This is a genomic window from Aliidongia sp. (assembly GCF_035943795.1).
Lineage (GTDB): Bacteria > Pseudomonadota > Alphaproteobacteria > ATCC43930 > CGMCC-115725 > Aliidongia.
The window spans coordinates 1-57,232 of sequence record NZ_DASZBY010000073.1; the positions used below are offsets into that span (position 1 = coordinate 1).

Genomic DNA, 57,232 nt, shown 5'->3' on the forward strand with positions numbered 1-57,232 from the left:
AAAAATGGAAGCGCCGTCAATATCTATCAATAAACTAACGTGCGACTAAAATTTCTGGCATCTTTGGCCGCTCATTTTCAGCCATGATATTCAGCTCGCTCGAAGAGCAAGGTACGCGACATATGCAAAATCAACCGCCGATTCCCCGATTTCTATTTAGACTTTATTGCAATAGTCAACTCTGCTAGCCCGCAGCGAAAACTGATTTCCTTCCTATTGTAGGCGTTCGCACGCTCGAACGCTATCGTCAGGTTTGCAAGTTCTTTATGGTCGAATTGCGCACGTGCCAGCTCGAACACTTGACCTGGCACTTGGGTGGAGCACCACGAGCTTCATGGCCCCCGTCCAAGCGAGAGCTGCCTGCCCAGGAAACGTGAACCAGTCTCCCGTCAACCCGACATCGAGCTATGCGCGGTTCCGTGGACACGGCCTCGAGTCGATCGCGTCTGATCCTTGAACTCCAAGGGCTGAGGTGGCCGGCCGCGAATGTCTGCCTGTCAAACAGGGCCCAGTCTCGACCCCCGACGCCTCTTGGGTCATCGAACGACGCTGCGAGCTGCCCGTCACCCGGATATGCCGCCGTGAACCGGCCGGTAGCCGACACGGCGCTAGTGGGCTGGCACCGAAGCCGTATGAAGAACCCGAGCAATCTCCTGCCGAAGCTCGGCGATACGGAACGGCTTGCTGAGCATGCGGGTGTCGGGCGGCAGATTTAGAGCGGTGTTGTCTGCAAAGCCCGTAATCATAAGGATCGGCAGGCCAGGGCGCTGCTGCCGAGCCCGACGGGCGACTTCCGCACCGTTCATTTCAGGCATGGCGTAATCGACGATGAGAAGATCAAAGTCCAGACCAGCGGCCAGGATGGCGAGCGCCTGATCCCCGGAATGGGCTTCCGTGACCTCGTGTCCGGTTTCGTCCAAGGCAGAAGCGATGAAGGAGCGAACGCTTTCATCATCATCCACCAGCAGGACGTTCAGAGTCCGGCCTGCGATCTCCATGGCGGGCTGCTGAGGCACAGCAGAAGGGAAAGCATCCCCTGCCCGCGGCAGGTAGATTGCGACCGTCGTGCCTTTACCCACTTCGCTCTCGATGGTGCAGGTTCCGCCCGATTGTTGCGAGATGCCAAACACCATCGACAAGCCCAAGCCGGTTCCCTTCCCGATGGCCTTGGTCGTGAAGAACGGCTCCAGCGCTTTCGCCTTCACGTCCTCGGTCATGCCGGTGCCCGTGTCGCTCAGCGAGATCATCAGATAGTCGCCGTCCAGGAGTTCTGGCGGCAAGGTCGGATCGCCCGAACTGACATTTCGAGTTTCGATGGTCAGCACACCTCCGCTCTCCATGGCATCGCGTGCGTTGATCGCTAGATTGAGAATCGACGCTTCGATCTGGTCGCGGGCGGACGAGACGGGCCAAGCGCCCTGCGCAAGGCGAAGTCGTATGGAGATCGTCGGTCCGAGCGTGCGCTGGAGAAGGTCTCCGATATCGCTCAACAGTTCGGTCATGTCGAACGGCCGGATCTCGAGATGGCTTCGTCGAGCGAAAGCCAGCAGCTGCGACGTGAGCTTGGCACCGCGCTCTGCCGCACGGGTCGCCGCAGTCACAAGGCGACCCAGATCCGCGTACCGGCCTGCTGCGAGATGCAGCGGGATGAGATCGAGATACCCCAAGACGGCGGCAAGCATGTTGTTGAAGTCGTGGGCAATGCCCGCTGTCAGAAGACCGATGGATTCGATCTTCTGGGACTGCCTGAGTGCCGCCTCCGCGACCTCGCGCAACCTCGCGGCCTCTTCTGCCTGCGCGACGGCATGCTGCTCGCTCTCAACCCGACGCAACGCAACGAAGCTCAGAAGGAAGAGCGCGATCGAGGCGGGAATGCCCACTGCGGCATAGGGAAACAGGCTCTGCAGCCACTGATGGAAGATCGACGTCTCCTTTCGGGCGACGACGATGTATACGGGGTAATCCGGCAACTTGTGATAGATCGCAAACCGTGATTTGCCGTCGATAGCCGATCGTCCTTGGATCACGCCCCCTTCCGGGTTCCGGGCGATCGCCGGTGCGAGAATGTCGTTGGGGCCCGGTGCCAGATAGCCGGGGTCGATGGCCGGGTAGCGGGCAAGCACTGCGCCGTCGTCGCGGTATATGCCGCCGCTATAGGTGGGCCTATCCCGGAATAGGGTGCCAAAATATTCGATGAAGTCGCTCGATGACGCTTTGGTCGCGATCAGACCACCGAATTGCCCGGAATTGGACTGGCGGGCACGTGCGATCGTGAACTCGAAGTGATGATCGCTAGTAGACTGGACATTCCCGAAGAATATTTGAAGATGCCCGTCGCGAATCAGTTGGAAGTGTTGTTGATCGCCGACGCTATAGCGATGATCGACGGGAAACTTGGTTCCACTCAACACGTCGTGACCGGTTTCGTCCGTCACCCATAAGTTTTTAACCTGGGGTAGATCGACGATAAGATCGGCGAGATCGGCGTGGAGATGCCGTTCGTCAGCAATGATATCGGAGGAGCTAAGGGTGCTCAATCGCCTGCTGACGGTATTGCCCACGTACCGATGCAGGTCCAGCACCTCTTTGACCTGGGCCTCCGCCATCGCCACCAGGTTTGTCAGTTCGACTTTTGATTCCAGCCGCACGTTTCGGTAGGCGGCGTAGCTTCCGATGGCGAACAGCAAAATGGGGACGACCAAGGTTCCGAGCACCAGGAGCTTTAAAGTTTTTACGGTCGCCCTGTTCCTCGGCATTTTCCCCGGGTCCTGAATGGTTCGCTGCGCGTCTGGGCGCGGTGAGGCACCTTGAAAGTCTTAGCGCCTAAAAATTTCACCAAGGTAGGCTGAAGAACACTAATTCAACCCTCCGAAATTCAATGGGGTGAAACTCTCTTGGAATTTCCGGTACGGGGCCACCGATTAAGCAGCTTGCTGGCAGCGTCGCGGGCGGCCCGGTCTCGTCAGGTTGGGTGATCCGAGGCGCATGGGGGCTCCTTCTTTGATTGTTTCGGTCGGGCCGCAGAGGGCGCGATCAGGCGACCGGCCCGGTCTCGAGCATCTTGATGTAGCTTGGCCGCCCGTATCGCTCCCGATGGCGGGAGCGGGCCCAACTCAACAAGCCACGCATGTCGGCGACCGAATGGAACGCGCGGACCTCGAGCCAGATCCGGAGTTCATCCAGCATGCGGGTCATGTAGCTGGGACCGTAGCGCAAGATCGCCGAGGCCGTCATGACCGCATCGGCACCCGCCAGTAGATATTTCACGATGTCGTCGCCGCTGTGCACGCCGGTCGATCCGGCGAGGGACAGCTTCGTCCGCCCGGCCAACAGGGATGTCCAGAGCAGAGGCAGCGGCATTTCGGCCGGTGTGCTCAGATGAACGCCCTGGGTCAGGCGCATGCTCGCGAGGTCGTAGTCCGGCTGGATCAGGCGATTGAACAGCACCAATCCGTTGGCGCCGTTGTCATGGAGGCGCTGCGCCAGGTTGCCGAGCGCACTTACGAACGGCGAGAGTTTTACCGAGAGGGGAACGGCGACACCGCGCCGGGCGCTGGCGACGATGCCGGCATAGCGGTCTTCGACCTGTTGACCGGTCAGGGCCAGATCGGTCGGCACGAAATAGATGTTCAACTCGATGGCATCGGCGCCGGCCTGCTCCATCAGCCGGGCATACTCGGTCCAGCCGGCTTCGGTCGCCCCATTCAGGCTGGCGATGACCGGAATGGAGAGGGCTTGGTGTGCCCGGCGGATCAGGTCGAGGTAAGCTTCCGATCCGACGCCATAGGGTCCGATGGCGACGGGCAGATAGCTGGAGGCTTCGGGCGAGTTATGAGCCATTCGGCCCAGGATCAGTTCCTCCAACTCGGTATCGGCTTCGATCTGTTCCTGGAACAGCGACGGCAATACGACGGCAGCGGCGCCGGCGTCTTCCAGGCGGCGCAGATGATCGAGCTGGGCATTGGCGGGCGCGGCGGACGCGATCAGCGGGTTCTTGAGCGACAGGCCCAGATAGTGTGTGGCAAGCGACATGGGGTGCTCCTTCCAGGCCCTTAGGCCGTGATCTCGTGTGTCAGCCCGCGCCCGGCCTGGCCCTCGCTGACGCTGGTCACGGTCGTGTTGGCAATCTCAGCCAGCGCTTCCCGGGTCAGGACCCCCATGTGCGAGGTCGCCAGCTCCTCGTTTGCCTTCCGCAGCGCCGCCCGGTCGTCGTTGTGGGTCCCGAAGACGACGGCCTTCATGTCCGCTCCACTTGGGCATCCGCATTGAAGCGGCTGCCGTCGCGCTGGGCCAGATCCTCGTATTGCCGGTATTTCTCGTCGACGGCGCGTTGGGCCATGGCAAGCAGCGCATCGGCCTCGGCCGGCCGGGTCTGCGCCAGCGAGCGATAGCGGCTTTCGTTATAGGCATAGTCCTTGAACGGGATACGCGGGCGGGGCGAGTCGAGCCGGAATGGCGCTTCATCGACGGTCCGCATGGTCGGATTGAAGCGGAACAAGGGCCAATAGCCGCTCGCCGTTGCCAGATCCTGCTGCTTCATGCCGAAGCGCATGTCGATGCCATGGGCAATGCAGTGGCTGTAGGCCAGGATCAGCGACGGACCGTCATAGGCCTCGGCCTCGCGGAAGGCTTCCAAGGTCTGTTGCGGATTGGCGCCCATCGCGACCTGGGCGACATAGACGTTGCCGTAGGCGATGGCCTGCAGTGCCAGGTCCTTGCGGTTGGTCCGCTTGCCGGCCGTGGCGAATTTCGCCACGGCACCGAGCGGCGTCGCCTTCGAGGCCTGTCCTCCCGTGTTCGAATAGACCTCGGTATCGAGCACCAGCACCTTCACGTTCTTGCCCGAGGCCAGCACATGGTCGAGACCGCCATAGCCGATGTCGTAGGCCCAGCCGTCGCCGCCGACGATCCAGATGCTGCGCCGAACCAGGTGGTCGACGACGGAAAGCAGGTCGAGCGCTGCCGGCTCCGGCAAGGTCAACAGGCGGACCTTGAGTTCAGCGACGCGGATGCGCTGTGCCCGGATCTCGGACTCCTGGATCTGTGGCGCCAGGGCAATCGCCTTCGCCAGCTCTGGCCCGACCTTGTCCGACAGCTTGGTGAGCAGCCCCAGCGCCAAGTCGAGATGCTTGTCGGCGGCCAGCCGGAAGCCCAGGCCGAATTCGGCATTGTCCTCGAACAGCGAGTTCGACCAGGCCGGCCCGCGGCCCTCCTGATCCACGGTCCAGGGCGTCACCGGCAAGTTGCCGCCATAGATCGAGGAGCAGCCGGTCGCGTTCGCGATCTGCAGCCGATCGCCGAACAGTTGGCTCAGCAGCTTCAGATAAGGCGTCTCGCCGCAGCCGCCGCAGGCGCCGGAGAATTCGAACAGGGGCTGCAGGAACTGCACGCCGCGCACGTTGGCGAAATCGACCTGGGCGCGGTCGTTGACCGGCAGGGTCTCGAAGAAACCGATGCTGGCACGCTCGCGCTCCAGGATCGGCAGCTTCGCCACCATGTTGATCGCCTTCACGTCCGGCTCGCGCGGGCTGGTCGCTGGGCACGCTTCGACGCACAACCCGCAACCGGTACAATCCTCGACATAGAATTGGAGCGTGAAGCGCGCTTCGGGATAGCCCCGCGCGTTGACCGGCGCCGACTTGAAACCGTCGGGCGCGCCGGCCAGCTTCTCCTCGCCATAATACTTCGACCGGATGACGCTGTGCGGGCAGACGAAGCTGCATTGGCCGCACTGGATGCACAGATCGTCGCGCCAATCGGGCACGATATCGGCGATGTTGCGCTTCTCGAACGCGCTGGTGCCGGACGGAAAGGTGCCGTCGGCCGGCATCAGGCTGACCGGGATCTCGTCGCCCTCGCCGGCGAACATGCGAGCGGTGACCGACTTGACGAAAGTGGGGGCGTTGGCCGGCACCAGCGGCGGCAGTTCCAGGCGGCTCGTGACGTGGGCCGGCACCGGGATCTCATGCAGCTGCCTCAGAGTGCCGTCGACCGCGGCGTAGTTCCTCTCGACCAGGGACTGGCCCTTGCGGCCATAGGTCTTGTGGATCGCCTCCTTGATATGCGCGATCGCCTTGTCGCGCGGCAGCACGCCGGAGATGGCGAAGAAACAGGTCTGCAGCACGGTGTTGGTGCGCGCGCCCAAGCCCACCTCGCGCGCCACGGCCGACGCGTCGATGACGAACAAGCGCAGCTTCTTGTCGATGATGGTCTGCTGCACCGGCCGGGGCAGATGGTCCCAGACCTCGCCGGCCGGATAGGGCGCGTTTAGCAGGAATGTGGCACCGGGAGCGGCGATGCGCAGCAGGTCCTGCCGCTCTAGAAACCCGAACTGGTGGCAGGCGACGAAACCGGCCTGGGCGATCAGATAGGGCGCCTTGATCGCCTCCGGTCCGAAGCGCAGATGCGAGATCGTCTGGGCGCCGGATTTGTGGGAATCATAGACGAAATAGCCCTGGGCGAAGAGCCCGGCATCCTCGGCGATGATCTTCACGCTGTTCTTGTTGGCGCCGACCGTGCCGTCGGCCCCCAGGCCATAGAACACCGCGCGGGTGACGGCCGCCGTCTCGATCGTGAAATCGGGATCGACCGTCAGGCTGGTGTGGCCGACGTCGTCGTTGATGCCAACGGTGAAACCGGTGCGGGGGTTATCCGCTTTGAGCGCGTCGAACGTGGCCTTGACCATGGCCGGCGTGAAATCCTTGGACGACAGGCCATAGCGGCCGCCGATCACCAGCGGCAGCGTCGGGCGCTCGCCGCGGCTGAATGCGCCGGCCAGGCTGGTCACGATGTCTTGGAACAAGGGCTCGCCGGTGGCGCCGCTTTCCTTGGTCTTTTCCAGCACGGCAATGCGGTGCACCGACAACGGCAGGGCGGCCAGCAGATGGTCGGCGGAGAACGGGCGATAGAGCCGGACCTGCAGCACGCCGATCTTCTCGCCGGCGGCCCGCAGCACCGCCACGGTCTGGCGCGCGGTCTCGGCGCCGGAGCCCATCAGCACCAGCACACGCCCTGCCTCGGGATCGCCCTCGTATTCGAACGGGCGATAATGCCGGCCGGTCAGCGCGCCGAACCGGTCCATGGCGCGCTCGACGATGCCCGGGACGCGGTCGTAGTAGGGGTTCACCGCTTCCCGCGCCTGGAAGAAGGTATCGGGATTATGGGCCGTGCCGCGGATGAACGGGTGTTCCGGGCTCAAGCCCCGGGAGCGGTGCGCGCGGACCAGGTCGTCGTCGATCATCGCGCGGATATCGGCGTCGGACAGCAGCTCCAGCGTGTTCAACTCGTGCGACGTGCGGAAGCCGTCGAAGAAATGCAGAAACGGGATGCGCGCTTCGAGCGTCGCCGCTTGCGCGATCAGCGCCGAATCATGCGCCTCCTGGACCGAAGCGGAAGACAACAGCGCGAAGCCGGTCGTTCGCACGGTCATGACGTCGGAATGATCGCCGAAGATCGACAGGGCCGAGGTCGCGAGCGACCGGGCCGCGACCTGGAACACGGTCGAGGTCAGCTCGCCCGCGATCTTCATCATGTTCGGGATCATCAGCAGCAGGCCCTGCGACGAGGTGAAGGTCGTCGTCAGCGCGCCCGACTGGAGGGCACCATGGACCGCACCGGCCGCACCGCCCTCGCTCTGCATTTCCTGGATGACCGGGACGTTGCCCCAGATGTTGGTGACGCCTTCGCACATCCATTGGTCGGCCAGTTCGGCCATGGTCGAGGACGGTGTGATCGGATAGATCGCGCAGACCTCGTTCACCCGATAGGCGACATGGGCTACGGCGGTATTGCCGTCCATCGTGGTCCGGGTGCTCATGCGGGGATCCGTTCCGGAATCATGTCGATCGCGTGGCAGGGGCATTGTTCGAAGCAGGCGGCGCAGCCGGTGCACAGCGCCAGATCGACCGCGTAGCCGCGCCCGGGACCCAGCTTGAGGATCGCCGTCTCGGGACAGGCGGCGAAGCAGCCGTCGCACTCGTAGCAATTGCCGCAGGACAGGCAGCGCTTGGCCTCGTGCAGCGCCGCCGTCTCGGACAGCCCGCCGACGACTTCGGCAAAGTCCTGACGCTTGTTCGCGGGCAGTTCGGGCTGCAGCGACGGTTTCGCGTCGCTGTAGATTGGCAGATGCAGATCTTCAAAGCCGATGACGGGATGCTTGGGCGCCGCCGCATAGGGCTGGCCGCGCAGCCACCCGTCGATATGGCGGGCGGCCTTCTTGCCATGGCCGACGGCCGCGGTCACCGTGCGCGTGCCGGGGATCATATCGCCACCGGCGAATAATCCCGCCGCGCCGGTCATCATGTCCGTACCGACGAGGACGGTGCCGTCCGACGTCAATTCGACGCCGGGGATGCCTTTGAGGAAATCGCTCTCGGCGTGCTGGCCGAGTGCGAGGACGACCGAGTCCGCCTGCAGCGTCTCGAATTTTCCGGTCGGCTGCGGCACGCCCTGGGCATCGAGGGCCATCAGCTCGACCTGCAACTTGTCGGCGCCGATGTCGCGGATGCTGCTCAGCCACTTGATCTTGACGCCTTCGCTCAGGGCCTCCTCGGCCTCGAACGCGTGCGCCTCCATGTGCGCACGGTCGGAGAAGAAGACGATCAGCGCCTCCTCGGCCCCCAGGCGCCGCGCGGTGCGGGCGGCATCCATCGCGGTGTTGCCGGCGCCGTAGATGACGACGCGACGGCCGAGCTTGGGCGCCCGACCTGCACCGACATCGTGCAGCAGGCTTACGGCCGAGACGACATGGGCCGCGTCGCGGGCCGGGATATCGACGTGGCGCGCGGCTTGGGCGCCGATCGCGACGAACACGGCATCGAACCCGCCCGCGGCCTTCTCGGTCAGCACGTCTTCGACCTTGTGGTTGAGCGTGAGGCGCACGCCCATGGCCTCGATCCGGGCGATCTCCTTCATCAGCACGTCGCGGGGCAACCGGTAGGCCGGAATGCCGAAATGCAGCATGCCGCCCGGCAGCGGCCCGGCGTCGCGGATCTCGACCGTGTGGCCCAGGCGGGCCAGGTGATAGGCCGCCGACAGGCCGCTGGGACCGGCACCGACGACCAGCACCTTCTTGCCGCTCGGCGCCGCGTCGCGCGGCGGCAGCCAGCCCTCGGCCGTCGCCTTATCGCCCAGGAAACGCTCGATCGAATGGATGCTGACGCTGCTGTCGAGTTCGGCCCGATTACAGGCGCTTTCGCACGGGTGATAGCAGACGCGGCCATGGACGGCGGGCAGCGGGTTGTCGCGGATCAGCGTTTCCCACGCCTGGCGCCATTTCCCGGCCTGGGCCAGGCTGAGCCAGGCCTGGATGTCTTCGCCGGCGGGACAGCCCTGGTTGCACGGCGGCAGCAGATCGACATAGACGGGATGGCTGGTGCGGGTCGGCCCCACGACCCGCCGCCGGGTCATCTCGACGACCGGGCTCATGTCCGGGCGATGGTCGATCATGACGGCACCTTCGACGTTACGGCGGAGCCGGTTTCCCGGATGAAGCAGGCCAGGATGATGGCAAGAACGATCGCCGCCACGCCGGCCGTGCTGGCTTGCTGGAAAATGCCGAGCGTGCGCGGCCCGCCTTCCGACAGATGGTTCAGCAACCAGCCATAGGCCGGCGCCAGCAACGCGCTGAAGGTGAAGACCAGGAAATTGATGGCGCCGGTGGCGCTTCCCTTGACCCGGTCCGGGTTGACCTCCTTGATCACCGAATAGGGGATCATCGCTGCGCCGGAGCCGATGCCGAGCAGCAGGCCCAGCAGGTAGGGCGGGGCGACGCCCGGCAGATAGACCACGGTCGCAGCCGAGGCCAGCATGACCAGCGCACCGCCGATCAGCACCGGCTTGCGCCGACCGATCCGATCGGCCAGGTAGCCCAGCAGCGGGCAGCCGATGACCCAGCCGAGCGGAACCATGGTCGCGCGATTGACCGCGTCGGTATAGCCGGCGCCCAGCCCTTCGCGCAGGAACGGTACGCCCCAGATCATGTCGCCGATCGTGGTCGGCAGGAACAAGAGGCCGGCCGAAAAGCCGCACAGATAGGATTGCGGATTGGTCAGCACGGTCTTGTAGGGCGTGAACATCGATAAGAGCGGGTTCGGCCCGGCCGGCCGCGCATCATGGCCGCCCGGCGTCGCGACCCAGATCAGCACCGCGACCACGGCGAGCGCCAGGCCGGCGAAGATCCAGAAATGCTGCCAGCTGATCGTGCCATGGATCAGCGGACCGACCGCGAACTGCCCGACCGAGCCGCCCAGCATGCCGAAGCATTGGGTAAAGCCGATGGCCGTCGCCAGATACTTCGCCGGAAAGCCGTGCGACGCCAGATAGACCGCGCCGGTAAAGGCGAAGGCGGAGCCGGCGCCTTGGAACAGGCGTCCCGTCTCGGCACCGCCGGCCGAACCCAGCCCGAACAGAACGGCGCCCAGCGCCGTCATCAGGATCCCGGTCGGGATGACGGATTTAGCGCCGAACCGGTCGAGCGAGGCGCCGGCCAGGATCGAGAACGTCGAGTAGGTATAGTAGTAGAGGCCGATCAGCGCGCTGACGCCCAGTGCCGTCAGCCCGAATGTCCCGGTCAGCTCGGGGATCATCACGCCTGGGGCCGAGCGCAGCGCATATTGCCCGAAATAGAAGATCAGGCAGAACGCCCAGGCCACGATGAACGCGCTGCGACTGCTTTGAATCGGTGGCGCGGTGGTCGCTTGTACGGACATTCTTGAGCGCCCCTCTATTCGGATGCCCCGGACGTTAGGGTGGAAACCCGAACCGCAGCTTGATTGAGATCAAACCCGACGGAGACTGCGCAATCGCCGCTCATCAGCAAGGGTAGTCGCCATGAATGGCTTGGACAGGAAGACGTTGTGCAATCCGAAAAACAGTAACTGTCCGGATCATGCCGGCGAGGCGCGATTGACCTCGGGCGGTCGCCGGTCGGTCTTGGCTCGCCTATGCCGAGCTCGCCGGGACAGCAATGCGGCAGCGTCTCGCGACCATCGTCACGGCCCCCGTTCTCGTGACCTGAGATCAGGCGGCCGGCCGGCTCGCTGTCTCGCCGGCGGCCAGTTCGATGATCTCGACGGTGATCTCTTCCTGCCGCACGCGCGACTGCGTCGTCCGCAGATCCGTCAGCCGACGGTCGATCTGCGCGCGCGCGGCCGCCATTGCCTCCATCCGTGCCTCGTTCTCGGCCGCGAAGGCGTGCAATGCCGCCATGCATAGCTGGGCGTGCATATATTCGGCGGTCAGTTCGTTCAACAGCGTCTCGGGCGACACATTGACCAATGGCGAATTGGCCTCGACCGAGGCGGGGAACGTCGTCACATCGAACGGGAACAGCCGCCGGCGTTCCGCCTGGCCGCCGCGGCCGGGCTGCCATTGGCTGAAAACCACGTCGAGCTGGTCGATCTCGCCGCTGGCGATGCGGGCGTAGAGCGCCTCCAGGATCTGGTCGGCGAGCTTGGGAATACCTGAGGAATGCGCCGGTAGCGAACTCGCCCAGCGGGCGGCAACACCGCGTTCCTGCGCGACCGTGCCCCCGCGGGTGCCGATCAGGAACAGGTCGGCGCCGGCGAGATCGTTCGCAACATCATCCAGCAGACGCTCGCTGAAGGTTCCGGCAAAGCCTTGCTCGGCGCAGAACAGCACGATCGCGGGCCGGCTCGCCTTACGTGCACGATCCAGACGAGGTGGAGAGGCCAGGACCAGCGCGCGGCCGATCGCGACCGCGATGGTGGCGGCATAGCTATCTACGGCAAGCAGCTGGCCGCGCGCTTGCTGCGCCCGTGCCGCCGCAATCCCCCGCATCGCATTCACGACGGTTCCCAACTGCTGAATGCCATGAATATGCGCGCTGATATCGGCCAGACGCTCGGTCATTGCCGGGCCGCATTCGCCGGCGTCGTGGCCGCGTGTTTCTTCATCGCTTCCAGCAAGGTCTGCTTCATCGCATCATCGAGCCCGCCGGTTTCCTGGATCTGGCCGACGGCCTTCGGTGCGTCGCGATCCAGCGCTTCGCCCAGGCCGCGGCGGAACTCGATCACGTCGGTCAGTGGCAGCGGATCCAGCAGGCCCGCCTGAACCGCCAGGACCAGCGCCACCTCGTCGGCCAACCGCAGGGGCGCATGCTGCGGCTGTTCCAGGATCGCGCGGATGCGGACGCCACGGGTCAGCTGATCGCGCACCCGGGCATCGGGCATGCCGCCGAATCGGGTGAACATCTCCAGTTCCAGGAACTGGGCATAGTCGAGGCGCAAGGTATCCGCCGCCGCACGCAACGCGTGGGCTTGCGTCTTGCCGCCGACCCGGCTGACGCTGGTCCCGACATCGACCGCCGGCTTCTGTCCCTCATGGAACAGCTTGGCGTCGAGCACGATCTGGCCGTCGGTGATCGAGATGAGGTTGGTCGGGATATAGGCGCTGAGGTTGCCTGCATCCGTCTCCGCGATCGGCAATGCCGTCAGCGAGCCGCCACCCTTGGCCTTCGAGAGTTTGGAGGCGCGCTCCAGCAGCCGGGCATGGACGTAGAACACGTCGCCCGGATAGGCCTCGCGGCCAGGCGATTGGCGGGTCAACAGCGCGATCTCGCGATGGCTGGCCGCATGCTTGGTCAAATCGTCGATCACGACCAGCGCATGCTGACCGCGATCGCGGAAATATTCCGCCATGGTGAATCCCGCGAAGGGCGCGATCCATTGCAAGCCGGGCGAGCCCGCGGCACCGGCCACGACGATGATGCTGCGCTCGGCCGCCCCTTGGCCATGGATCGCGTCGATGGCCCGCCGCACGCTCGAACTCTTCTGGCCGACCGCGATATAGACGCAGACGATGTCGCTGTCCTTCTGGCTGATGATCGTGTCGATCGCGACCGTCGTCTTGCCGATGGCGCGGTCGCCGACAATCAGTTCGCGCTGGCCGCGGCCGAGCGCGAACAGGGTATCGACGACGACCAGGCCGGTCTGCACCGGCTCGGTCACCAACTCGCGGTCGATGATCGCCGGCGCCGGCCGTTCGATCGGCTCCATGGTCTCGGCCACGATCGGGCCCTTGCCATCGAGCGGGCGGCCGAGCGGATCGACGACCCGGCCCAACAACCCCGGCCCGACCGGCACACGCACCACGTCGCCCGTGCCCCGCACCATATCGCCGGCCTGGATCGCATCGACATCATCGAACAGCACGCAGCCGACCCGGTCGCGCTCCAGCACCTGGGCGAAACCGAACTGGCCCCGGTCGAAACGCAGCAACTCGTCAAGCCGGACATCGGGCAGGCCCGACACGAGGGCGATGCCATCGCCGACCTCTTCGACCCGACCGATCTGTATGGCGCGGGCGCCCAGCTTGGCGTCGCTGAGCCTGGAGCGGGAGCGGTCGAGCCAGGCGTCGGCCTGGGTGCTAGCGTCGGTCATGCGCGAGGTCCGCCAGGATATGGGTGAGGTCGGCCTGCCAGCTGTTGCTGACGACCAGCGTGGGTCCGCGCAGTTCCAGCCCGGCGATGAGGGCCGGGTCCGCCGTGAAGATGATCTTCGGCTTTGCCCCGAACGCTGCGCCGATCGCGTCGCTGTACTGGTCCTGATCGGCCGGGTCGAGCGCCGCGGCGCTGATCGCTTCCAGAACCACGCCCTTGACGCCGACTGCCCTGCGCGCCGCGGCGGGCAATTTCTGGATTTCCTTTACCAGCCAATCCAGAAACGTCGCGCGCACGGCCGGACCGTCCAGGCGGGCGGCCAGGCGCTGGGCGATCTCGACTGCGAGCCGGCTTGCGGTCGCGGCCCAGGCCGCGTCGGCCGCCTGCCTGTCCTTTTCGATCCCCGCTGTTGCGGCGGCGTGCAACGCAATGGCTTCCGCTTCGGCCGTCGCCAGCCGCATGGTGCGCGAGGCTTCGGCGCCTTCATGGGCATCGGCCAGGATCCTGTCGCGCTCCTGGGCGAAGCCGGCGCGCGTCTTTTCGATCTGGGCGAACATCGCGGTACTCTCGGCCCGCTTCGCCTCCGCCTCGGCCAGCATCTGGGCGGCTGCCGCACGGCGCTGCTCGATCATCGCCGCCAGCGGCTTCCAGAAGAAGCGCCCCAGCAGCCAGATCAGCACCGCGACATTGATGGTCTGAAGGCCGAGCGTCCACCAGTCGATGGTCATGGCGTCAGTTTCAACAGCGGATTGGCAAACAGCAGCAGCAGCGCGATGACCAGGCAATAGATCGCCATGGTCTCGATCATGGCGAGGCCGACGAACAAGGTGCGCGAAATCGTGTTGGCCGCTTCCGGCTGGCGCGCGATCGCATCCATGGCGGCGGCGACAGCGCGGCCTTCGCCGAGGGCAGGACCGATCGCGCCGAACGAGACCGCCATGGCGGCCGAGACGATACTGGCGAGGGCTAACCAATTCATGGGATCGTCCTTGGGCTGGGGGTTGGGGCCGGCGTCACCGGCGCGGGGCGTCCTTCGCTGACGACGCCGGCGATGAAGACCATCGCCAGAATGGCGAAGATGTAGGCCTGGACGGCGCCGGTCAGCAGATCGAGCGCCATCAGCGGGATCGGCACGAGCAATCCGGCGAGCGACAGGATGATGCCGATCACGAACACGCCGCTCATGACGTTGCCGAACAGGCGGACGAGCAGCGAAAAGGTCCGCGTCAGGCTTTCCAGGAAATTCAGCGGGATCATGATCGGGCTGGGGAAGGCGAAGGTCGCCAGATATCCCCTCACGCCGACCGCGCGGATGCCGAACCAGATGACCGCGACGAAGACGAGCAAAGCCAACGCCGCGTCGGTCTCCAGATGCGCCGTCGGCGGCTCGACCCCCGGCACCAGCGACGACCAGTTGGCGACGAAGATGAAGGCGAACAGCGTACCGATGAAGGCGCGATAGGGTGTCGGTTCGACCCGCATCGTGTCGCGGATCTGGCTGTCGACGGTGTCGACGATCAGCTCGAACGCGGCCTGGGTCCTGGATGGCGCCAGCGACAGCTTCCGGGTGACGAGACGGCCGCCCAGCACGAGCACCGCCATGATCGCCCACGTCACGACGACCGGCAGCGTGATCGGAACGGGCCCGACATGAAACAGCGTGATGCTGGTCAGCGGCGAGTTCATGGCCCCACCGCGCTTGCGGGAATGACGGGTAGAGATAGGCGCCGCATCACGATCGCCCTTGCGATCAGCACGCCCAGCGCCATCACCAGTAAGGGTCCAGCACCCTCCAGGCTCGCGAGCGTCAGGAGACCGCCCAAGAGCGCGATCCGCCCGACCATCAGCAGCATCGCGGTCGTCGTCCGCCCACCGGCGGTGAACAGGCGGGCGTTCCACCACAGGCCCCGAAAATAGACCAGGCCCAGCAGAATCCCGGCGATGAGATGGGCTGACAGGTCGAGGGCAAAAAAGCTCATGCGCTTTTCATCCATTTCCAGGCCGACCAGCCGCCGAGCGCGGTGCCGGCCAGCAGCAGAGGTGCGGTCCAGAACAGGCCGGTGCCGAAGCGCTGGTCGAGCCAGCGGCCGACGAGGATGCCGATCAGCATCGGCACGACGATGATCCAGCCCAGGACGCCGATCTGGGCCAGGCGATGGGCGACGGACGGCTCGCCCTCGCGGAGCCAGCGCCGATGGCGGTCGCCGCGCAGCCTCACGCCGCGCACCAGCGGATCCTTATCCCCGGGATCGATCATGACAGGATGCCCGCGCCGCGTGTGCCGGATTGCAGATGGCGCATGATCTGGCGGATGGCGGTCAGCTGCAGGCGCGTGCTGTCGGCATGTTCCGACCGCTCCGTCTCGATATCGTCGCGGTAGCGGGCGAGCACGGTTTCGTCAAGCGTTGCCAGATCGTCGCCCAGCACCGCTTCGCGCGTCGCGATCGCGATCTCGCGGCCACCGGCTACCGACAGCACCCCGCGCCGGACGGCGGCATAATGTTGCGCGCCCCCGGCGCTTTTCCAGCCGACGACGGAGATGGTGAGGCTGGTCAGGAAGTCGGCATGGCCGGACAGGATGCCGAAGCCGCCGCTGCCGTCCTCGGCGCGCAGGGCCAGGATGCCGTCCTCGTCGACGACGATGGCGAGCGGTGTGGTGATGCGCAGCTTCATGATGCCGGCACCGTCGGTTTGGCCCCCGCGGCTTCCTTCTGACGCGCCTCGTCGAGGTTGCCGATCATGTAGAGCGAGCTTTCGGCCCAGTCGTCGGTCTCGCCGTCTAGGATGGCGCGGCAGCCGGCCAGCGTATCGGCGCGCGTGACGCTACGTCCCGGCGTCCCGGTAAAAGCTTCGGTTACGGCAAAGGGTTGGCTGAGGAAGCGCTGGAGCCGGCGCGCGCGTTTGACGATCAGTCGGTCGCCGACACCCAGTTCCTCGACGCCGAGCAGCGAAATGATGTCCTGCAGATCCTTGAAACGCGCCAGGGTCTCGCGGGCGCGTTCGGCGAGCTGGTAATGTTCCTCGCCGACCACGAGCGGATCGAGCAGCACCGAGGAAGACGCGAGCGGATCGACCGCCGGGTAGAAGCCCCCCGCCGCCGCGGCGCGCGACAGCATGATGATGCTGTCCATATGGCTGGAAATCGTCGTCACCGCCGGATCGGTGAAATCGTCGGCCGGGACATAGACCGCCTGGATCGCGGTGACCGCGGCGCCCGCGACCGAGGCGATCCGCTCCTGCAGGCCCGCCACTTCGCTGGCCAGGGTAGGCTGGTATCCCACGCGGGACGGCAGGCGTCCCAGCAGGCTCGACACCTCGCTGCCGGCCTGGACGAAACGAAAGACATTGTCCATCAGCAGCAGCACGTTCTGGTGCTTCTGGTCGCGGAAATATTCGGCGATGGTCAATGCGGTCAACGGCACGCGCCAGCGCGCTCCAGGCGGCTCGTTCATCTGGCCGTAGACCAGCACGGTGCGGGCGAGCACGCCCGAACCCGTCATGTCCTTCAGCAGTTCGTGGCCTTCGCGCGAGCGTTCGCCGACGCCGGCGAAGACCGAGATGCCCTGGTATTTCTCGACCATGGCGTGGATCAGTTCCATCACCAGCACGGTCTTGCCGACGCCGGCGCCGCCGAACATCGCGGCCTTGCCGCCCTGGGCCAACGGGGCCAGCAGGTCGATCACCTTGATGCCGGTCTCGAACATCGTGGTGGCCGACGCTTCGTCCTCCAGCGCGGGGGGCGGATTATGGATGCCGCGGCGCGGCGTATCGCTGGGCAAGGCCGCCCCGCCGTCGCGGACCTGCCCGACCACGTCGATCAGGCGACCCAGGACCGCGTCGCCGACCGGGACCGAAATGGGTGCTCCGGTGGCAAGCACCGCGGTGCCGCGGGCGAGGCCAGCGGTCGCCTGCAACGCGATGCCCCGGATCGTCGTCGGATCGACATGGCTATGGACCTCGAGGGTCAGCGATTCGGGCCGGTCCCATTCGACGGTCAGCGCGGTGTTGATCGGCGGCATCGGCTGCCCGTCGAACTCGACGTCGACGACGGCGCCGCGAACCGAGACGACTGTGCCGCGTGATGCCGCTGGATCCATGGGATGTCCGATGCCGCTTGTGAGGGACCTTCTCTCTAAGCGGTCGAAGTTGGGCGGTCTTTGACGTGGATCAAACCGCGGGGCGGAAGCAAGGCGCTCACTGCGGATCATCTGACTGGCCGGAGACACGTCGTGCCCTACAAGACCATTCTGGTTCACCTGCAGCTGCGCCAGTCGAACGCCGGGGTGCTGAAGATCGCCGCCGAACTGGCCGAGCGTTTCCAAGCCGGCGTGACCGGCATCGCCGTCTGTCAGCCGATGCAGATCGTACAGGGCGACGTCTATATTTCCGGCGACCTGATCGAGCAGGACCGCGAGGAAATCCAACGAGAGATCAAGGATGCCGAGGCGGCATTCCGTACGGCCTTCGAGTTGTGCACCGGTCCGGTCGAATGGCGCTCGGCAGTCACCATGGCGGCGCTGCCCGGCTATCTCGCCAGCGAGGCGCGCGGCGCCGACCTGATTGTTACCGGCATCGAGCGCGACGCGTCGCTGTTCGACGGCTCGCGGCATGTGAACGTCGGCGATCTGGCGATGCAGGCCGGACGCCCCGTTCTCATCGTTCCAGCCAAGACCGACCGGCTGAACCTGGAGCGGGTCGTCGTCGGCTGGAAAGACACGCGGGAAGCGCGCCGCGCGATCGCCGACGCGGTGCCGTTGCTGATGCGGGCCGGCCATGTCGCCCTGGTTGAAATCGCCGATGAGAGCGAGCTGCCGGCGGCGCGCAGCCATCTTGCCGACCTTGTCGCCTGGCTGGCGCGGCATGGTGTCGTGGCGGAGCCCCTCGCGTCGCAGTCGAACGGCAACGATGCCGGCCTGCTGGCCACCATCGCCCGGGACCAGAAAGCCGATCTCATCGTGGCCGGCGCCTATGGCCACAGCCGTCTGCGCGAATGGGCATTCGGCGGGGTCACTCGCAATTTTCTGCTGCGTGCGGACGAGTGCCTGCTCGTCTCGCACTGACCCTTCCTCGCTTTGAAAGACCTTGCAAATGGAACAAGCCAACGCCGTCATCGCCGTGTTAGCCGACCATCAGGCCGCCGAAGCTGCCGTGAAGAAGCTGACCGCCGCCGGATTCGAGATGAAGAATCTCAGCGTCGTCGGCAAGGGCTATCACACGGAAGAAAAAGTTGTGGGATTCTATACCGCAGGAGATCGCGTCAAATTCTGGGGCGCGCGCGGTGCGTTCTGGGGCGGACTCTGGGGGCTGTTCTTCGGCGGGCTGTTCCTGACCGTTCCTGTCGTCGGCCATGTCGTCGTGCTGGGCTACCTGGCCGCCGTCGCGATCGGCGCGGTCGAGAATGCGGCCCTGGTCGGGGGCTTGAGTGCGATCGGCGCCGCGCTCTACGGCCTGGGGATCCCCAGGGACAGCGTGATCCAATACGAGGCTGCGGTGAAAGCCGACGGCTTTCTGGTGATGGCACATGGCTCGGCCGAGGAAATGGCCCGTGCCAAGGCGATCCTGGGCACGGTCAACCCGACCAGCCTCGACCTGCATGCCGGTGCCCGCGACGAACCATCCGCTCAGGCCGTCGGCTGAAATCCACGACAAGGAGCCGTGTCATGAGCTTCAAGGATCTGCTGGTTACCGTTGACGGCGACAGCGACGATCAGTCACCGCTGGCACTGGCAGCGTGGCTGGCCGGCCGTTTCCAGGCCCATCTCGTCGGGCTGCATCCGTCGTCGACAGCCAAGGCCAGCCTCTATTCGGCGAATTTCGGCACCGAACTGTTCGACGACGCGATGCGGGAGACCTTCGCGGTCCTGGAACGGCGCGCGGTGGACGCGCGGACCGGTTTGGACACCGCCGCCCGACGCAACGGTATCCAAGCCGAATGGCGGGTCGCCCGTGGCTTCCCGGGACCGGAAACGGTGCTGAACGGGCGCACTGCCGATCTCGTCATCCTCGGCCAGCGCTGGTCGGACTATGACGGGTTGCGCTATCCCGATCCGGCTGACGTGGTGCTCGATGTCGGCTGCCCGGTCCTGGTCGTACCCAGGGCGGGGCGGTTCGAGCGGATCGAGCGCCATGCACTGGTCGCCTGGAACGGCAGTCGCGAGGCGGCGCGCGCCGTACGGGATGCACTGCCGCTGCTGAAGCGCGTGGCGAAAGTGACCGTACTGGCGGTCAATGCCGGGGGAGGCGGCGAGGAGCCCGGCGCAGATATTGCGCTGCATTTGGCACGTCACGGCATCAGGGTCGAGATCGACCAGAGCACCGCGCCGGACATGAAGGTGGCCGACGTGTTGCTGTCGCACGCCTCGGACCGGGGCAGCGATCTCATCGTCATGGGCGCCTACGGTCATGCCCGGATGCGCGAGACGATCTTGGGCGGCGTCACCCGCTCGATGCTGGAACAGATGACCGTTCCGGTTCTGATGTCCCACTGAAACGCATCTGATCGCCGTTGCCGTCATCGGCACTCGGCTGCCGTTCGGCCGTGATGCGCAATTCAGACTAAAGCGGTGGAGGCGACGTCGGCATGGCGATGGCGTCGACCGTCACGCCCGGAGCGCCCCATTGCACGACATTGATCTCGAACTTGCCGGTCGCACCGGAATCGAGGTCGCCCTTGTCCTGCCGTTCGTAGCCGGTCATCTCGCCCTTCGCGTCGCGCAGCATGACGAATAGCCGGATGTTGCCGGCCTTGCCCGGACCCTTGTTTTCCAGCGTGCCGGTGACATGGACGTACCTGTAGTGGAAGACCTGGTTGAAGTTCAGCACGTTTTCGCCGCGTTCGAGAGATTTGGTCTCGACCGTCGCGACCAGCTGCCCGTGTCGGGGGGCGCCCAGCGTATAAGACCAGGTCGGGCGCCAGACGAACTTGATGGTATCGAACGCCGTCGGGTCGCCGTCGTAACCGAAGAACAGGGGCACATGCTGGCCAGGGACCAGGTCGGGGAAGTCGTGGGTCGCGCGATCGACCTCCTTGCCGTTCTTGGTCAGGATCACCGTCGCCTGGGGCGCGATCGCGACCTGGTCGGCACTGGTGTTGGTCACCTCGCCCAGGTAGCCGGTATTGTGCTCCTCGTCGGTGATCCGCCGGGGCATCTTGATCGCGAGCAGCTGCTGCGCATCGAATGCCGGCGCCGGGGGATTGTGCGCACTGTCGAGCAGATCCTGTGCGGTGACGTCGACGCCTTTGGGAATGCGGCGGATCTGGGGATTGTCGACACGCTGGATGCGGCTGCCGGTCACCGGCGGGTCGGGCGCCACGGCGATCGGCTTTGCGGCGACGGGGCTCGCGACCGGTACCGCCACCTTTTGGTGCTTGTGGTAGTAGTAACTTCCGCCAGCGGCCACCAATACCACCGCGATCGGCACCAGAAGCCCGGTCCGATAGTGCTTTCGCGCCAGGGGAACGACCGCGGCCTCCCGCGCGGCCTGGGTGGCACCGCATTGCTTGCACACCGGCCGCCCTTCGCCGGCCCAGGTCTGCGTCGTGCCGCAATAGGCACATGTGAAGCGTGTGATCGTCGGAGACATGTCCGTCAACGCGCCCGATCCGAGAAGGCGGCATCGACCAGATATTCATAGGCCACGACCGGACTGGTATCCCCATGGGTGAAGATGGAGACGTCGGCCATGGCCTTTTCGCCCGGGCGCAGTTGCGGCGTGTGCGCAGAGCCGTGGCCCAGCGTCTGGTGATCGGCGCCATAGAGCGTGACGACGATGTCGACCGGGTCGACGGCGCGCGTCAGGGTGTTCTGCACGATGCCGACGAGCTGGTAGTAGCTCTTGTCGTCCTGGCGAACCAGCTGACGCTCGGTCAGGTCGAGCGGCGCGATCGACGCGGTGCTGCGCTCGACCCGCGCCGGGCGGTCGATCTCGTAGCGCGCGTTGCCATCGGACGAAAGGAAACGGAAGACGATCGGTTGGTATTCTCCCGGCAACAACCGGTCGACCACGGTGCTCGAATAGGTCTCATCGCCCTTCAGGCCATTGACGAATAGAGTCATTTTATAACGGGGCACGGCGACGGCGAAGCCGCTGTGGTTGTAGATCACGCCCTCGTAGACCTTGTCGCCCGGATACCAGTGCAGCCCGGAAATGACGACGTCGTCGATTGGGACGGTATGGTCTGCGACGGTCGACCGGGGCGTCGTCGTGGCGTGCCGGCCGCGGCCCCCGTCGAGCAGGAGGGGCAACACCAGACAGGCCGCAAAGACCGTGATGGCGAAGGCGGACGCCACGATGCCGACGGTCTTCGAGGGGCCTCTGCGCAGCGACGGGATGGCAGTGACATCGGGCCGCGCCAGCGCGTCCCTCAGCAACCGCTCGACCCGGTCGGCGTCGTCGTCGCTGATGACGGTGATCGCTCCGCAATGGGTACAGCGATACTCCTTGCGATCCAGCCGTTCCATGCTGGCGCTGCCGCATTGATGACAGGTCACGGTCATCTCGGAGAGGGTCGAGCCGTTGGATTGCATGAGAATGAGATCTGATGGGGCTGGAGAGGATCGGACGTGCGGTCTGGCCGTGCCTGCTAAGGCAGTGGTGGAGGCGCTTGCGAAAACAACGCCCGCAAGCCCGGATCGCTCCCGGCAGCAGCCCAGGCCGTCATGCCCGGGTGCCAGACGAGCGTGGCGGCGTCGATGGTGCCGGCGGCGACCAGCTGCGTGATTGCATCGAGCGCCAACGGCCCCTGGGCCTTGCCACCGATCGCGACATGATATTGCGGACCGGATGGTGGCAGGGGCGGCGGCACGGCCGGCTGCTCGAACGCCGTATTCATCGAGCGCATGACCTGCTGCGCGGCCGCCAGGCCGACGCCCAGCTGAATGCCCTGGGCGCCGGCTCCGCTCCCGGCACCGGTCTCGTTGCCTGCCAGATCGGTGATGACCTTCGCGGCCTGGAACCGGGTGAACTTGCCGATGTCGATGTTGTTCAGCCGGCTGTATTCGAAGATCTCGTCCCGCAGCGCGGGCGGCAGCGACAGGCTTTCGATCAGGAACTGGGTCAGCTCGAACCCGAGCGTGGTCAGGGTCTCGTTGATCTTCGCCTGCAACGTCGCATCGAGCGCATCCAGGTTCGACATCAGCTGCTCGACCGAGGGATGGCTGGCGATCAGGGCCTGGCTGAACTGCGCCACGACCAGGCCGCGCAGATATTGCAGCTGATCGCCATCGGTCAGCACGCCCGTCGTGCCGACCATGGCGCGGAAGAAGGCCGCGGGGTCGGTGATGCGATAGGACACCTGACCGTAAGCGCGGACGTCGCCCAGCCCATAGCCGGGCAGCTCCATGGTGATGGCCTGCTGCGTACCCCATTGCTGGTTGAGCACTGGCCGCGTGCTGAAGAAATAGACCTCGGCCTTGAACGGGCTGTGAAAGCCGTATTTCCAACCCAGCAGCGTCGACAGCACCGGCAGGTTGCCGGCTTCCAGCGTGTAGGTGCCGGGACCGAACACTTCGGCCAGCTTGCCCTGGTTGATGAAGATCGCGCCCTGGCCCTCGCGGACGATCAGCCGGGCACCGTATTTGATCTCGTTCTGGTAGCGCGGAAATCGATAGACCAGACTGTCGAGCGGCGCATCGGCGACCTCGATGATGTCGACCAGTTCGCCGACGAGCTTGTCGAAGAAAGACATCCGCACCTCTCAGTCCATCCCTTACCCAAGGTAGTGAACGGCAAGGCCTTGCAGTCCGATCCCTCCTCCGGAAGATATCGCGAACCCTTCGACACGAACGGGCGTTTGCCCTGCACGGTCGACCTGAGCGGAAAGCCTTGCCATGAAGCCGTCAATCTTCCTGTGGCTTTGCGTCGGCGCCTGGGCGCTGTCACAGGTGCCCGCCTTCGCCGCAGAGACGGTCGACGTCCGACTGCAGCGCTGCCTCGACGATCCGGACAAGGCCTCGACCGGCGACCAGGACGAATGCATCGCCCAGGCGGAACGGGAATGGGACGGGCTTTTGAACGAGGATTACAAGCGTCTGGGCGATCGGCTGTCACCCGATGGGCGCGCAAGGCTGCGCGACGCGCAGCGGGCGTGGCTGCGCAGCCGCGACGCCGACCGCGCGCTGATCGGCGCCGTCTATGCCACGACCCGCGGCACGATGTATGCGCCGATGAATGCCGACGCCGTCATGGAATTGACCGCCCAGCGCGCGCGCCGGCTCCACAGCTATCTGTCGGTGCTCGATGGTGTCGCTATGCCATTGCCGGCGCAGCCGGCTTTCGACGATCCGGCCCAGAATGGTGTCCGCCTGCCCCAACGCGGGTCCCATGCGGCAAAGCATTGTCCGACCGCGACCGATGCCTGCGTCGATCGTCTGACACCCCTCTATCTCCAGGATCTGGCGGAGATCGAGACCGCGATGAAGCGCCGGCTGCCCCGCACGGCCCGTCCGTTGTATGACGCATCCGACAGGGCTTGGACCGTGTTTCGCGACCGTGAACTGGCGCTGATCGACGTGCTGACGCCTGCGCCGGTCCCCGTGCTCAAGTTGGGGCTGCCGGTCGAGCGGTTGGGACTGCTCGACGGAACCGTCGGCGTGATCGGCGTCGAGTAAGCGGCATTTTCGGATCAGCGTGGTGGGCTGCTGCCGATGCCTGGCAGCGCGCGAACTCAGTGTGCCGCCAACCCTGGGATCATGGCCGCAGGAGCATGCAAGCGAGTCGATAGATCCCTAGGTCCGGCTTTCGCTCATGGAAGGTTTCGGCGGGCGGCATTGGATATCGGTGGCCGAAGGGCCCGTCTTGTTGCTTGACGCGCATCCAATATCATGGATATCTGGATAACATACTATCCAGTGACAGGCGCCTGCGGCTGTCGACGCCCTCGAGCAAGTGGATGAGGCCCATGGCATATATCGCCCTCGTCGAGTTCCCCGGTCAGGGCTGCGATCCCATCGCGCTACGGCTGCCGAAGCGTGCGGGCGCGCAATTCCCGCGCGACGGAGCGGCGGTATGAGCGCGATAGAAGAGGCCGCTTCCCAGAACCCGTTGCTGTGGGAGCGACCGGCCGAGCCCGGCACCCAGGCACGGATTCGACCTGGAACCGGCACACCGGAACCGTGGCTTGGCGCGAGCGACCTGATCGATCCGACGAGCGAAGGACTCGTTACGTCGATCCGGTCTGCAGTTCCGCGCTGGCTGCAACGATCCGTCGGGCCGCTGCTCCTCTTGCTGGCCTGGCAATTGCTGACGTCGCTCGGGGTCTTCGATCCGCGGACGACGCCTGCGCCCCGGACGATCTTCCTGACGGCGATCAACCTGGCGACGTCGGAGGATCTGCAGGCGCATCTGGCGGCCTCGCTCGAGCGGGTCGCCGAGGGGCTCCTCATCGGCGTCGCGCTCGGCCTCGTCAGCGCCGTCGTTTCCGGACTGACCCGATGGGGCGAGAATATCGTCGATGGCAACATGGAAATCCTGCGAGCGGTGCCGAATTTCGCGCTGCTGCCGATCCTGGTCGCCTGGTTCGGCATCGGTGAGTTTCCGAAAGTAACGCTGATCACGCTCGGCGTCTGGGTGGCGGTCTACATCAACACCTACAGCGCCATTCGCAGCGTCGACGTCTCGCTGGTCGAAGCCGCCCGCACCTTCGGCGTGAAGCGGAGGGAACTGATCACCGCCGTCATCCTGCCCGGCTCTCTACCCGGTTTTCTGGTCGGATTGCGCATCGCGCTCACCAATGCCTGGCTCTCGCTGATCTTCGCGGAAACCGTAAATGCGCCGCTGGGCCTCGGCCGGATGATGAATGACGCGCGGGAATATTTCCGCGTCGACGTCATCTTCGTCCTGCTCGCCATCTACGCGATCCTCGGCCTGTTCTCGCTCTCTGCGATCCGCTTCCTTGAAAGACGGCTCCTGACCTGGCGGAGGGCATTCGATGGCGCTTGATTTCGCCACGGGGCCGGTTCCTCCGGCATCGGCGGTCATTGCCGCCCACGTCAGCAAGCAATTCAACGGCCGACCCGTCCTGAAGGACCTGAGTCTCGACATCGAGGCCGGGGAATTCGTGGCGCTTCTCGGCAAGAGCGGCTCCGGCAAGAGTACTTTCCTTCGGTTGCTCGGCGCGTTGGATGTCGACGTCGAGGGAAGCCTGCGGGTACCACGCCGTCGTGCGATCGTCTTCCAGGATCCGCGCTTGATGCCGTGGCTCTCGGTCCTGCGCAACATCACCATAGGGTTGCCGCAGACCGAAGAGGTCCGCAAACGCGGCCTGGCCACCCTCGCCGAGGTCGGGCTCGAAAGACACGCCTTCGCCTGGCCGCGCACATTATCGGGCGGCGAGGCGCAGCGCGCGGCGCTCGCGAGGGCGATGGTGCGAGAGCCCCAGCTTCTGCTGCTTGACGAGCCGTTCGGCGCCCTCGACGCCCTCACGCGCATTCGCATGCACGGATTGCTGAGGGACGTCTACCTGCGCCATCGGCCGGCAGTGCTCCTGGTCACGCACGATGTGGACGAAGCCATCCTTCTCGCCGACCGCGTGGTGGTGCTTACCGAAGGGCGGATCTCGCTCAACGAAGCCGTGAATGTTCCGACGCCACGCCATCGTGCGGACGCCCCCTTTATCGCCCTACGCCAACGCTTGCTTCGGGAGTTGGGCGTCGACGACGACTGATCCGCCCCAAGCTTCCATGCCTGCCCAGGCAGACCAGGAGTTTTCCTCAGATGACCTACCTCGTTCCTCCGGGCGCCACCCGGCTCTCTCGTCGCACCGTGATCACGCAGTTTGCCGGATCGACCTTGCTTGGGCTCGGCACCGGCCTGCTGCCGGCAAGGGCATTTGCGCAGACGGCATCGGGCAAGGATCTTGCGACCGAACTCGCGGCGGCGGTGCCCTCGGGAACGAGCATCGCCGTGGCAGACCAGGATGACGCGGTCGGCGTTCCCTGGCAGCTCTCAGGCGTGAGCAAGGACACTCCCTACAAGGCGACCATCGCCAATTTCTCCGGCGGCACCGCGGTGCTGGAAGCATTGATCTCCGGCGCGGTCGACATCGGCTACGTCGGCGAGGCGCCGCTGCCCATCGCGGTGGGGCGGGGCGTGACCGACCTCGTCGCGGTCGCGGCAAACGGCAACCCCGGTAGCCCCGGAGGCTATTTCCTCGTCGTGCAGCCGAATAGCGGCATCAAGACCGTTGCCGAGTTGAAAGGCAGAACGGTCGCTTATCCGCCTGGGACCGGCCGGCACATGATCGTTGCGAGCATCCTGCACGCGAACGGTCTGGCGTTCGGTTCCGACGTCAAGGGCATCGAACTCACCGGCTCGGAGATCGCACCGACCTTCGCTTCCGGTTCGGTGGATGCCGCGATCATCTTGGGCAATCAGTATTTCAGGCTCGGCAAGCCGCCGATCATTGCTGATGGGACCGGCCACAATTGGGGCCTGAACCTCTGGCTCGTCCGCAGGGATCTGTTCGACCACCCTGCCAAGGCCGCCGCGGTCGCGGATTTCGTCCGGCGCGCGGTCGCCTTTTTCGACTGGCAGATCGCTCGGCCCGACGATTGGGTACGCGGAAGCTACGTCAAGAAACAGGGGATGACGTTCGAGCAGGGCAAATGGGTCGATGAGGTTACCGGCGGCGGGATTTACTACCCGATCGATGGCGTACTGACGAAAGTCTATCAGCAAATCGCCGACGGCCTGCTCGCCACCGGCGCTCTCAAGCAGAAGATCGACATCAGTCCTTATCTCGACGGCCGGTTCAACTCGATCGTTGCCTGGCAGAACCAACGAGACGGTATCGCCCCGCGGCTGCTGGAACAGCCGAAGCGCTCGTAATGCTGTTCGGCCAAAATCGAAGTCATTCATTTCAGCAGGCAGCGGAAATTGTCTGTCGCTTTCGGCCGCAGACCTTTTGATCGATCGAATCCACGACAAACAATGCAGGAGAATGTCATGAGCATTTCCATACAGCCACAATCATCCGATCGGCAGGAAACGAGGCTTGCCGTCGTGCCGCGCCATATCGGCATTCATCCCTTGACCGGCAATATCGGCGCCGAGATCGAGGGCGTGGATCTGACCAAGCCGCTGAGCGCGGCGGTCGTCGAGGAAATCCGAGAAGCTCTGCTCGTGTGGAAGGTGGTTTTCTTTCGCGACCAGCCGCTTTCGCACGAGCAGCATGTCGCTTTCGCAAAGTCCTTCGGCGAGCCGACGATCGGCCATCCGGTCTACGGCTTCGTTGAGGAGCATCCGCACATCTACTCCGTTGCGAAGAACCGCCTCAAGACGCGACATGTCGGTGAATTGTTGATCCGGCCCTGGACGGGCTGGCACACGGACGTGACCGCCGCGGTCAACCCGCCGGCGGCGTCGATCCTGCGCGGCGTGACGATCCCGGCGTATGGCGGCGACACGGTCTGGACCAATCTGGCGGCCGCTTATGAGGGGCTGTCCGAGCCGTTGCGCGGTTTCGTCGATACCCTGCGCGGCGTGCATTATTTCACACCCCCGGAAGGCCAGGAGGCGACACGCGAGTTCGTCGAAAAGAACAATCGCCGCCCGCTGGAGAGCGAACATCCGCTGGTCCGGGTCATCCCGGAGAATGGCGAGCGGGTGCTGTTCGTCAGCCCGTCGTTCCTTCAGCGCATCGTTGGGCTCCATCCGCGCGAGAGCGAGCAACTGCTTGCCCTGTTGTTCGAGCACGTCGTCCGGCCAGAATATACCGTGCGTTTCCGCTGGCAGCCGGGAAGCATCGCCTTCTGGGACAACCGCGCCACGGCTCATCTCGCCCCGCGCGATATTTTCACCCAGGATGTCGATCGGCAACTCTATCGCATCACTCTGCGCGGCGAGGTCCCGGTCGGTGTCGACGGCAGGCCCTCGACCGCGATCAAGGGCCTGCCGGTCGGCGCTCTCGCGGACGAGAAGGCCCACTGAGCAACCTTTCCGGCCGCAAGCATCGAGACGCGTCCCGATCCTCGCCGAACAGGAACCGGGACGCGGCTCCCTTGAGAAAGCCCACGGCTTCTCGGCGGACCGTCGTTTCACGAGCTCGCGCGCGTCGATAAGGCGGCATATGCAAGGCGACAGCTCAGCCCTTGTCGGCGAGCTCTTCGAGATACCGGCGCAGGAACTCGACGAGGGTGAGCGCATTGGGCAGGAGCGGCCGGTCTCGGCGATAGATCAGACCGGCCGGGCGGCCGGGCGTGCTGATCGGCAGGGGCACGATCCGAATGGAGCCCCTCAGCAGATCGCCGGCCATCATCAGCCGGGGCGTGATGGTGATGTAGTCCGTCGAATGCAGCATCTCGCGGATGAAGCTGATGGAACTTGATCGCAGCGAGGCCGACGGCGGCAGGCTCAAGGTCGCAAGAAAGTGCTCGATCTCCTGACCCACCCGTTGACTTACCGTGGGCAGCACCAGGTCGAACGAGCCGAGGTCTTCGAGCCCGATATCGGCCCTGGCGAAGATCGGGTGATCCGCGCGCGCCAGGACGGAAATCGGCTCCTCGTACAGCACCTCCCGAACGAAGCCGTCTGGTGCCGAAGGATCGTAGAGGCGGCCGACGATCAGGTCCAGGTCGCCGGCCGCGAGCGACGGCAGCAGTTCCTCGGTCCGGCCTTGGACCAGGCGAACCAGAATGCCGGGATGGGCGCGCTTCAGACAGGCGAGGGCGCCCGGCAGCAACCCGGTCGCGGCCGCCGGCAAGGCGCCGAGCGCGATCGTCCCGCCCGAATGGCTCGATAGCCGGTCCAATTCCTCGTCCAGGCGCCCCAGCTCCGCCAGAATCCGGCGCGCCGTGTGCGCGACCGCGTCCGAGAACAGCGTCGGAGAGACGCCTCGGGCGTGGCGCTCGAACAGGCGGACACCGAGCATCCCCTCGAGCTCTTTCAGGCTTTTGGACAGGCTCGGCTGGCTGATGCCGAGTGCCTGCGCCCCCTTGAGCAGGCTGCGGTGGGTGGCGATCGCGTCGATCGCCCGCAGCTGCCGCAGCTTCAGGCGCTCCTTCAAATACCTACGCACGGCGGAGCCGCCGATCGTGGGGCCGAAGATGGTGCGCCGGGAACGGAAAGCGATGGTCACTCACACCGAGAGCTATATCACCTCGTGATGCGGACGCTCCAGAAGCTCATTCGCACTCCATCCGCTCCCGGCTCGGGACTTCGGTTTCGGAAAAGATGTCGAGACCGGCGGCACGGCCGGTCCTATCGTTAGCCGGTCCTTAAGTGGCTCTTCACCTAAGATGGCCTGGGGGCGGCATCACGTTCCGACAGCGGCTGAGTTCGGAGATCCAGAATCGCGACCGTGGAACAGGCGGATCGAGCCGATCGCCAGGCCGGACTCCCGGCGCTCATACTCATCGCCGCCCTCTACTATCTGGCGGCCCGCGGTGGCCTGCAGCTGCAGTTCCACGCCTCGCAGGCGACCCCCCTCTGGCCGCCATCGGGCGTTGCGCTGGCCGCGTTCCTGTTGTTCGGGTTGCCTGCGGCCGCTCCGGTTTTCGTGGGTGCCGTGCTGGCCAACCTCGCCGATTTCTTCGTCAAGGCCGATGCAGGTTCCCTGCTTTCCCTGGCCGACCTCGGCCGCCAATTCGGTGCCAACCCGAGCCAGATCCTCATCAGCGTCGCCATCGGCAGCGGTAACATGCTCGAGGCGGCCGCGGCCTGGATCATCGTCCGCCGTTTCGGTCCGGGCGGCACGTTTGACGATCGGGTCCAGGATTTTCTGGTGTTTGCGATCGCCGTTCTGGGCGGTTGCCTGATCAGCAGCAGCGTCGGTGTGGCATCATTGCGGGTGGGGGCGTTCCTGCCGGCGAGCCTGATGGCGCCAGTGTGGTTCACCTGGTGGCTGGGCGATGTGGCCGGGATGTTGATTTTCACCCCGTTCCTCGTCGGATGGGTCGCCCATGGTTTCCGAGGGACGGCCTCGACCGCGGCAAAGGCCGGCGGGATGCTGGTGCTGCTGACCGCCATGACCGAGGTGATCTTCGACGACTGGCTCGGGCGCGGCCACCTGCAGGCGCTCGCCTATGCGCCGATCCCCTTGTTGCTCTGGATCGAATTTGCCTATGGGTATGCCATCGGCAGTCTTGGCGTCGTGGCGGTCGCTGCCGTTGCCGTCCTTGGGACCATCCATGGGCATGGGCCGTTTCACGCCGAGGAACAGAACGACGCACTGCTCGACCTGCAAGGTTTCATCGCCGTGGTTGCGGTGACGGCCGCCCTGTTCAACGCCGCCCTTCGGGAACGCTCGCGCGCGCTCATCGCGTTGCGCTCGGCACATGAGACGCTCGAGCATCGGGTCGTCGAGCGCACCGCCCAGCTCGAAACGGCCAACGAGGAACTGCTGGCGGCAACGGAACGGGCTCTGGCTACCCGGGAGGCGCTGGAGCGAAGCGAGGACGATTATCGATCGCTCTACACCAGAACCCCGGCGTTGCTGCATTCGATCGATGCCGAGGGTCGCTTGCTCAGCGTCAGCGATCACTGGTTGACCTCGCTCGGCTATCACGCCGACGAAGTCATCGGCCGCAAGTCGCAAGAGTTCCTGTCGCCAGAGTCCCAGCGCTACGCGCGCGAGGTCGTCCTGCCCGGCTTTTTCGAAACCGGCGTCTGTTCCGCCATCCCCTACGAGTTCGTCAAGAAGAACGGTGGGAGGATGGATGTCCTGCTGTCGGCGATCAGCGAGCGCGATGCCGACGGTAAGGTTCTTCGCTCGTTGGCCGTCATGGTGGATGTCACGGAGCAGAAGCGTGCCGAGGCGGCGTTGCGGGCGACCGAGACTCGGCTGGTCCACGAAAAAGAGCGTGCCGAGGAGGCAAACAGGGCGAAATCCGCATTTCTCGCCAATATGAGCCATGAGATCCGGACACCGATGAACGGCATCATCGGCATGAACGGCCTGTTGCAGCAGACGCCGCTCGATGCTGTCCAGACCCGGTACGCGGAGGCCGTGCAGCAATCGGCGATGTCCTTGCTCCAGATCATCAATGACATTCTCGACCTGTCGAAGCTCGAGGCGGGAAAGCTCGACCTCGAGACGATCGACATCGAGCTGTCTCGCCTGATCGAGGACGTGGCCGACCTGATGGCGCCGCGCGCCCAGGAGAAGGGGCTGGAATTGATCTGTTGGGTCGATCCTTCGGCTCGTCGGGCGGTGAAGGGCGATTCCACCAGAATTCGACAGATCCTCCTCAACCTGCTCTCCAATGCGGTGAAGTTCACCGAACGCGGCTTCGTCTCCGTCGAAGTAAAGGCGGGCGCTGAGGCCGACGGCGAGCGCCTTTATACCTTTTCCGTTCAGGACACGGGCATCGGCCTCAGCGATAGCGCCCTTGGCAAGCTCTTCCAGAAATTCGAGCAGGGCGACGGCTCCATCACCCGACGCTTCGGGGGCACCGGCCTCGGCCTGAGCATCGTCAAGCAACTGACCGATCTGATGCACGGCAACATCGAGGTCACGCCTCGCGACGGCGGGGGAACGAAATTCACCGTCTCGTTCCGGCTGAGCGATGGTCTTCGACCCCACCAGGTGACCCCGCGCCTCGACCTGGCCGGGGTCCGCGCTCTCGTCGTCGACGACATGCCGCTCAATCGGACGATTTTCATCCGACAATTGGAAGGTGTCGGTATCGTCGTGGCCGAAGCGGCCAACGGCCGGGAAGCGCTCGATCTGATCCGGCTCGCCGACGATGCCGGCACGCCCTATGACGTCGTCTTGCTGGATCGCAGCCTGCCGGATGTGGCCGGACCGGACACGGCAACGTTGATCCGGCAAAACCGTGGGTGGGTCCAGCCGAAGATCGTCGATGTCTCGTCGATGGGAACCGGGGCGACCGCCGGGGACCTTCCCGACCTCTTCGATGGCGCCCTGACCAAGCCCGTGCATCGGGACGCGCTCATCGATTGCGTCGCACTGGTTCTGGGCGGCGACATCCCCGTTCCCGCATTCGGTCCATTGCCCGGCTCCGCCAGGCATCCGGTCAAGTCCAGGCTTACGGGCCTGGTGCTGCTGGTCGAAGACAACGTCATCAATCAGTTGCTCGCGACCGAAATATTGACGATGGCCGGCGCGACCGTGGAAATCGTCGAAGATGGTCTTCAGGCCCTGACGATGGCGGCCGCCAAGCAGTACGATATCATTCTGATGGACGTTCAGATGCCCGTGCTGGATGGGTACGAGGCCGCACGCCGGATCCGCGAACTCGACGGCCCCCGTGGCGAGGTTCCGATCATCGCCATGACCGCGAACGCCATGCAGGGCGATCGCGAGCGTTGCCTCGAGGCGGGCATGGTCGACTATGTCTCCAAGCCGATCGACTCCGACTTTCTGGTCGTCTCCGTCGGGCGTTGGATCGCCGCTTCGAGAACGCTGGTGGATGGGAGCGATCGCACCGCGTCCGCCCATGGTCAGACCGGAAATCCGGAGCCTTCATCGGTCATCGATCACGAGCGGATGGCGGACCTCCGAAACATCACGCCGATCGACACGTTTCCCGAGATATTGGGGTTCTTTCTCGACAGCCTGCGCGAGCGGATGGTGCGGATCGGGGATCTTCCGAGAACCGGGGACTTCGCCTTGCTCGCGCGCGAAGTCCGGGAGCTGCGTCGGACCTGTGCGAACTATGCCGCTGTCCGGGTCGAGCATTTCGCCCATATTCTCGAGAATCTGTGCCTCGGCGGAGACATGACGTCGATCGAGGCCGGCATGGAGCGGCTTTCGAGCGCCGCCGACGAGGCGTCCCAGGTCATTCGCGAATTGATCCTGTCGTCGGGCGGTACCCGCACCGCGCGCCGCAAGGTGCGGATGGGGAGGCCCTGAGGCGGACCCACAGGGAACCGTCGGGCATATGGCGGTTACTCGAGCACGGAGGAGGGGCGGACGCGGCGGTCCAAAGCCGCGGCCGCCCGATACCGCTCAGATCGCCGCGGCCGAGACCATCTTGGTGTTCAGATAGGCTTCGATAGCCTCCAAGCCGCCTTCGGAGCCGTAGCCGCTGTCCTTGACGCCGCCGAACGGCACTTCCGGCAGCGCGATGCCATGGTGATTGACCGACAGCATGCCGACCTCGACACGGCTGGTCAGCGTCTGCAGCGTCTTGTGCGACGAGGTGTAAGCATAGGCGGCCAAACCGAAGTCGAGGCGGTTGGCCTCGGCAATCACCTCGTCGATGGTCGAGAAGCGGCTGACGAGTGCCAGCGGGCCGAACGGTTCCTCGTTCATCGCGCGCATGTCGGGGGTCATGCCGGTCAGCACGGTCGGCTCGAAGAAATTGCCGACATTGCCGATGCGCTTGCCGCCGGTGGCGATGGTGGCACCCTTGGCGACGGCGTCCGTGATCAGGGCTTCCATCGCCGGGATGCGCCGCGGATTGGCAAGCGGTCCCATGGTGGTGCCCTGTTCGAGGCCGTGGCCGACCTTGATCTTGTTGGCATGGGCCACGAACTTCTCGACGAACTCGTCATGTACCGCGTCCTGGATCAGGAAGCGGGTAGGGGCCACGCACACCTGTCCGGCATTGCGGAACTTGTTGGCCGCGAGAATGGCGGCGGCGCTGTCGATGTTGGCATCGTCGAACACCATCGACGGCGCATGGCCGCCCAACTCCATCGTCGCCCGCTTCATGTGCGCACCGGCGAGCGCCGCCAGATGCTTGCCGATCGGGGTGGAGCCGGTGAAGGAGATCTTCTTGATGATCGGGTGCGGGATCAGATACTCGCTGATGGTCGCCGGCACGCCGAACACCAGGTTGATGACGCCGGCCGGCACGCCGGCATCGAGCCAGCACTGCACATAGGCCGCGAGCGAACCCGGGGTTTCTTCCGGGCCCTTGACGATGATCGAGCAGCCGGCCGCGAGGGCCGCGCAGATCTTGCGGTTGGCCTGATTGATGGGGAAGTTCCAGGGCGTGAAGGCGGCGACCGGGCCGACCGGCTCCTTGATCACCAGCTGCATGACGTTCTCGGCCCGGCTCGGCACCACGCGGCCATAGGCACGGCGGGCCTCCTCGGCGAACCACTCGATGATGTCGGCCGAGAACGCGGTCTCCATCTTCGCCTCGATGACGGGCTTGCCCTGTTCGAGTGTCATGATGCGGCCGATGTCTTCGACGCGCGTGCGCAGGATCTCCGCCGCCTTGCGCATGATCTTGCTGCGGTCATAGGCCGACATCCGGCGCCAGGTCTCGAAGCCCTTCTGTGCGGCAGCGAGCGCGCGGTCGAGATCGGGGATGTCGGCATGCGCGACGGTGCCATTCACCTCTCCGGTCGCCGGGTTCGGAACGTCGAGGGTCTTGCCCGATTGGCTAGGCCCCCAATTGCCGTCGATGAGAAGCTGAACAGCAGGATACATGGCACCATCCTTGGATCATAAAAAAGCGCGTCGTCGGTCGATCGTTCCGTCCATTATCGGACGAACAGTTTCGCTCGGCGGCCCGGTCGGCCCGCGAAGCTCGTTTATTTGGGGGGTCGACGCGGGCTTGTCGAGGCATTGAACGCCCGATCGGCGGAGTTGCCGCACCAACCGTTACGCTTCGGCTCCTGCCGTCATATCGGCCGTGCGGCTCTCGGCGATCACCGTGCCAGCATCTATAGGGGCGCACCTGCGCGGAATTACCGCTCGTCACGGCGCTGAGTCGGCTTCGGCGTGCAAGTGCGACGGTGGGGTGCTATTTTAGGTGTAGAGCGTTGCCTTTGCAACCGATGTAACACGGGTGGAGTGGCGCGATGAGCAAGAGAATAGTTCTGATTCCATTTCCTACCGATAACAGCCAGGAGCATCTGTTTTCCACAAAAGGCGGGAACATACTTCCGGAAACGATACAACAAGAAGAAGATGCTGCTCGTAGTTTATCTGAAACCCATCGGTTGGTTCAAAAAGTCGAATCTTTCCCAGATAGTCCGAAAAAGCAGATCGTTTTGTCGGAAATACAGGGTGCGCATAATATCAATAAGGAAAATCTTCGAAAGGCGCGGACAAATAGAGAAGAGTCCACTAAACCGGGTTGGAGGAGAATAGCAGCGACTGATATTTTCTGTAGTAACACGGTAGGACTCGCACGTGTATTGGCAGATCTTTTTGAGGCTGATGATGTATTGTATATCCGGGGGCATTGCGCCGCAGGATCACCAATGCTCCAGTCATCGGATCATGAAATAGACATTGCAATCCCAGATATCATTGCTCTGTTGGCCAATGGGCTGCCAAAGGTTTACCCGGGGCGGATCAAATTATTTGCGTGCGAGTCTGCCTTGGGCCTGAATGCGAAGGAATCATTCGCGGCTCTATTTAAGAAAACGTTGGTCAACAAAGGCTGGGTCAACGCTAGAGTGGTTGGCTATGGGGAGAGCTTGAACACGTTCATAGTAAGAGCGGACGGACACAAGTCCGCTACAGACGGGACGCGAGCCAAAGACAACAAGGTTTACGCTTGAGGGATGCATCAGGCCGTCGGGCTGATCGTAGGAGATCGTCGATGTGACGTCGCGGTCGGGCGCTTGACCGAGCTACCGTCAGGTGCGAGTTCCATGGTCGACGACGGTACTCGGCGACAGATCAATGCGGCCCAAGGTTCGCCAGGAGACGTTCCAGATCCCTGAGGGTCACCGGCTTCACCAGATGATGGTCGAAGCCGGCGGCGGACGACTGCATCTTGTCCCGGTCCTGGCCCCAGCCCGTCTGCGCGATGATCGGGGTCCGTTTGAAAGCGTCGTCCTGGCGGAGCATGCGGCAGACCGCGTAGCCGTCCATGCCCGGCAGGCCGATATCCAGGAGAATGGCGTCCGGCTGGAAGGCTTTTGCCGTCTCCAGCGCGCGGCGACCGTCATGCACGAGTTGATAGGTATGGCCGATCTCCTCGAGCATCAGGCCCGCGATTTCCGCGACCTCGACGTTATCGTCCACGACGAGGATTTTCAGAGATCGGGACGACGGCGGCGGCGGCGCGACCTCGGCGTCGGGTTTCCGTTCGGGCTCGGCCGCCCGGGGGACGCGGACGGTGAACGTGCTGCCCTGGCCGGTGCCGGCACTCTCGACCTCGACCGTGCCGCCATGGAGTGTGACGAGCTGTTTCACCAATGCCAGCCCGATGCCGAGGCCGCCGTGCGCTCGATCGAGGTGGTGGTCGACCTGGGCGAACAGCTGGAAGACCTTGGATTGCATCTCGGCAGGGATGCCGATGCCGTCGTCGGTAACGGCGATCACCGCGGTGTCACCGTCGGCGTTAACCGAGAGACCGATGCGGCCACCCGCGGGCGTGTATTTGGCCGCGTTGTTGAGGAGGTTGCCCAGAATCTGTGCCAGACGCGTCAGGTCCGCCTCGAGCCAGATCGGCGATGTCGGCATATCGATCGTGAGCGAATGCCCGGCAGCGTCGATCAGCGGCCGGCTGCCTTCCACCGCCGCACGAACGACGTCTGCCGCCGCAATCCTGTCCTTGCGCAGTTCGATCTTGCCCTGGCTCACGCGGGACACGTCGAGCAGATCGTCGATGAGCCGCACCAGATGGACGAGCTGCCGGTCCATCATGTCGCGGATATCGGCGGCGCCAGCGCCATCGGGACTGCGGCGCAGGATGTCGATCCCCTGCCGCAGAGGCGCCAGCGGATTGCGCAACTCGTGCGCCAGGGTCGCAAGGAACTCGTCCTTGCGCTTGTCGGCATCCTTGAGCGCTTCGGCCTGGGCCTGTAGTTCGTCGCGCTGCACGGCGATCTGCTGCCGCTGCCGATAGAGATCGAAGAAGACCTCCGCCTTGCTGCGCAGGATGTCCGGCTCGATCGGCTTATAGATGAAGTCGACGGCACCGGCCTCGTAACCGCGAAAACGGCGCAGGCTGTCGGCACTGCCGGCCGTGACGAAGATGATTGGAATGCGCCGGGTCCGCTCGTTCCCCCGCATCAGCTCGGCCAGTTCGAAACCGTTCAGCCCGGGCATCTGCACGTCGACGAGCGCCAGCGCAACGTCGTTCCTGAGCAGGAGCTCCAGCGCTTCGTCGCCGGACCGCGCCTTCAACAGGGTCAGGCCGTCCCGGCGCAGCAACGCCTCCAGCGACAGGAGGTTCTCTTCCAGATCGTCGACCAGAAGAAAGGAAACGGGACTCATGGTCGACATCGTACCTCTTGCAGACACTCTGCGATCTCTTTCAACGACAGAACCCGCGCGTCGGGACAGGCCGCCTTCGCCGCCGCGGGCATCGCCGCCGCGAACGCGTCCGCCGGATCTTGCACGATCGTCACCCCGCCGGCTTCGCCGACGGCTTTCAGGCCCGCGGCACCGTCTGCATTGGCGCCCGTCAGAGCCACCGCGATCAGCGCAGGACCATACGCGTCGGCGGCACTTTCGAACAAGACGTCGATGGACGGGCGGGAAAACAGCACCGGCTCGTCGCTGGACAGCGATATGCAGCGGTCCATCTCGACGAGCAGGTGATAGTTCGGCGGGGCGAAATAGATCGTCCCGCCGCACGCGGGCTCCTTGTCCTCTGCCTCCCGTACCGGGATCCGGCATTTGGCCTGGAAGAGCTCGGCCAGGATGCTGCGCTTGTCCGGCGGCAGGTGGACGACCACGAACACCGGCACGCCGTACCCGGCGGGCAAGGCCGGCAGAATGACGGACAGCGCTTCCAGCGCGCCGGCGGACGCGCCGATCACCACGGCCTCGGCCGGTGTCGCCGTCATCCGACCCGCCGCTGGTAGATCTTTTCCTCGCGCTCGAACTCGGCGAAGGCACCCGCATGGTCGGAAAAACGCAGGGTCTCTTTAGCGCCCAGCCCCAGGAACCCCTTGCGCGCGAGCGAGTCCTTGAACAGGCCGATCGCACGATCCTGCAGATCCCGATCGAAATAGATCAGCACGTTCCGGCACGAGATCAGATGCATCTCGGAAAAGACCGCATCCGTCACCAGGCTATGATCGGAAAAGACCACGCGTTCGCGCAGGCTCCTGTCGAACGACGCCCGGCCGTAGGCGGCGCTATAATAATCGGACAGGGACGACCTTCCGCCGGATTTCCGATGGTTCTCGGTGAAGAGCTGCATCTGGTCCAGATCGAAGATGCCGGCTTCGGCCTTGCCGAGCGCATCCTGGTTGATGTCGGTCGCGTAGAACAGCGTGCGCTGCTCCAGCCCCTCTTCGCGAAACAGGATGACGAGCGAATATAATTCCTCGCCGTGGCTGCATCCCGCGACCCAGACCTTGAGCGACGGGTAGGTCCGAAGATGCGGGACGACCTTTTCGCGAAGGGTCCGAAAATAGGAAGGATCGCGAAACATCTCGCTGACCTGCACGGTCAGATACCCCAGCAGCCGGGGCAGCAGTGCCGGATCGTGCAGCAGGCTCTCCTGCAACGCGGAAAGATTCGCGAAACCCAGTTGCTCGCGCGCTTGTCGCAAGCGTCGCTTGATCGAGGCCAGCGCATAGCGGCGGAAGTCGTAATGGTATCTGAGATACAGCGCTTCGAGCAGCAGCCGGATTTCGATGTCTTCGACTTTCTCAGGCACGAATTCGATCACCGCGGCATCCAGACCCGCACGAGAGAGAGGAGCTTTTCGACGTCCAGCGGCTTCGCCATATAGTCGTTGGCGCCGGCGTCGATGCAGCGCTGCTGGTCGTCGGGCATCGCCTTTGCCGTCAACGTGATGATCGGCAGCTTGTTCCATACCGGGTTCCGACGAATCTCCCGCGTCGCCGTCAGTCCGTCCATGACCGGCATCATCACGTCCATCAGCACGAGATCGATCCCGGGCGTCGCCTGGCCCGTGGATTTCTCCAGGCGGTCGAGCGCCTCCCTGCCGTTGCGGGCGATCTCGACGATGGCGCCCCGCGGCTCGAGGATGTTGGTCAGCGCGTAGACGTTGCGCACGTCGTCCTCGACCACAAGGATGTGGCGGCCTTCGAGCAACGCGTCGCGGTTGCGCGCCCGGCGGATCATCTTCTGCTGTTCGTCCGGCAACTCGGCGACGACCTGGTGCAGGAACAGGGTCACCTCGTCCAGCAGCCGTTCCGGCGATTTCGCGCCCTTGATGATGATCGATTTCGAATAGCGGCGCAGCCGATGCTCGTCGTCGGTCGTGAGGTCCCGGCCTGTATAGACGATGACGGGCGGGAAGGAATAAGCGCTCTCCTGGCTCAGCGTTTCCAGCAGGGAATAGCCCGAGGCGTCCGGCAGAGACAGATCGAGCACCATGCAGTCGAAGGTCTCGTCCTTGAGGAGTTCCAGGCATTCCGCCGCCGTACCCGCCGTCACGGTCTCGACCTCGTGCGACGACAGCAGCTTGCCCATGGCCTCGCGCTGCACCTGATCGTCCTCGACGATAAGGACGCGATGCATGCGTTGCGAAAATTTATCCTCGAGCTTTCTGAGGACGCCGGCCAGTTGCTCGCGTTCGACCGGCTTCAGAATGTAGCCGACGGCCCCCAGCGAAAGCGCCGCCTGCGCCTGGTCGCTGGCCGACACGACATGGATCGGGATGTGGCGCGTCTGCACGTCACGCTTCAGGCGGTCGAGGACGACGAGGCCCGACTGGTCGGGCAGGCCGATGTCGAGGATGATGGCGCTGGGCATGAATTGCTTCGCCAGGATCAGCGCTTCTTCCGCGGTCCCGGCCACCAGCGAGCGGAAACCCATCTCGCGCGACAAGTCGCGCAGGATGGCGGCAAAGCTTTCGTCGTCCTCGATGATCAGAAGGACGCGTGTGGCGCCTGTCACGGAGTCGCGGTCATCGTCGACTTTCCGCTGCGGCGGTTGCGGTGCCGACGGCGTCGCGGGCGCCGGCGCGACGGCGACGCTGGCCCGGACCTCCCGGGGTGCCACTGCGGCCGGGTCATAGGCGACGGGAATGACGACCGTGAAGGTGCTGCCCTCGCCGGGGCGGCTGTTCAAATGGATCGATCCGCCCAGCAAGCGCACGAGTTCGCGCGAGATCGAAAGGCCAAGGCCGGTGCCGCCGTACTTGCGGCTGATCGTGCCGTCCGCCTGATGGAAGGCTTCGAACACGCGCTGTTGCTGCTCGTCGGAGATGCCGATGCCGGTATCCGTCACCGAGAGGGCGATCTGGCCGTCGCCGGTCCGCTTCATGGCGAAGTCGATCTTCCCGGCTTCGGTGAATTTGAACGCGTTGGACAGCAGATTCTTCAAGATCTGTTCGAGCCGTTGCAGATCGGTCGAAATCGCCTCCGGACATTCCGGTGCGATTTCGATCGAGAATCCCAGGCCCTTGTCTCGGGCGACCGGCTCGAAGAGCTGTCGCAAATTGCTGCCGAGGCTTGCGAGCGACACCGGTTCCGGCCGGATTTCGACATGGCCCGCCTCGATCTTCGAAAGATCGAGGATATCGTTGATGAGGTTCAACAGATCGTTGCCCGAGGATTGGATCGTCTGGGCGTACTTGACCTGCTCCGCGGTCAGGTTGTCTTCGGGATTGTCGGCCAGAAGCTTGGCCAGGATCAGCGACGAGTTGAGCGGCGTCCGCAGCTCGTGGGACATATTGGCGAGGAAGTCCGACTTGTACCGGCTCGCCTGCTCCAACTCGCGCGCCTTCAGCTGCACCGAGGCGGTGGTTCGCGCCAGGTCGTCGCGCTGGGTTTCCAGCTGCTGGGCCTGTTCTTCGAGCTGCGAGTTGGTCTGCTCCAGCTCGGCCTGCTGTTGTTCGAGCCGCGCCTGGGATTCCTTCAGCGCCCGGCTCTGTTCCTCGAGCTCCTCGTTGGAGACGCGCAGCTCCTCGCCCTGGACCTGCAGCTCCTCGGACTTTTGCTGGGTTTCGGCGAGCAATTGCTGAAGTTCGACCCGGTAATTGGCCGACCGCACGGCAATGGCGATCGCGGCCGACAATTGTTCGAGCAGCGTCAGCACGGGGGCATCGACCGGCCGAATGAAACCGAGTTCGATGACGGCATTGACGTTCCCGTCGACGCTGCCCGGCGAGATGACGAGATGTCTCGGCTTGTCCTTACCCAGTGCGGAGCCGAAGGCGAGATAGCCTTCGGGCACGTCGCCGATGACGAGCGGTTGCCCCTCCGCGGCGGCCTGGCCCAGCAGCCCTTCCTTGAGAGCGAACCGCTCCGGTACGTCCGAGCCTGCGGGCACCCCATAGGTCGATGCGCGCCGGTAGCCCTCGCTATCCCGCACGAACGCTGCGCCCGCGACGGCGCCGAGGTAGCGGGCCAGGAAACCGAGGATGCTGTCGCCCAGTTGTTCGATTTCCTGGTCGCCGCGCATCGCGGACGCGAGCCCCACCTGGCCGGATTGGAGCCATTCCTCGCGCTGCCGGGCGAGAGTGGCCCGTCGCATCAGAAATCCGATCAAGGTGGTCAAGCCGACCCCCACGAGGCCGGACAGGACGCCGCTGGTGAGCGCCGTCTGCGAGGCCTCGCCCATTTCGGCCATCCGCTTTTCGCGGAGATCGGCTTCCACCCGATCCATGGCCGCGAGCTGGGTGCGGATCGCGTCCATCTCCACTTTGCCCCGGTCGGTGTTGACCACGGCCAGCGCGGCGTCTGCCCCCTGGGCCCGACGCATCTCGATCGTTTCCCTGAGTTCCGCAAGCTTCGCCCCGACATGCTGCCTGAGCGGCGCGATCCGCGCCTGCTGGGCCGGGTTGTCGCTGGTGAGCTGGGCGATGCGGTCGATCTGCAAGGGCAGCGCCGAGACCGCGTTGTTGTAGGGCTCCAGATATTTCTCGTTGTCGGTCAATAGGAAGCCGCGCTGCCCCGTCTCCGCATCCTGGGCGCTGGACAGCAATTCATCCAACGTGGCGATGACCTCGTGAGAATGAACGATCCTCTGGTTGTCGTCGCTCAACGTCTGGAGATTCCGATAAGCGACCAACCCGCTGACGATGAAAAAAACAACGACGCCTACGAGACCAATAGCGACTGCGGGATCCAGACCGGATCTTTGTTTCGAGACGTTTGTCTGTGTCATGAATTCTCTCGTTGGCGTTTTTTGGAAGCTCTTGCCCGAAAATTTTGCCGAGGAACATGTGAATCCCGGTCCGCGGCGATGGTCAAATGGTCGCTTCAAGAACAAACGGCATTCGGCAGGGCATGATCCCATTGGGAATCATCGATTATCTGCCCAGGCGCCTGCCACGCGGTCCAGCCCGGATGACGAGAGCTCCCCGGTCCGATGATGTACGCTGCCTTGTCGATCCGCTGGCACCGTCGAGGGCGTCGACTCCCTCGGACCGCACCCGATGAGCACCCGAAACCTATGGCGCAACCGCCTCTTCTGATATATCAGATTTCAGATGATTTGCGGCGGTCGGGCGCTCGATAGGAAAACGGGGATCGCGGCCAACCAAAACCACGCGCATCTCGCCGATGGGCGCCAGGACTTCGGGAGTTTGACCATGGATATCGTAAGCTACAGACGGGCGCTCGCCGGCATCTCCGGTGTTCATGTCACCGCCTACGCCCAGGATGGCGGCATCAACGCCGATCTCACCTCCAGGATCGTGCGGCGCATCGCGCAGGCGGGGGTGCACAACATCGTCTCGGGCGGCAATACCGGCGAATTCTTCAGCATGACCTACGACGAGGTCCTGCAGCTCCAGGCCATCGCGATCGAGGCGGCCAGCGGCAAAAGCGTGGTCACGGCCGCCGCCGGCCGTTCGGTCAAGGAAGCGTCTGCGACGGCCATCGCTGCCAAGCGAGCCGGCGCCGATGGGGTCATGGTCCATCATCCGCTGGATCCGTTCGCCGCACCGGGCTCGCAGGCCGACTATTTCATCGCGATCGCCGAAGCGTCCGAACTGCCCCTCGTGGCCTATCTGCGGTCCGACGCCATTCCTGTGGCCGACCTGGTCCGGGTCGCGACCCATCCGAACGTCGCGGGTGTCAAGTTCGCCACGACGAACCTCATGCTATTCTCCGAATGCGTGCGCGCGACCCAGGGCACCGAGGCGGTCTGGATCTGCGGCCTGGCCGAAAGCTGGGCGGCGCCGTTCTATGCGCTGGGCGCCCGCGGCTTCACATCCGGCCTGGTCAACATCGATCCGCAACGGTCGCTCGCCGTGTGGCACGCGCTCGAGGCCGGCGACTATGCCCGGGCGCGCACCCTGGTCGCGAAGATCGCGGGCTTCGAACAGATGCGCACGAAATTCAACAATGGCGCCAACGTCACCGTCGTGAAGGAAGCACTGGCCTTGCGCGGCGACGCGGTCGGACCGGTGCGGCTGCCTGGCCTGCCGGCGCTGGACGCGGCCGACCGTTCGCGGCTGCAGGACATCTTGAACGGCTGGGAAGCGGACGCCGCTGCCGCGGCATAGGTCGGAAGTCGGGCGAAACCGACACGAAAATCTGCAACGAACATCGGGGAGGAAGAACATGGAAAAGTCAGTTTCGCGACGGGGTTTCCTGGGCGTCGCCGCAGGAACCGCGACGCTCATGACGCTGTCGTCGATCCGCGCGTTGGCCAAGGGCTTGCCGCTGCCGACGTCGCCGGTCGAGCTCAACATCGTCGATGCGGCCGGCAATCTGGCGCTGACGCAGCCCGCCTTCCGCAACTATGCGACGGCGAAGCCGCAGCTCGTGTCCCGCATGTCGTTCAACAAGGCGACGGCGCCGGAGCTGCCGGGCAAGATCAAGGCCCAGCAGGATGCCAACCATCTGGACATCGACCTGGTCATCATCGGTCCGGATGCGCTGTCCGCCGGTCTCGCCACCGACATGTGGATCGACCTGATCGGGATGCAGGACAATGGCTTGCCGGACCTGAAATCGATCTACCTGGATCCGGCTTGGCGCATGCAGCAGCTGACGAAGGGGCGGGGCGTGACCGTCACCTATTATCCGTCGGGCCCCCTGCTGGAATATGCGCCCGACAAGGTGGCGACGCCGCCCAAGAACGCGCAGGAACTGCTGGATTGGACGCGGCAGAATCCGAACAAGTTCATCTATGCGCAGCCTGCGAATTCAGGACCCGGCCGCACCTTCCTGATGGGCTTGCCCTACCTGCTGAAGGACAGCGATCCGAAGGATCCGGTCAAGGGTTGGGACAAGACCTGGGCCTATCTGAAAGAACTGCATAAGAATATCGAGTATTATCCCGGCGGTACGGGCGCCGTGATGAAGGAGTTGGGCGAGGGCACGCGCTGGATGACCGTGACGACGACCGGCTGGGACATCAATCCGCGCGCCCTCGGCATCGTGCCCAAGGCGATCAAAGTCGCCAAGCTCGATGGCTTCCATTGGGTATGCGACGGGCACTACCTCAGCATCCCCAGGGGCATTTCCCCGCAGAAGCTCGCCGTCGTGCTCGACCTCATCGCGTTCCTGCTGACGCCGGAGCAGCAGGCCTACACTTACGACCAGGGCTATTTCTATCCAGGTCCGGCGGTCAAGGACGTGACCCTCGCCATGGCGCCCCAGGCCAGCCAGCAGGCCATCGCGGAATTCGGCCGGCCGGAATATGCCGACTGGATCGCCAACAATCCGATCGAACTGCCGCTGGAGCCGGAGGCGATGGTGACGGCTTTCCATCGCTGGGATGCGGACGTCGCCGCGACAGCTAAATAGTTCCCGCCCGGAATTGGTGACGTCATGAAGATCACAGCGCTCGAGACGATCCAGCTGCCACATCTCAGCAATATCCTGTGGCTGCAGGTTCATACGGACGAAGGTATCGTCGGCCTCGGAGAGACTTTCCGGGGGGCCGACGCGGTCGCGACCTATCTGCATCGCGAAGTGGCGCCGATGCTGATCGGCCAGAATCCGCTCGAAATCGATCGGATTTCCAAGCTCCTGACCGAAACCTACGTCGGTTTCCGGTCCTCGGGCGTGGAAATCCGCGGCGCGTCCGCGGTCGATATCGCGCTGTGGGACATCTTCGGCAAGTCGGCGGACCTGCCGGTGCATCAGCTGCTGGGCGGGCTGTCGCGCCCGTCCATCCGCACCTACAACACCTGCGCCGGCTATTCCTACAACCGGCGCGGTGCCCGGCGGGCCATCGGCACGGCGGACCAGGCCGAGGGCCCCTACGACGACCAGATCGCCTTCAATACCGACGCCGGCGCGCTCGCCCAGAGCCTGCTGTCGGAGGGGATCACGGCCATGAAGATCTGGCCGTTCGACACGTTCGCGACCTCGAGCGGCGGCAATTTCATCCACAAGTCCGACCTGGACAAGGCGCTGCTGCCGTTCCGCCAGATCCGCGACGCGGTCGGCGACAAGATGGAGGTGATGGTCGAGCTGCACTCGATGTGGGACCTGCCATCGGCGCTCGCCATCGCACGGGGTCTGCGCGAATTCCGGCCGTTCTGGCTGGAGGATCCGATCAAGATGCAGGACACCGAGGCACTGGCGACCTTCGCCGAACGCTCGGGCCTTCCGGTCTGCGCCAGCGAAACGCTGGCGACCCGAGCACAGTTCGTCGAACTGCTGCGCAGACAAGCGGTCGACTACGTCATGCTCGATATCTCGTGGTGCGGCGGCATCAGCGAAGCCAAGAAGATCGCGACCATGGCCGAGGCGTTCCAACGGCCGGTCGCACCGCACGACTGCACCGGCCCGGTCGTGTTCGCCGCGTCGATCCATCTCTCGCTGAATGCGCCCAATGCGATCTTCCAGGAATCCGTGCGGGCCTATTATAGTTCCTGGTATCGCGACCTCGTCACGGTGATGCCTCGGATCGAGGGTGGGTTGATCTATCCCTTCGAAGGCCCCGGCCTGGGCCTGGAATTGGGTCCGGCCGTGTTCGCCGATCCGGACGTCGTGAGGCGAATGACCAAGGCCGGCGACTTCTGATGGAGGCCGGTTTCGGGGCCGGGCTCGCCGCGACCGAGGCTGTCGCCCTATGACCGGTGTCCGACCATGACGGCTGAATGCGATCGTCCCATCCTGTTGACCGGTGCGTCCGGCACGCTCGGGCGTTTGTTGGTGCCGCTGCTGGCGAGCCGATACGGATCGCTGCTGATGACGGACATCGTCGAGTTTCCAAACGCTCTGCCGCCCGGAGTGGAATTCGTACGCACGGACCTGTCCGATGGGCCGACCTTCTTGCGGCTGGCCCGTCGCGCCGGCACCATCGTGCATTTCGCCGGCATCGGGACCGAGCAGGCGTTCGAGGCCATTCTGGCGGCCAATATCGTGGGTGCGACCCATGTCTTCGAGGCGGCCCGCCAAACCGGGGCGCGCGTCGTCTTCGCCAGCACGAACCACACGATCGGCTTCTATCCGCGCGGCCAAGCCCTGACCATGGCCGACCCGGGGCGGCCCGACGGCTTCTACGGGCTGTCGAAGCTGTATGGCGAGATGCTGGGCCAGCTCTATTTCGACAAGCACGGGGTCGAGAGCGTCCATCTGCGCATCGGCTCGTGCCTGGCCCGGCCGACGGAGCCGCGTCACCTGTCGACCTGGCTGTCTTATGGCGATCTCGCGCGGCTGGTCCATGCCGGGGTCGATGCCGCGCACCCGGGCGTGGCCGCGGTCTGGGGCGTTTCCGCCAATACGCGATCTTGGTGGCACGGCGGCGATGCCGCGCGGATCGGCTATTTCCCCGCCGACAATGCCGAAGACTTCGCCGACAGCGTCAGGGCACCGGTGGAAGACCCCGTCGCGGCGCGCTACCAGGGCGCCAATTTCTGCGCGAAGGGCTATACCCGGCCGCTCGAAGATCTGCCCCGGGAGACCGGCCCGAGCGAATGACGCCGCCCGCGTACCGGCGCCTGATGAACCTGTGGGGAGTTCTTCGGGCCTTGATCCTTTCGGGTCACTCTAGTATCCAAGGATACAAGAAAGCGAATCCGAAAGGCGGTCGCCATGGTCTCGATCTCGGTTCAACAGCCGCACCATCTTCTGCTGCAGGAAGATCGCATATCCACGCCGGGGCCGGGCGAAGTCCTGGTCGAGGTCCACCGCGCCGGGATCTGCGGTTCGGACATGCATATCCTCCACGGCACGAACCCGTTCGCGCGCTATCCCCGCGTGCTCGGTCATGAGATGTCGGGCACCGTGGCGGCGGTCGGCCCGGACGTGACCGGTCTCGCCGATGGCGACCGGGTGGTGATCGATCCGGTGGTTGCCTGCGGTCAGTGCTATCCGTGCCGGGCGGGCCGGCCGAACGTGTGCGCCAAGCTCGAAGTGTTCGGCGTCCACCGCGACGGCGGTTTCCGAGATAGTCTCGTGGTGCCGGCCGCCAATGCCCTGAAGATCTCGCCGATGCTCGATTTCGGCTTGGCCGCCTTGGCCGAACCTCTGTCGGTCGCGGCCAACGTCCTGTCGCGCACCGGCTGTTCCGACCAGGATGTCGTGCTGATCTATGGCGCCGGGACGGTCGGCGTCACGGTGCTGCAGGTCGCGAAGCTGTTCGGCGCGCGTTGCATCGTCGCGGATCCCGATGCGGCGCGGCTACAGCGGGCGACGGCATTCGGCGCGGACCTGGTGCTGCAATCCGGCAGCGACGATATCCCTGAGGCGGTCTCGGGTGAGTTGGACGGCCTCGGTCCCTCGGTCGTCATCGACGGTGCCGGCGTGCCGGCACTGCTGGGTGAGGCGTGCCGCGTCGCGGCACCGGCAGGGCGCATCGGGCTGCTGGGTTTCTCGCCGCAGCCCACCCCCGTGGTCCAGCAGGAAATCGTCCGCAAGGAACTGAGCATCGTCGGATCGCGGCTCAACCGCCGCCTGCTGCCGCAGGTGATCGGCTGGCTCGAACAGGGCAAGCTGCAGCCGGCGGCCATGATCACCCAGACCTTCGCCGCGGCCGACGCCCGCGCGGCCTTCGATCTGGTCGAACAGCATCCGGAGCAGACCGTGAAGGTGCAACTGAGCTTCCGGCAATAATTCAAAACCAAGAACGACGAAGGGGAGAGACACCATGACGGCCCGCATCCATCCGATCATGCGCCTTGCCGCGGCGGCAACGGTGCTCGTGCTGACTGCCGGCAGCGCCGCCGCCGACGGTCCGACCAGCATCCTGCAGCAGATCCTGTCGCGCGGAACGATCCGCATCGCGGTACTGCCCAGCCTGCCGCCCTACAGCCGCGTGCTGCCGAGCGGGGAGCCCGAGGGATACGACATCGACATCGCCAAGCAATTGGCAGAGGCCCTGAAGGTCAAGCCGGAATTCGTCGTGACCGATATTCCCGGCCGCGTCACGTCGCTGCAGACCCATAAGGTCGACATCACCATCGCCGACTTCACCCGCAACGTGGAGCGGTCGACCACCATCGCCTTCACCGACCCCTATCTCGTCACCACCATGCGCATGCTGGTTCCCGACGGTGCCAAGGCGCACGCGATCACCGATCTGGGCGACGGGGCTGGCATCAAGGTCGCGATCTCCCGTGGCGGCACAGCGGAACGGGCGGTTCCCGCCGCCTTGCCCAAGGCCGAGATCACCCGCTTCAATACCCAGGCCGACGAGATGAGTGCCCTGTTGTCCGGACAGGTCGACGCGATGGCGGAGGATGATTTCTACAATACCCAGGCGATCAAGGATCGGCCCGGCAAGCTACGCCAACTCGACGGCAGCCTGGCTCGGGCGGAAATCGCGATCGGACTGCCGGCCGGCGATTTCGACCTCTACCGCGTGCTGAACCTGTATGTCGAACAGTTCAACGCGTCCGGCGACAACGCGAAGCTGTTCAAGAAATGGTTCGGGTTCGACCAGCCGGCGATCACCGCCCGCTTCTAGTCCAGGATTCTGCCCGGTATATGCGCCGGGCAGATCCCCATTCGGTCGGGATGCCGCAACCATGGGCTATACCTTCACGCTGCGCGCGATCTATCCCTACCTGGGAGAGCTGGCCCACGCCGCCTGGTTGACACTCGGCCTGTCCCTGCTCTCGATCGCGCTCAGCCTGGTCCTCGGCGCCGGCGTCGCGGTGCTGCGCCGCAGCGCGTCGCGACCGCTGCGCGTCGTGGGCACGGTCTATGTCGAGGTGATGCGCAACACGCCGCTGCTCGTCATCCTCTACATCATCTATTTCGCGTTGCCCGGCCTGGGGCTTCGCCTGTCGTCCTTCGCCGCCGCGGTGATCGGACTGTCCTTGAACAGTGCCGGCTACATGGCGGAAATCCTGCGGGCCGGCCTGATCGCCGTATCCGCAGGGCAGTTCGAGGCGGCGGAGGCCCAGGGGTTCGGTCGGTTCCAGACCTTCCGCTACATCATCTTCCCACAAGTGTTCCGGACCATCTACGCGCCGTTGGGCAACCAGATCATCGCGGTCATCCTGGCGTCGTCGCTCGCCTCGGCCGTAGCCGTGGACGAGGTGACGTCCTGGATGCAGACCACCGGTTCGACGTCCTTCCGCTTCTTCGAGACCTTCGTGGTGGCGGCGATCGTCTATCTCGTGCTCTGCCAGCTGGTGAACATCGGGCGGCTCGTGCTGGGTCGCATGCTGTTCCGGCAAGAGGAGGGTGTGCGATGAGCCCAGACTGGCTGTCCTATGGCCCGCTGATGCTGAAGGCCGCAGCACTGACCCTGTGGCTGAGCTGGCTTGCCATGCTGATCGGGGCGGTAGGTGGAACGGCTATCGCGCTGATGCGCACCTCGCGCTTCCGGATGCTCCGGCTGGCGGCGTTGCTTTATACCGAGTTCTTCCGCTCGGTGCCGATCCTGATCGTGATGTTCTTCTGCTATTTCGGCGTGCCGCTGGTGTTCGGCACGGACGTATCGAGCTTTGCCGCCGCCACCGTGGCGCTGGCGCTGCACGCCAGTTCGACCATGTCCGAAGTCGTGCGCGCCGGGATCCAGAGCGTCGGCCGCGGGCAGTGGGAGGCCGCCCAGGCCGCCGGCATGGATCGCGTCCAGGTCATGCGCTACATCGTCGGGCCGCAGGCGATCCGCGTCGTGCTGCCTCCCTCGGTCGGCGTCTTCATCACCACGCTCAAGGAATCCTCGCTCGCCTCCATCATCGGCTTCATCGAGCTGACCAAGACCGGGCTGCTGATCCGCGAGTCGACCGACGGCGGCATCGTTCCACTGCTGGCACTGGCCGTGCTGTATTTCCTCATCAACTATGCGATCTCCCTCGTCGGTGCCCGGCTCGAACGCCGGTTCCATATCGGGGCTCGATCGGATCTCGTCGGAGCCATGGGATGAGCCCTGTTCTAATCCTCGATGGCGTCGTCAAACGCTTCGGCACGCGCACCATTCTCGACGGCATCAGCATGACCGTGTCGCCGGGAGAGATCGTGTGCTTTGTCGGGCCGAGCGGCACCGGCAAGTCGACCCTGCTGCGCTGCGTCAACGGGCTGGAAGCGGTCCAAGGCGGCACGATCACGTTCGAAGGCCAGCGCGTCCACGCCAGCACACGCAGCGTCGCGGATGTCCGCAAGCGCGTCGGCATGATCTTCCAGCACTTCAATCTGTATCCACACCTGACCGCGCTGCAGAACGTCATGCTGGCGCCCGTCGTGGTCCATAAGGAAGCGAAGCCCCTGGTCGAGGAGCGGGCACGGGCGCTGTTCGAGAAGGTGCGCCTGTCGCACCGGATCAATGCCTATCCTGCCCAACTGTCGGGCGGCGAGCAGCAACGCGTGGCGATTGCCCGGGCGTTGGCGACGAACCCGCACCTGCTGATGTTCGACGAGCCGACCTCGGCGCTCGATCCGGAGACGGTCGGCGACGTCCTGGCGGTGATGCGCGACCTGGCCCAGGAAGGACGCACGATGCTGGTCGTGACCCACGAAATCCGCTTTGCCGTCGATGTCGGCACCCGGATGGTCTTCATGGACCAGGGCAAGATCGTCGAGGACAGCGATCCGCGGGAGATGCTGGCCAATGCGCGCACCGACCGGGCGCGGCAATTCCTCAGTTCGATCCGGGGCTGAGCCGATCGTGGCAAACCTCCGCAACCTGGCAAAGATGGGGCCGCGCGCGACCGGCCAGCAGCTCTACGAGGACCTGCACGGCAAGATCGTGCGCGGCGAATTGCGGCCGGGCGACGCGCTGTCCGAGACCAAGGTGGCCGAGAGCTACGGGCTCAGCCGGACGCCGGTGCGCGAAGTATTCTGGCGCCTGGGCGAGGATGGCTTCCTCAGGGTCGTGCCCCAGGTCGGCACCTTCGTGGCGCCGATCAACGTCGCCGCGGTCTATGACAGCCAGTTCATCCGCGAGGCGCTGGAATGCCGTGCCATCGCCGATGCCGCCCGGGCGCCGCAACTTCCCGACGTCTCCGAGCTGCGGGGCAATCTCGACCGGCAGCGCATCGCGGTCGCATCGGGGGATTTCGCGGCGTTCTTCGCGCTCGACGAGGCGATGCATCGTCGGCTGATGCATATGGCCGGCCGTCCCTTCGTCTGGCAGGTCATCGCCGGTGCCAAGGCGCAGCTGGACCGCGTGCGCTTCTTCTCGCTGGAGGATCGCGACTGGCTGGCCATGATCTTCGACCAGCATACGGCCATCGTGGATCGCGTCGCCGCGGCCGATCCCCCTGGGGCGGTCGCGATCATGACGACCCATCTGCGCACCGCCTTCGCGGCCATCGGGCGCATCGCCGCCGAGCACGCGGATTTTTTCGAAGGCGCAGAGCTCGCACAGGCCAGCGCCGGCGAGATGGCACCGGACCGCGATTAGGCTAGGCTGCGTGCTTATCCCTCGGCCTCGGGCACGAGCAGGGCGATCGGATAGCCGCCGCTGCGCTTGACCTGCTTGATCGTGACGAAGCTGAAGTATTTTTCGACGCCCAGGTCGCGATCGAGCAGGCTCTCGACGGCGTTCTGGTAGTCCAGAATGTCGCGGGCGATGAATTGCGCCAGATAGTCGTATCCGCCGGTCACCAGGAAGCAGTTCAGAATATGGGGCATGTCCTGGATGCCGCGTTCGAAGCGCAGGAAATCCTCGCGCCGATGGTTGCGGAGCGTGATCTCGGTAAAGACGAGGATGTTGCTGCACAGGCGATCGACATCGAGGGCGGCGCCGTAGCCGCGGATATAGCCAGTGGCCTCCATGCGTTTGACCCGGTGCAGGCACGGGGTCGGGGACAGGCCGACCGTCTCGGCCAGTTCGAGATTGGTCATCCGCCCTGCGGTCTGCAGGGTCGCCAGGATCTTCAAATCCAGGCGATCCAGCCGGATCGCGCCCCTATGGTCTCGCTTCATTCGGTCCGCCTTCCACGCCGGAAATGCCTTCAGATCGCCTCGCCGCGCAGGTGCGCCTGATGGAGGGCCACGAACTCGGCCATGCTGGCGACCCGGAAGTCGGGCTGGGCGGCAGCACCGCCGACCGCGGGAACGGGTGTGGCGCCCCACCCGCCGACTTCCTTACGCCGATTGATCCACAGGGTCGACAGACCGACCGATTTCGCCGGCACCACATCATGGAAAATGCTCTGAGCCGTATGCAGGATCTGGTGCTTGCCGATGCCCAGCGTCTTTTCGAGGTCGGCCAGCAGATGGCGGAAGTTCTGCGGGTTCGGCTTGTAGGAGCCGACGTCCTGCGCCGTGACGATCCGGTCGAACTCGACGCCGAGCTTCTGGTTGCTGAGCGCGAAGGACGCGCGATCGACGTTCGACAGGATGACCAGCTTGTAATAGCGCTTCAGGTACTGCAGCGCCGTGGCGCTATCGGCGAAGGCGGGCCAGCGGCCGACGGACCGCCCAAAGTCCGCCGCCTCGTCGGCGGTCGAGTGGATATCCCACGTCCGGGCCAAACGACGATGCGCTTCTTCCAGGATCTGCGGATAGAGCGTGCCCGGCGTCTCCGCCTCGCAATCCGCCTCGGTCGTACCGAAGGTCTGGAGCAGGCCGTCGTCGTCCAGATCTTTGCGGCCGTGGCGATCGACCCAGGGCCGAAGCTCGGCGAGGATGCCGCGTTCCCAGTCGATCAGCGTGCCGTAACAGTCGAAGGTGAGCGTGCTGAACTCGTTCACACCAGTCATGGGTCGTCTCCCGTCATGTCGTTGGAAGGCTAGCGCCGGACCGTCGAAATGAGCGACTGAAGATCGGGGTGAAAACAGCAAATCCGCGTAGAGATCGTTCGAAACTTGACGACTCTTGCCACCGGCGGCTCCTTAATATTCCCACTCGACACGCTCGTGGCATCCGCTCCGGGCGGCTGCCGAGGAAAAGCGGAGCGAGCCGGTGACCGAGCCCCAGACCACCCTTCTGTTGCAAAACGCCCATGTCCTCGACGTGGTCGCGGGCGAGATCCTCGGCGATCGTTCCGTGCTGATCCGGAACGGCCGGATCGCAGAAATCGACCATGCCCAGCGCGCAGCGCCGGCCGACGCCCGGGTGATCGACCTGAAGGGCCTGACCCTGATGCCGGGACTGAGCGACGCCCATGTCCACCTGACCGCCGCCACGCCGGATTTCGCGGCGTTGACGCGGTGGTCGCCCAGCTATGTCGCGGCCCGTGCCGGGGACATCCTGGAAGGCATGCTGATGCGCGGCTTCACGACGGTGCGCGATGCGGGCGGCGCCGATTTCGGTCTGGCCGACGCGGTGGAGGAGGGCTATCTGACCGGCCCGCGCATCCTGTTCTGCGGTCATGCCCTGTCGCAGACCGGCGGCCACGGCGACATGCGGGCGCGCGGCGAGAACAGCTTCGAAGGCTGCTTCTGCTGCGCCGGCCTGGGTGTGATCTGCGATGGGATCGCCGAAGTCCGTCGGGCCTGTCGCAACGAAATCCGCAAGGGCGCCCGCCAGATCAAGATCATGGCGTCGGGCGGCGTGTCGTCGCCGACCGATCGCATCACCAGCACGCAATTCTCGCTCGAAGAGATGAAGGCCGCGGTCGAGGAGGCCGAGGCCGCGACGATCTATGTCATGGCCCATGCCTATACCGCCCGCGCGATCAACCGGGCGCTCGATTGCGGCGTCCGCTCGATCGAGCATGGCAACCTGCTGGACGAGACCAGCGTGGAGCGCTTCCTGGAATACGGTGCGTTTCTGGTGCCGACGCTCGCGACCTATCACGCCCTGGCCGAAGAAGGGGTTGCCGTCGGTTTGCCTGCCGACATGCATGCCAAGATCTTCGACGTGCTCGACGCCGGCAGCCGTGCGCTCGAACTGGCCCACCGCAGCGGCGTCAAACTGGTCTATGGCAGCGACCTGCTGGGCGCCATGCACAAGCGCCAGCTGACCGAATTCGCGCTGCGCGGCGAGATCCAGCGGCCGATCGACGTCATCCGCGCCGCGACGACCAACGCCGCCGAGCTGTTCGGCATGGTGGGCGAGATCGGCGTGGTGGCGCCGGGCGCGCGGGCCGACCTGCTCGCCGTCGACGGCAATCCGCTCGACCACTTGTCGGTCCTGCAGGACCCGGAGCACCGCCTGAAGCTGATCCTGAAGGACGGCGTCGTTCACAAGTCTGCGCTCGACTGAGCCGGGCAGGCGACAGCGGTCGACCACGGCATCCTGCCGATCGCGGACGAGATCCTGACCGGCTTCGGCCGGCGGCTTGCCATTGTTCGACGGGGTGCGCCGGCTCCGGACCAGCTGAAGGCCGCTGGCAACTGCTAACGGCCGTTCGCAACCGCTAACGTTCGCTTCCCGGCGATCTCTGCTTATGTGGGGGTCGACCGAACTTCCCGTTCGGCCAATGATCGTTTCAAGCCGCCGTGGGAGATGGATGATGGAAAAATCGATAGTTGCCGGACCGGTCGACGGCTCCGAAGCGATCGATCTTCGTCGCCGCCGGTTTTTCGGCACGGCGGCCATGACTTTCGTTGCTGCCCAGATCGGGCTGATCGGCGCGGCAGCCGCTCAATCCGGTACGACGAAGCCCGCCAAATTGCCGGCGATCAAGCCGGGAACGAATACCTCGTTCGCCAGCCTGAAGCAGATCGACGCCGGCCTGCTGAACGTCGGTTATGCGGAGGCCGGCCCGGCCAGCGGCCCCGTCGTCCTGCTGCTGCACGGCTGGCCCTACGACATCCACAGCTATGCCGACGTCGCCCCGTTGCTGGCATCGCAGGGATATCGGGTGATCGTTCCGCATCTGCGCGGCTACGGCACGACGCGCTTCCTGTCGGGCGATACGATCCGCAACGGCCAGCAGTCGGCGCTCGCGGTCGATATCATTGCCTTGATGGACGCGCTCAAGATCGAGAAGGCGATCCTCGCCGGCTACGACTGGGGTGCCCGCACCGCCGACATCGTGGCGGCCCTGTGGCCCGAGCGCTGCAAGGCCCTCGTCTCGGTCAGCGGCTACCTGATCGGCAGTCCGGAAGCCAACAAGAAGCCGTTGCCGCCCAAGGCCGAGCTGGCATGGTGGTACCAGTTCTATTTCGCTACCGATCGCGGCCAGGTCGGCTACGACCAGAACCGGCATGATTTCGCCAAGCTGATCTGGCAGCTCGCCTCGCCGAAATGGCGTTTCGACGACGCCACGTTCGATCGCAGCGCCGCATCGTTCGACAATCCGGACCATGTCGCCATCGTCATCCATAACTATCGCTGGCGCCTGGGCCTGGCTGCGGGCGAGTCGAAATACGACGACCTTGAAAAGCGGCTTGCCGCGGGTCCGGCGATCACGGTGCCGACGATCACGCTCGAAGGCGACGCCAACGGGGCGCCGCATCCGGAGCCGGCGGCCTATCGCGGCAAATTCACCGGCAAATACACTCATCGCACGCTGACGGGCGGCATCGGCCACAATCTGCCCCAGGAAGCCCCGCGGGCCTTCGCCGAAGCCGTCATCGAGGTCGGCGGCTATTGATCGCCGCCCGTGGTTCCTCGTCGAAGGATCGAGCCATGAAACGATTTCCCGCCCTGGCGCTCGCGGCGATGACCGCCGTCGGCGTCATCGGTTCGCTGCCGGTCGCGTCCGGTCACGCCGAGAGCGAGGCCTCTCCGATCTATGGCGTCACCATCCCTCCGGGATATCGGCAATGGGAACTGGTCGGCGTGGCGCACGAAGCCGGATTGGGCGAACTGCGGGGCGTGCTCGGCAATGCCGCCGCGATGACGGCTTATCGGGCGGGAACGCTGCCTTTCCCGGACGGGACGATCCTGGCCAAGCTGGCGTGGAAGCACGTGCCGTCGTCCGAGATCGACGGCGCCTTCGTCCCCGGTGCAGCGACGACGGTCCAGATCATGGTCAAGGATTCGAAGAAATACCCGGCGACCGGTGGCTGGGGCTTCGGCCGCTTCATCGACGGCAAGCCGGTCGACGAGGCGCAGCACCAGACCTGTTTCGCCTGTCATCAAGCCAACGTGAAGGGCCACGACTTCGTCTTCACACGATATGCGCGATGACGATCTAGCCCAAATTGGCCAATAGCCGTTCAGCAGCCCGCAGGTCTGCCGTATCCCGGCCCTCCGTGAACCGTCCGACCACCGGCTGCAACAGCTTCCGCGCCTCGTCGGGCCGTCCCCGGGCAGTCCATAGCGCCGCCAGATCGACGGCGGTCCGCAGTTCCCAGGCGAGGGCGGCCTGTCGACGGCTGAGATCGAGCGACTGCAGGAAGCACGCTTCCGCGCCTTCGCCGTTCGGCTGCGGCATCGACAGAAGCAGGCCGCCGTTCACACGCAGCAGCTCCGGCAGGTAGGACAGGTCGCCGTTGGCTTCGACCAGCCCGATCGTTTGGTCGACGAGCGCCATGGCATCGGCCCACCGGCCGAGCGCTGCCAACCCCTGAACCAGGGAGGTATTGAACGGCGGCGTCAGCAATTCGTACCGGGAGTCATGGAGCTGCCGCAGGCAGTCCTGCAGATCTTCGACCCCGCTTTCGGCGTCGCCCCGGCGGATGGCCAATTGCCCTTTGAAGCCCCGTCCGACCGCGAGATAGGGGCCCAGGGAATGGGATTCCGCGCGGGAGACGAACCAGTCGATATGCTGTTCGGCGCTCTCGAGATCGCCGATCCACAGGAACACGGAAACGGCCCAGAGTAGAGCGATCGAGATCGTCACCGGATGATCCGTCGCGGCGGCATCCGCGACGGTCTGGCGCGCGCGATCGA

The 57,232-nt window shown here is 64.9% G+C and carries 50 protein-coding genes (1 of these 50 cut by a window edge); 23 read left to right on the forward strand and 27 right to left on the reverse strand.

Going from position 1 to position 57,232, the window contains the following annotated elements; translation table 11 throughout:
* Nucleotides 1-608 precede the first annotated feature (608 nt).
* From VGV37_RS12480 to atpD, 15 genes are all read right to left on the reverse strand, one after another.
* Complete coding sequence (locus VGV37_RS12480; RefSeq protein ID WP_326880004.1) at nucleotides 609-2,702, reverse strand: hybrid sensor histidine kinase/response regulator; 2,094 nt, start codon at nucleotides 2,700-2,702, stop codon at nucleotides 609-611.
* Nucleotides 2,703-3,033: 331 nt separating this feature from the next.
* Nucleotides 3,034-4,032, reverse strand: coding sequence for a dihydroorotate dehydrogenase-like protein (locus tag VGV37_RS12485; RefSeq protein ID WP_326880005.1), 999 nt, complete (start codon nucleotides 4,030-4,032; stop codon nucleotides 3,034-3,036).
* Nucleotides 4,033-4,052: 20 nt separating this feature from the next.
* The gene (locus VGV37_RS12490; RefSeq protein WP_326880006.1) at nucleotides 4,053-4,241 is read right to left on the reverse strand and encodes a hypothetical protein; all 189 of its coding nucleotides are present in this window, start codon (nucleotides 4,239-4,241) and stop codon (nucleotides 4,053-4,055) included.
* Nucleotides 4,238-7,816 carry a pyruvate:ferredoxin (flavodoxin) oxidoreductase gene (gene nifJ / locus VGV37_RS12495; protein WP_326880007.1) on the reverse strand — a complete coding sequence of 1,193 codons (3,579 nt, stop codon included), beginning with the start codon at nucleotides 7,814-7,816 and terminating at the stop codon, nucleotides 4,238-4,240. The genes VGV37_RS12490 and nifJ overlap by 4 nt, the downstream gene beginning before the upstream one ends.
* Nucleotides 7,813-9,447 carry an NAD(P)-binding protein gene (locus VGV37_RS12500; RefSeq protein ID WP_326880008.1) on the reverse strand — a complete coding sequence of 545 codons (1,635 nt, stop codon included), beginning with the start codon at nucleotides 9,445-9,447 and terminating at the stop codon, nucleotides 7,813-7,815. The genes nifJ and VGV37_RS12500 overlap by 4 nt, the downstream gene beginning before the upstream one ends.
* Nucleotides 9,444-10,709 (reverse strand): MFS transporter, encoded by a 1,266-nt coding sequence (locus VGV37_RS12505; protein ID WP_326880009.1) that lies wholly within the window; start codon nucleotides 10,707-10,709, stop codon nucleotides 9,444-9,446. Before VGV37_RS12505 ends, VGV37_RS12500 begins: the two co-directional genes overlap by 4 nt.
* Before the next feature lie 310 nt (nucleotides 10,710-11,019).
* Nucleotides 11,020-11,871 carry a FoF1 ATP synthase subunit gamma gene (locus VGV37_RS12510; protein WP_326880010.1) on the reverse strand — a complete coding sequence of 284 codons (852 nt, stop codon included), beginning with the start codon at nucleotides 11,869-11,871 and terminating at the stop codon, nucleotides 11,020-11,022.
* Nucleotides 11,868-13,400: a F0F1 ATP synthase subunit alpha gene (locus VGV37_RS12515; protein WP_326880011.1), complete on the reverse strand. Its 1,533-nt coding sequence runs from the start codon at nucleotides 13,398-13,400 to the stop codon at nucleotides 11,868-11,870. Before VGV37_RS12515 ends, VGV37_RS12510 begins: the two co-directional genes overlap by 4 nt.
* Nucleotides 13,387-14,127, reverse strand: a complete 741-nt coding sequence (locus VGV37_RS12520) for a hypothetical protein (protein ID WP_326880012.1) — start codon at nucleotides 14,125-14,127, stop codon at nucleotides 13,387-13,389. The genes VGV37_RS12515 and VGV37_RS12520 overlap by 14 nt, the downstream gene beginning before the upstream one ends.
* Nucleotides 14,124-14,378 carry a F0F1 ATP synthase subunit C gene (locus VGV37_RS12525; RefSeq protein ID WP_326880013.1) on the reverse strand — a complete coding sequence of 85 codons (255 nt, stop codon included), beginning with the start codon at nucleotides 14,376-14,378 and terminating at the stop codon, nucleotides 14,124-14,126. The genes VGV37_RS12520 and VGV37_RS12525 overlap by 4 nt, the downstream gene beginning before the upstream one ends.
* On the reverse strand, nucleotides 14,375-15,085 hold the full coding sequence (locus VGV37_RS12530) for a F0F1 ATP synthase subunit A (protein WP_326880014.1): 711 nt from the start codon (nucleotides 15,083-15,085) through the stop codon (nucleotides 14,375-14,377). Before VGV37_RS12530 ends, VGV37_RS12525 begins: the two co-directional genes overlap by 4 nt.
* Nucleotides 15,082-15,378: an ATP synthase subunit I gene (locus VGV37_RS12535; protein WP_326880015.1), complete on the reverse strand. Its 297-nt coding sequence runs from the start codon at nucleotides 15,376-15,378 to the stop codon at nucleotides 15,082-15,084. The genes VGV37_RS12530 and VGV37_RS12535 overlap by 4 nt, the downstream gene beginning before the upstream one ends.
* Nucleotides 15,375-15,656 (reverse strand): AtpZ/AtpI family protein, encoded by a 282-nt coding sequence (locus tag VGV37_RS12540; protein ID WP_326880016.1) that lies wholly within the window; start codon nucleotides 15,654-15,656, stop codon nucleotides 15,375-15,377. Before VGV37_RS12540 ends, VGV37_RS12535 begins: the two co-directional genes overlap by 4 nt.
* A complete protein-coding gene (locus VGV37_RS12545) occupies nucleotides 15,653-16,072 on the reverse strand; it encodes a F0F1 ATP synthase subunit epsilon (RefSeq protein WP_326880017.1) in 420 nt (139 codons plus the stop codon). Before VGV37_RS12545 ends, VGV37_RS12540 begins: the two co-directional genes overlap by 4 nt.
* A complete protein-coding gene (atpD, locus tag VGV37_RS12550) occupies nucleotides 16,069-17,496 on the reverse strand; it encodes a F0F1 ATP synthase subunit beta (protein WP_326880018.1) in 1,428 nt (475 codons plus the stop codon). Before atpD ends, VGV37_RS12545 begins: the two co-directional genes overlap by 4 nt.
* A 132-nt stretch (nucleotides 17,497-17,628) precedes the next feature.
* Here atpD and VGV37_RS12555 point away from each other — a divergent pair, with 132 nt between their 5' ends.
* Genes VGV37_RS12555 through VGV37_RS12565 form a run of 3 tightly spaced genes read left to right on the forward strand, consistent with a single transcriptional unit; the run spans nucleotide 17,629 to nucleotide 19,887 of the window.
* Nucleotides 17,629-18,459, forward strand: a complete 831-nt coding sequence (locus VGV37_RS12555) for a universal stress protein (protein ID WP_326880019.1) — start codon at nucleotides 17,629-17,631, stop codon at nucleotides 18,457-18,459.
* Nucleotides 18,460-18,487: 28 nt separating this feature from the next.
* Entirely contained in the window at nucleotides 18,488-19,036 is a 549-nt protein-coding gene (locus VGV37_RS12560) for a general stress protein (protein WP_326880020.1), read from the forward strand.
* 23 nt (nucleotides 19,037-19,059) lie between these two features.
* The gene (locus VGV37_RS12565; protein WP_326880021.1) at nucleotides 19,060-19,887 is read left to right on the forward strand and encodes a universal stress protein; all 828 of its coding nucleotides are present in this window, start codon (nucleotides 19,060-19,062) and stop codon (nucleotides 19,885-19,887) included.
* Nucleotides 19,888-19,954: 67 nt separating this feature from the next.
* Here the strand turns inward: VGV37_RS12565 and VGV37_RS12570 are convergent, their stop codons facing one another.
* From VGV37_RS12570 to VGV37_RS12580, 3 genes are all read right to left on the reverse strand, one after another.
* A complete protein-coding gene (locus tag VGV37_RS12570) occupies nucleotides 19,955-20,983 on the reverse strand; it encodes an FxLYD domain-containing protein (protein ID WP_326880022.1) in 1,029 nt (342 codons plus the stop codon).
* A gap of 5 nt (nucleotides 20,984-20,988) precedes the next feature.
* A complete protein-coding gene (locus tag VGV37_RS12575; RefSeq protein ID WP_326880023.1) occupies nucleotides 20,989-21,891 on the reverse strand; it encodes an FxLYD domain-containing protein in 903 nt (300 codons plus the stop codon).
* A gap of 92 nt (nucleotides 21,892-21,983) precedes the next feature.
* Entirely contained in the window at nucleotides 21,984-23,087 is a 1,104-nt protein-coding gene (locus tag VGV37_RS12580) for an SPFH domain-containing protein (protein WP_326880024.1), read from the reverse strand.
* A gap of 142 nt (nucleotides 23,088-23,229) precedes the next feature.
* On the opposite strand from VGV37_RS12580, the gene VGV37_RS12585 reads away from it, so the two are divergent.
* From VGV37_RS12585 to VGV37_RS12605, 5 genes are all read left to right on the forward strand, one after another.
* Nucleotides 23,230-24,009 (forward strand): lysozyme inhibitor LprI family protein, encoded by a 780-nt coding sequence (locus tag VGV37_RS12585; RefSeq protein WP_326880025.1) that lies wholly within the window; start codon nucleotides 23,230-23,232, stop codon nucleotides 24,007-24,009.
* A 397-nt stretch (nucleotides 24,010-24,406) separates the two neighbouring features.
* Nucleotides 24,407-25,339 carry an ABC transporter permease gene (locus VGV37_RS12590; RefSeq protein WP_326880026.1) on the forward strand — a complete coding sequence of 311 codons (933 nt, stop codon included), beginning with the start codon at nucleotides 24,407-24,409 and terminating at the stop codon, nucleotides 25,337-25,339.
* Nucleotides 25,329-26,063, forward strand: a complete 735-nt coding sequence (locus tag VGV37_RS12595) for an ABC transporter ATP-binding protein (RefSeq protein WP_326880027.1) — start codon at nucleotides 25,329-25,331, stop codon at nucleotides 26,061-26,063. Before VGV37_RS12590 ends, VGV37_RS12595 begins: the two co-directional genes overlap by 11 nt.
* A gap of 50 nt (nucleotides 26,064-26,113) precedes the next feature.
* Nucleotides 26,114-27,226, forward strand: coding sequence for an ABC transporter substrate-binding protein (locus VGV37_RS12600; RefSeq protein WP_326880028.1), 1,113 nt, complete (start codon nucleotides 26,114-26,116; stop codon nucleotides 27,224-27,226).
* A 117-nt stretch (nucleotides 27,227-27,343) separates the two neighbouring features.
* The gene (locus tag VGV37_RS12605; protein ID WP_326880029.1) at nucleotides 27,344-28,327 is read left to right on the forward strand and encodes a TauD/TfdA dioxygenase family protein; all 984 of its coding nucleotides are present in this window, start codon (nucleotides 27,344-27,346) and stop codon (nucleotides 28,325-28,327) included.
* A 154-nt stretch (nucleotides 28,328-28,481) separates the two neighbouring features.
* On the opposite strand, the gene VGV37_RS12610 is transcribed toward VGV37_RS12605, so the two are convergent.
* Nucleotides 28,482-29,414: a LysR family transcriptional regulator gene (locus VGV37_RS12610; RefSeq protein WP_326880030.1), complete on the reverse strand. Its 933-nt coding sequence runs from the start codon at nucleotides 29,412-29,414 to the stop codon at nucleotides 28,482-28,484.
* A gap of 282 nt (nucleotides 29,415-29,696) precedes the next feature.
* On the opposite strand from VGV37_RS12610, the gene VGV37_RS12615 reads away from it, so the two are divergent.
* Nucleotides 29,697-33,212 (forward strand): response regulator, encoded by a 3,516-nt coding sequence (locus tag VGV37_RS12615; protein ID WP_326880031.1) that lies wholly within the window; start codon nucleotides 29,697-29,699, stop codon nucleotides 33,210-33,212.
* A gap of 96 nt (nucleotides 33,213-33,308) precedes the next feature.
* Here VGV37_RS12615 and VGV37_RS12620 read toward each other — a convergent pair whose 3' ends face one another.
* Nucleotides 33,309-34,742 (reverse strand): NAD-dependent succinate-semialdehyde dehydrogenase, encoded by a 1,434-nt coding sequence (locus VGV37_RS12620; RefSeq protein ID WP_326880032.1) that lies wholly within the window; start codon nucleotides 34,740-34,742, stop codon nucleotides 33,309-33,311.
* Nucleotides 34,743-35,116: 374 nt separating this feature from the next.
* Here VGV37_RS12620 and VGV37_RS12625 point away from each other — a divergent pair, with 374 nt between their 5' ends.
* Complete coding sequence (locus VGV37_RS12625; protein WP_326880033.1) at nucleotides 35,117-35,824, forward strand: hypothetical protein; 708 nt, start codon at nucleotides 35,117-35,119, stop codon at nucleotides 35,822-35,824.
* A 121-nt stretch (nucleotides 35,825-35,945) separates the two neighbouring features.
* Here VGV37_RS12625 and VGV37_RS12630 read toward each other — a convergent pair whose 3' ends face one another.
* Genes VGV37_RS12630 through VGV37_RS12645 form a run of 4 tightly spaced genes read right to left on the reverse strand, consistent with a single transcriptional unit; the run spans nucleotide 35,946 to nucleotide 42,185 of the window.
* Nucleotides 35,946-37,490 (reverse strand): response regulator, encoded by a 1,545-nt coding sequence (locus VGV37_RS12630; protein WP_326880034.1) that lies wholly within the window; start codon nucleotides 37,488-37,490, stop codon nucleotides 35,946-35,948.
* Nucleotides 37,487-38,065: a chemotaxis protein CheB gene (locus VGV37_RS12635; RefSeq protein ID WP_326880035.1), complete on the reverse strand. Its 579-nt coding sequence runs from the start codon at nucleotides 38,063-38,065 to the stop codon at nucleotides 37,487-37,489. The genes VGV37_RS12630 and VGV37_RS12635 overlap by 4 nt, the downstream gene beginning before the upstream one ends.
* Nucleotides 38,062-38,898, reverse strand: coding sequence for a CheR family methyltransferase (locus VGV37_RS12640; protein ID WP_326880036.1), 837 nt, complete (start codon nucleotides 38,896-38,898; stop codon nucleotides 38,062-38,064). The genes VGV37_RS12635 and VGV37_RS12640 overlap by 4 nt, the downstream gene beginning before the upstream one ends.
* Nucleotides 38,895-42,185, reverse strand: coding sequence for a response regulator (locus VGV37_RS12645; RefSeq protein WP_326880037.1), 3,291 nt, complete (start codon nucleotides 42,183-42,185; stop codon nucleotides 38,895-38,897). The genes VGV37_RS12640 and VGV37_RS12645 overlap by 4 nt, the downstream gene beginning before the upstream one ends.
* 550 nt (nucleotides 42,186-42,735) lie before the next feature.
* On the opposite strand from VGV37_RS12645, the gene VGV37_RS12650 reads away from it, so the two are divergent.
* The 10 genes from VGV37_RS12650 (at nucleotide 42,736) to VGV37_RS12695 (ending at nucleotide 51,902) form a co-directional block, all read left to right on the forward strand.
* Nucleotides 42,736-43,653: a dihydrodipicolinate synthase family protein gene (locus VGV37_RS12650; protein ID WP_326880038.1), complete on the forward strand. Its 918-nt coding sequence runs from the start codon at nucleotides 42,736-42,738 to the stop codon at nucleotides 43,651-43,653.
* A gap of 58 nt (nucleotides 43,654-43,711) precedes the next feature.
* Complete coding sequence (locus tag VGV37_RS12655; protein ID WP_326880039.1) at nucleotides 43,712-44,902, forward strand: extracellular solute-binding protein; 1,191 nt, start codon at nucleotides 43,712-43,714, stop codon at nucleotides 44,900-44,902.
* Between the two features lie 24 nt (nucleotides 44,903-44,926).
* On the forward strand, nucleotides 44,927-46,129 hold the full coding sequence (locus VGV37_RS12660; RefSeq protein ID WP_326880040.1) for a mandelate racemase/muconate lactonizing enzyme family protein: 1,203 nt from the start codon (nucleotides 44,927-44,929) through the stop codon (nucleotides 46,127-46,129).
* A 66-nt stretch (nucleotides 46,130-46,195) separates the two neighbouring features.
* Nucleotides 46,196-47,029, forward strand: coding sequence for an NAD(P)-dependent oxidoreductase (locus tag VGV37_RS12665; RefSeq protein WP_326880041.1), 834 nt, complete (start codon nucleotides 46,196-46,198; stop codon nucleotides 47,027-47,029).
* Nucleotides 47,030-47,143: 114 nt separating this feature from the next.
* Entirely contained in the window at nucleotides 47,144-48,163 is a 1,020-nt protein-coding gene (locus tag VGV37_RS12670) for a Zn-dependent oxidoreductase (RefSeq protein WP_326880042.1), read from the forward strand.
* 34 nt (nucleotides 48,164-48,197) lie between these two features.
* Nucleotides 48,198-49,016: a transporter substrate-binding domain-containing protein gene (locus VGV37_RS12675; protein ID WP_326880043.1), complete on the forward strand. Its 819-nt coding sequence runs from the start codon at nucleotides 48,198-48,200 to the stop codon at nucleotides 49,014-49,016.
* A 61-nt stretch (nucleotides 49,017-49,077) separates the two neighbouring features.
* Complete coding sequence (locus tag VGV37_RS12680; protein WP_326880044.1) at nucleotides 49,078-49,752, forward strand: amino acid ABC transporter permease; 675 nt, start codon at nucleotides 49,078-49,080, stop codon at nucleotides 49,750-49,752.
* Nucleotides 49,749-50,426: an amino acid ABC transporter permease gene (locus VGV37_RS12685; protein ID WP_326880045.1), complete on the forward strand. Its 678-nt coding sequence runs from the start codon at nucleotides 49,749-49,751 to the stop codon at nucleotides 50,424-50,426. The genes VGV37_RS12680 and VGV37_RS12685 overlap by 4 nt, the downstream gene beginning before the upstream one ends.
* Nucleotides 50,423-51,157, forward strand: coding sequence for an amino acid ABC transporter ATP-binding protein (locus tag VGV37_RS12690; RefSeq protein ID WP_326880046.1), 735 nt, complete (start codon nucleotides 50,423-50,425; stop codon nucleotides 51,155-51,157). Before VGV37_RS12685 ends, VGV37_RS12690 begins: the two co-directional genes overlap by 4 nt.
* A gap of 7 nt (nucleotides 51,158-51,164) precedes the next feature.
* Complete coding sequence (locus tag VGV37_RS12695; RefSeq protein ID WP_326880047.1) at nucleotides 51,165-51,902, forward strand: GntR family transcriptional regulator; 738 nt, start codon at nucleotides 51,165-51,167, stop codon at nucleotides 51,900-51,902.
* Between the two features lie 14 nt (nucleotides 51,903-51,916).
* On the opposite strand, the gene VGV37_RS12700 is transcribed toward VGV37_RS12695, so the two are convergent.
* Together VGV37_RS12700 and VGV37_RS12705 are read right to left on the reverse strand one after the other, a co-directional pair.
* Complete coding sequence (locus VGV37_RS12700; protein WP_326880048.1) at nucleotides 51,917-52,426, reverse strand: Lrp/AsnC family transcriptional regulator; 510 nt, start codon at nucleotides 52,424-52,426, stop codon at nucleotides 51,917-51,919.
* Between the two features lie 29 nt (nucleotides 52,427-52,455).
* Entirely contained in the window at nucleotides 52,456-53,205 is a 750-nt protein-coding gene (locus VGV37_RS12705; protein ID WP_326880049.1) for a haloacid dehalogenase type II, read from the reverse strand.
* Between the two features lie 202 nt (nucleotides 53,206-53,407).
* Between VGV37_RS12705 and VGV37_RS12710 the strand changes: the two genes are divergently transcribed.
* The 3 genes from VGV37_RS12710 to VGV37_RS12720 all read left to right on the forward strand — a co-directional run bounded on the left by VGV37_RS12710 (nucleotide 53,408) and on the right by VGV37_RS12720 (nucleotide 56,527).
* A complete protein-coding gene (locus VGV37_RS12710) occupies nucleotides 53,408-54,652 on the forward strand; it encodes an amidohydrolase family protein (protein ID WP_326880050.1) in 1,245 nt (414 codons plus the stop codon).
* A gap of 250 nt (nucleotides 54,653-54,902) precedes the next feature.
* On the forward strand, nucleotides 54,903-55,988 hold the full coding sequence (locus VGV37_RS12715; protein WP_326880051.1) for an alpha/beta hydrolase: 1,086 nt from the start codon (nucleotides 54,903-54,905) through the stop codon (nucleotides 55,986-55,988).
* Nucleotides 55,989-56,023: 35 nt separating this feature from the next.
* Nucleotides 56,024-56,527 (forward strand): cytochrome P460 family protein, encoded by a 504-nt coding sequence (locus VGV37_RS12720; protein ID WP_326880052.1) that lies wholly within the window; start codon nucleotides 56,024-56,026, stop codon nucleotides 56,525-56,527.
* A gap of 4 nt (nucleotides 56,528-56,531) precedes the next feature.
* Here VGV37_RS12720 and VGV37_RS12725 read toward each other — a convergent pair whose 3' ends face one another.
* Nucleotides 56,532-57,232, reverse strand: the final stretch of a protein-coding gene (locus VGV37_RS12725; RefSeq protein WP_326880053.1) for an ATP-binding protein. It continues 2,161 nt past the right edge of the window; the window shows 701 of its 2,862 coding nt (coding positions 2,162-2,862); its start codon lies off the right edge, out of view; its stop codon occupies nucleotides 56,532-56,534.

Excerpts from the sequence above, each read along its gene's own strand:
- VGV37_RS12655 (WP_326880039.1), top strand. The coding sequence starts at position 43,712 with ATGGAAAAGTCAGTTTCGCGACGGGGTTTCCTGGGCGTCGCCGCAGGA.
- VGV37_RS12570 (WP_326880022.1), bottom strand. The coding sequence starts at position 20,983 with ATGTCTCCGACGATCACACGCTTCACATGTGCCTATTGCGGCACGACG.
- VGV37_RS12630 (WP_326880034.1), bottom strand. The coding sequence starts at position 37,490 with ATGAGTCCCGTTTCCTTTCTTCTGGTCGACGATCTGGAAGAGAACCTC.
- VGV37_RS12565 (WP_326880021.1), top strand. The coding sequence starts at position 19,060 with ATGAGCTTCAAGGATCTGCTGGTTACCGTTGACGGCGACAGCGACGAT.
- VGV37_RS12520 (WP_326880012.1), bottom strand. The coding sequence starts at position 14,127 with ATGACCATCGACTGGTGGACGCTCGGCCTTCAGACCATCAATGTCGCG.
- VGV37_RS12515 (WP_326880011.1), bottom strand. The coding sequence starts at position 13,400 with ATGACCGACGCTAGCACCCAGGCCGACGCCTGGCTCGACCGCTCCCGC.
- VGV37_RS12545 (WP_326880017.1), bottom strand. The coding sequence starts at position 16,072 with ATGAAGCTGCGCATCACCACACCGCTCGCCATCGTCGTCGACGAGGAC.
- VGV37_RS12490 (WP_326880006.1), bottom strand. The coding sequence starts at position 4,241 with ATGAAGGCCGTCGTCTTCGGGACCCACAACGACGACCGGGCGGCGCTG.
- VGV37_RS12595 (WP_326880027.1), top strand. The coding sequence starts at position 25,329 with ATGGCGCTTGATTTCGCCACGGGGCCGGTTCCTCCGGCATCGGCGGTC.
- VGV37_RS12530 (WP_326880014.1), bottom strand. The coding sequence starts at position 15,085 with ATGAACTCGCCGCTGACCAGCATCACGCTGTTTCATGTCGGGCCCGTT.
- VGV37_RS12540 (WP_326880016.1), bottom strand. The coding sequence starts at position 15,656 with ATGATCGATCCCGGGGATAAGGATCCGCTGGTGCGCGGCGTGAGGCTG.
- VGV37_RS12635 (WP_326880035.1), bottom strand. The coding sequence starts at position 38,065 with ATGACGGCGACACCGGCCGAGGCCGTGGTGATCGGCGCGTCCGCCGGC.
- nifJ (WP_326880007.1), bottom strand. The coding sequence starts at position 7,816 with ATGAGCACCCGGACCACGATGGACGGCAATACCGCCGTAGCCCATGTC.
- VGV37_RS12700 (WP_326880048.1), bottom strand. The coding sequence starts at position 52,426 with ATGAAGCGAGACCATAGGGGCGCGATCCGGCTGGATCGCCTGGATTTG.
- VGV37_RS12685 (WP_326880045.1), top strand. The coding sequence starts at position 49,749 with ATGAGCCCAGACTGGCTGTCCTATGGCCCGCTGATGCTGAAGGCCGCA.
- VGV37_RS12560 (WP_326880020.1), top strand. The coding sequence starts at position 18,488 with ATGGAACAAGCCAACGCCGTCATCGCCGTGTTAGCCGACCATCAGGCC.
- VGV37_RS12675 (WP_326880043.1), top strand. The coding sequence starts at position 48,198 with ATGACGGCCCGCATCCATCCGATCATGCGCCTTGCCGCGGCGGCAACG.
- VGV37_RS12605 (WP_326880029.1), top strand. The coding sequence starts at position 27,344 with ATGAGCATTTCCATACAGCCACAATCATCCGATCGGCAGGAAACGAGG.
- atpD (WP_326880018.1), bottom strand. The coding sequence starts at position 17,496 with ATGGATCCAGCGGCATCACGCGGCACAGTCGTCTCGGTTCGCGGCGCC.
- VGV37_RS12665 (WP_326880041.1), top strand. The coding sequence starts at position 46,196 with ATGACGGCTGAATGCGATCGTCCCATCCTGTTGACCGGTGCGTCCGGC.
- VGV37_RS12715 (WP_326880051.1), top strand. The coding sequence starts at position 54,903 with ATGGAAAAATCGATAGTTGCCGGACCGGTCGACGGCTCCGAAGCGATC.
- VGV37_RS12720 (WP_326880052.1), top strand. The coding sequence starts at position 56,024 with ATGAAACGATTTCCCGCCCTGGCGCTCGCGGCGATGACCGCCGTCGGC.
- VGV37_RS12585 (WP_326880025.1), top strand. The coding sequence starts at position 23,230 with ATGAAGCCGTCAATCTTCCTGTGGCTTTGCGTCGGCGCCTGGGCGCTG.
- VGV37_RS12525 (WP_326880013.1), bottom strand. The coding sequence starts at position 14,378 with ATGAATTGGTTAGCCCTCGCCAGTATCGTCTCGGCCGCCATGGCGGTC.
- VGV37_RS12705 (WP_326880049.1), bottom strand. The coding sequence starts at position 53,205 with ATGACTGGTGTGAACGAGTTCAGCACGCTCACCTTCGACTGTTACGGC.
- VGV37_RS12625 (WP_326880033.1), top strand. The coding sequence starts at position 35,117 with ATGAGCAAGAGAATAGTTCTGATTCCATTTCCTACCGATAACAGCCAG.
- VGV37_RS12590 (WP_326880026.1), top strand. The coding sequence starts at position 24,407 with ATGAGCGCGATAGAAGAGGCCGCTTCCCAGAACCCGTTGCTGTGGGAG.
- VGV37_RS12600 (WP_326880028.1), top strand. The coding sequence starts at position 26,114 with ATGACCTACCTCGTTCCTCCGGGCGCCACCCGGCTCTCTCGTCGCACC.
- VGV37_RS12670 (WP_326880042.1), top strand. The coding sequence starts at position 47,144 with ATGGTCTCGATCTCGGTTCAACAGCCGCACCATCTTCTGCTGCAGGAA.
- VGV37_RS12650 (WP_326880038.1), top strand. The coding sequence starts at position 42,736 with ATGGATATCGTAAGCTACAGACGGGCGCTCGCCGGCATCTCCGGTGTT.
- VGV37_RS12500 (WP_326880008.1), bottom strand. The coding sequence starts at position 9,447 with ATGATCGACCATCGCCCGGACATGAGCCCGGTCGTCGAGATGACCCGG.
- VGV37_RS12580 (WP_326880024.1), bottom strand. The coding sequence starts at position 23,087 with ATGTCTTTCTTCGACAAGCTCGTCGGCGAACTGGTCGACATCATCGAG.
- VGV37_RS12680 (WP_326880044.1), top strand. The coding sequence starts at position 49,078 with ATGGGCTATACCTTCACGCTGCGCGCGATCTATCCCTACCTGGGAGAG.
- VGV37_RS12485 (WP_326880005.1), bottom strand. The coding sequence starts at position 4,032 with ATGTCGCTTGCCACACACTATCTGGGCCTGTCGCTCAAGAACCCGCTG.
- VGV37_RS12510 (WP_326880010.1), bottom strand. The coding sequence starts at position 11,871 with ATGACCGAGCGTCTGGCCGATATCAGCGCGCATATTCATGGCATTCAG.
- VGV37_RS12620 (WP_326880032.1), bottom strand. The coding sequence starts at position 34,742 with ATGTATCCTGCTGTTCAGCTTCTCATCGACGGCAATTGGGGGCCTAGC.
- VGV37_RS12505 (WP_326880009.1), bottom strand. The coding sequence starts at position 10,709 with ATGTCCGTACAAGCGACCACCGCGCCACCGATTCAAAGCAGTCGCAGC.
- VGV37_RS12690 (WP_326880046.1), top strand. The coding sequence starts at position 50,423 with ATGAGCCCTGTTCTAATCCTCGATGGCGTCGTCAAACGCTTCGGCACG.
- VGV37_RS12535 (WP_326880015.1), bottom strand. The coding sequence starts at position 15,378 with ATGAGCTTTTTTGCCCTCGACCTGTCAGCCCATCTCATCGCCGGGATT.
- VGV37_RS12660 (WP_326880040.1), top strand. The coding sequence starts at position 44,927 with ATGAAGATCACAGCGCTCGAGACGATCCAGCTGCCACATCTCAGCAAT.